This is a genomic window from Bordetella trematum (assembly GCF_900078335.1).
In the GTDB taxonomy this organism is placed as follows: Bacteria; Pseudomonadota; Gammaproteobacteria; order Burkholderiales; family Burkholderiaceae_B; genus Bordetella; species Bordetella trematum.
Map to the genome: position 1 here is coordinate 1 of NZ_FKBR01000034.1, position 57012 is coordinate 57012.

General features: G+C 65.9%; 53 protein-coding genes and 1 tRNA gene. 37 read left to right on the forward strand and 17 right to left on the reverse strand.

Annotated features, from left to right (window positions below; all coding sequences use genetic code 11):
- The 4 genes from A7V84_RS14415 to xth all read left to right on the forward strand — a co-directional run.
- On the forward strand, window positions 1-381 hold a 381-nt coding region (locus A7V84_RS14415), incomplete at its 5' end, for a hypothetical protein (protein ID WP_204246501.1).
- A complete protein-coding gene (locus A7V84_RS14420) occupies window positions 381-644 on the forward strand; it encodes a hypothetical protein (protein WP_063492181.1) in 264 nt (87 codons plus the stop codon). The genes A7V84_RS14415 and A7V84_RS14420, both read left to right, overlap by 1 nt.
- Window positions 644-859 carry a helix-turn-helix transcriptional regulator gene (locus A7V84_RS14425; RefSeq protein ID WP_063492180.1) on the forward strand — a complete coding sequence of 72 codons (216 nt, stop codon included), beginning with the start codon at window positions 644-646 and terminating at the stop codon, window positions 857-859. Before A7V84_RS14420 ends, A7V84_RS14425 begins: the two co-directional genes overlap by 1 nt.
- Before the next feature lie 134 nt (window positions 860-993).
- On the forward strand, window positions 994-1776 hold the full coding sequence (gene xth / locus A7V84_RS14430) for an exodeoxyribonuclease III (protein WP_063492179.1): 783 nt from the start codon (window positions 994-996) through the stop codon (window positions 1774-1776).
- Here xth and A7V84_RS14435 read toward each other — a convergent pair.
- Window positions 1773-2708: a LysR family transcriptional regulator gene (locus A7V84_RS14435; protein ID WP_063492178.1), complete on the reverse strand. Its 936-nt coding sequence runs from the start codon at window positions 2706-2708 to the stop codon at window positions 1773-1775. The genes xth and A7V84_RS14435 overlap by 4 nt on opposite strands.
- 203 nt (window positions 2709-2911) lie before the next feature.
- Between A7V84_RS14435 and A7V84_RS14440 the strand changes: the two genes are divergently transcribed.
- From A7V84_RS14440 to A7V84_RS14450, 3 genes are all read left to right on the forward strand, one after another.
- Window positions 2912-4213, forward strand: a complete 1302-nt coding sequence (locus tag A7V84_RS14440; protein WP_025516446.1) for an MFS transporter — start codon at window positions 2912-2914, stop codon at window positions 4211-4213.
- A 19-nt stretch (window positions 4214-4232) separates the two neighbouring features.
- Window positions 4233-5741, forward strand: coding sequence for a M81 family metallopeptidase (locus tag A7V84_RS14445; RefSeq protein WP_025516449.1), 1509 nt, complete (start codon window positions 4233-4235; stop codon window positions 5739-5741).
- A gap of 114 nt (window positions 5742-5855) precedes the next feature.
- Window positions 5856-5931 (forward strand) — tRNA-Ala (locus tag A7V84_RS14450).
- Between the two features lie 229 nt (window positions 5932-6160).
- On the opposite strand, the gene A7V84_RS14455 is transcribed toward A7V84_RS14450, so the two are convergent.
- From A7V84_RS14455 to A7V84_RS14465, 3 genes are all read right to left on the reverse strand, one after another.
- A complete protein-coding gene (locus A7V84_RS14455) occupies window positions 6161-7474 on the reverse strand; it encodes a ferredoxin reductase family protein (RefSeq protein ID WP_025516451.1) in 1314 nt (437 codons plus the stop codon).
- 259 nt (window positions 7475-7733) lie between these two features.
- Window positions 7734-8414 carry an isochorismatase family protein gene (locus A7V84_RS14460; protein WP_025516452.1) on the reverse strand — a complete coding sequence of 227 codons (681 nt, stop codon included), beginning with the start codon at window positions 8412-8414 and terminating at the stop codon, window positions 7734-7736.
- A gap of 191 nt (window positions 8415-8605) precedes the next feature.
- A complete protein-coding gene (locus tag A7V84_RS14465; RefSeq protein WP_025516453.1) occupies window positions 8606-10012 on the reverse strand; it encodes an NAD(P)/FAD-dependent oxidoreductase in 1407 nt (468 codons plus the stop codon).
- 253 nt (window positions 10013-10265) lie between these two features.
- On the opposite strand from A7V84_RS14465, the gene A7V84_RS14470 reads away from it, so the two are divergent.
- On the forward strand, window positions 10266-10931 hold the full coding sequence (locus A7V84_RS14470) for a TetR/AcrR family transcriptional regulator (protein WP_052125700.1): 666 nt from the start codon (window positions 10266-10268) through the stop codon (window positions 10929-10931).
- Here A7V84_RS14470 and A7V84_RS14475 read toward each other — a convergent pair.
- Window positions 10928-11833: a LysR family transcriptional regulator gene (locus A7V84_RS14475; protein WP_025516456.1), complete on the reverse strand. Its 906-nt coding sequence runs from the start codon at window positions 11831-11833 to the stop codon at window positions 10928-10930. The genes A7V84_RS14470 and A7V84_RS14475 overlap by 4 nt on opposite strands.
- 118 nt (window positions 11834-11951) lie before the next feature.
- Between A7V84_RS14475 and A7V84_RS14480 the strand changes: the two genes are divergently transcribed.
- Window positions 11952-12818: a pirin family protein gene (locus tag A7V84_RS14480; RefSeq protein ID WP_063492177.1), complete on the forward strand. Its 867-nt coding sequence runs from the start codon at window positions 11952-11954 to the stop codon at window positions 12816-12818.
- A 92-nt stretch (window positions 12819-12910) separates the two neighbouring features.
- A complete protein-coding gene (gene ycaC / locus A7V84_RS14485) occupies window positions 12911-13537 on the forward strand; it encodes an isochorismate family cysteine hydrolase YcaC (protein ID WP_063492176.1) in 627 nt (208 codons plus the stop codon).
- Window positions 13538-13664: 127 nt separating this feature from the next.
- Here the strand turns inward: ycaC and A7V84_RS14490 are convergent, their stop codons facing one another.
- Window positions 13665-14786, reverse strand: a complete 1122-nt coding sequence (locus A7V84_RS14490; RefSeq protein ID WP_063492175.1) for a tartrate dehydrogenase — start codon at window positions 14784-14786, stop codon at window positions 13665-13667.
- A 34-nt stretch (window positions 14787-14820) separates the two neighbouring features.
- Window positions 14821-16368: a MocR-like pyridoxine biosynthesis transcription factor PdxR gene (pdxR, locus tag A7V84_RS14495; RefSeq protein WP_082833021.1), complete on the reverse strand. Its 1548-nt coding sequence runs from the start codon at window positions 16366-16368 to the stop codon at window positions 14821-14823.
- A 360-nt stretch (window positions 16369-16728) separates the two neighbouring features.
- Between pdxR (A7V84_RS14495) and A7V84_RS14500 the strand changes: the two genes are divergently transcribed.
- From A7V84_RS14500 to A7V84_RS14550, 11 genes are all read left to right on the forward strand, one after another.
- The gene (locus A7V84_RS14500) at window positions 16729-18303 is read left to right on the forward strand and encodes an ABC transporter substrate-binding protein (RefSeq protein ID WP_025516464.1); all 1575 of its coding nucleotides are present in this window, start codon (window positions 16729-16731) and stop codon (window positions 18301-18303) included.
- Between the two features lie 451 nt (window positions 18304-18754).
- On the forward strand, window positions 18755-20278 hold the full coding sequence (locus A7V84_RS14505; RefSeq protein ID WP_051348281.1) for an ABC transporter substrate-binding protein: 1524 nt from the start codon (window positions 18755-18757) through the stop codon (window positions 20276-20278).
- Between the two features lie 86 nt (window positions 20279-20364).
- Window positions 20365-21372: an ABC transporter permease gene (locus tag A7V84_RS14510; protein WP_025516468.1), complete on the forward strand. Its 1008-nt coding sequence runs from the start codon at window positions 20365-20367 to the stop codon at window positions 21370-21372.
- Complete coding sequence (locus tag A7V84_RS14515; protein WP_025516469.1) at window positions 21369-22208, forward strand: ABC transporter permease; 840 nt, start codon at window positions 21369-21371, stop codon at window positions 22206-22208. Before A7V84_RS14510 ends, A7V84_RS14515 begins: the two co-directional genes overlap by 4 nt.
- Before the next feature lie 10 nt (window positions 22209-22218).
- On the forward strand, window positions 22219-23865 hold the full coding sequence (locus A7V84_RS14520; RefSeq protein WP_025516471.1) for an ABC transporter ATP-binding protein: 1647 nt from the start codon (window positions 22219-22221) through the stop codon (window positions 23863-23865).
- 16 nt (window positions 23866-23881) lie between these two features.
- Window positions 23882-25177: a 4-aminobutyrate--2-oxoglutarate transaminase gene (gene gabT / locus A7V84_RS14525; protein ID WP_033534657.1), complete on the forward strand. Its 1296-nt coding sequence runs from the start codon at window positions 23882-23884 to the stop codon at window positions 25175-25177.
- Window positions 25178-25196: 19 nt separating this feature from the next.
- The gene (locus A7V84_RS14530; protein ID WP_025516474.1) at window positions 25197-25487 is read left to right on the forward strand and encodes a cupin domain-containing protein; all 291 of its coding nucleotides are present in this window, start codon (window positions 25197-25199) and stop codon (window positions 25485-25487) included.
- 20 nt (window positions 25488-25507) lie between these two features.
- A complete protein-coding gene (locus A7V84_RS14535) occupies window positions 25508-26572 on the forward strand; it encodes a histone deacetylase family protein (protein ID WP_033534656.1) in 1065 nt (354 codons plus the stop codon).
- 19 nt (window positions 26573-26591) lie between these two features.
- A complete protein-coding gene (locus tag A7V84_RS14540; protein ID WP_025516476.1) occupies window positions 26592-27854 on the forward strand; it encodes a Zn-dependent hydrolase in 1263 nt (420 codons plus the stop codon).
- Window positions 27851-28753 carry a DMT family transporter gene (locus tag A7V84_RS14545; RefSeq protein ID WP_063492174.1) on the forward strand — a complete coding sequence of 301 codons (903 nt, stop codon included), beginning with the start codon at window positions 27851-27853 and terminating at the stop codon, window positions 28751-28753. Before A7V84_RS14540 ends, A7V84_RS14545 begins: the two co-directional genes overlap by 4 nt.
- Window positions 28750-30234 carry an aldehyde dehydrogenase gene (locus A7V84_RS14550; RefSeq protein ID WP_063492173.1) on the forward strand — a complete coding sequence of 495 codons (1485 nt, stop codon included), beginning with the start codon at window positions 28750-28752 and terminating at the stop codon, window positions 30232-30234. Before A7V84_RS14545 ends, A7V84_RS14550 begins: the two co-directional genes overlap by 4 nt.
- A 45-nt stretch (window positions 30235-30279) precedes the next feature.
- Here A7V84_RS14550 and A7V84_RS14555 read toward each other — a convergent pair whose 3' ends face one another.
- Window positions 30280-31212, reverse strand: a complete 933-nt coding sequence (locus A7V84_RS14555; RefSeq protein ID WP_063492172.1) for a 2-hydroxyacid dehydrogenase — start codon at window positions 31210-31212, stop codon at window positions 30280-30282.
- Between the two features lie 131 nt (window positions 31213-31343).
- Between A7V84_RS14555 and A7V84_RS14560 the strand changes: the two genes are divergently transcribed.
- The gene (locus A7V84_RS14560; RefSeq protein ID WP_025516482.1) at window positions 31344-32711 is read left to right on the forward strand and encodes an aspartate aminotransferase family protein; all 1368 of its coding nucleotides are present in this window, start codon (window positions 31344-31346) and stop codon (window positions 32709-32711) included.
- 58 nt (window positions 32712-32769) lie between these two features.
- Here A7V84_RS14560 and A7V84_RS14565 read toward each other — a convergent pair whose 3' ends face one another.
- A complete protein-coding gene (locus tag A7V84_RS14565) occupies window positions 32770-34272 on the reverse strand; it encodes a helicase HerA-like domain-containing protein (RefSeq protein WP_063492171.1) in 1503 nt (500 codons plus the stop codon).
- 151 nt (window positions 34273-34423) lie between these two features.
- Here A7V84_RS14565 and A7V84_RS14570 point away from each other — a divergent pair, with 151 nt between their 5' ends.
- The 7 genes from A7V84_RS14570 to A7V84_RS14600 all read left to right on the forward strand — a co-directional run bounded on the left by A7V84_RS14570 (window position 34424) and on the right by A7V84_RS14600 (window position 39696).
- On the forward strand, window positions 34424-35155 hold the full coding sequence (locus A7V84_RS14570) for a YebC/PmpR family DNA-binding transcriptional regulator (protein ID WP_025516485.1): 732 nt from the start codon (window positions 34424-34426) through the stop codon (window positions 35153-35155).
- Window positions 35156-35263: 108 nt separating this feature from the next.
- A complete protein-coding gene (gene purD / locus A7V84_RS14575; RefSeq protein WP_025516488.1) occupies window positions 35264-36565 on the forward strand; it encodes a phosphoribosylamine--glycine ligase in 1302 nt (433 codons plus the stop codon).
- Window positions 36566-36573: 8 nt separating this feature from the next.
- Window positions 36574-37488, forward strand: a complete 915-nt coding sequence (gene hemF / locus A7V84_RS14580; protein ID WP_063492170.1) for an oxygen-dependent coproporphyrinogen oxidase — start codon at window positions 36574-36576, stop codon at window positions 37486-37488.
- Window positions 37485-38087 (forward strand): nicotinate (nicotinamide) nucleotide adenylyltransferase, encoded by a 603-nt coding sequence (gene nadD / locus A7V84_RS14585; protein WP_063492169.1) that lies wholly within the window; start codon window positions 37485-37487, stop codon window positions 38085-38087. The genes hemF and nadD overlap by 4 nt, the downstream gene beginning before the upstream one ends.
- Before the next feature lie 121 nt (window positions 38088-38208).
- Window positions 38209-38616: a ribosome silencing factor gene (rsfS, locus tag A7V84_RS14590; RefSeq protein WP_025516492.1), complete on the forward strand. Its 408-nt coding sequence runs from the start codon at window positions 38209-38211 to the stop codon at window positions 38614-38616.
- Window positions 38613-39083, forward strand: a complete 471-nt coding sequence (rlmH, locus tag A7V84_RS14595) for a 23S rRNA (pseudouridine(1915)-N(3))-methyltransferase RlmH (RefSeq protein ID WP_033534652.1) — start codon at window positions 38613-38615, stop codon at window positions 39081-39083. The genes rsfS and rlmH overlap by 4 nt, the downstream gene beginning before the upstream one ends.
- A 7-nt stretch (window positions 39084-39090) precedes the next feature.
- The gene (locus A7V84_RS14600) at window positions 39091-39696 is read left to right on the forward strand and encodes a Maf family protein (protein WP_025516494.1); all 606 of its coding nucleotides are present in this window, start codon (window positions 39091-39093) and stop codon (window positions 39694-39696) included.
- A 45-nt stretch (window positions 39697-39741) separates the two neighbouring features.
- On the opposite strand, the gene A7V84_RS14605 is transcribed toward A7V84_RS14600, so the two are convergent.
- The 3 genes from A7V84_RS14605 to A7V84_RS14615 are packed head-to-tail and all read right to left on the reverse strand — an operon-like array spanning window position 39742 to window position 42071.
- Entirely contained in the window at window positions 39742-40704 is a 963-nt protein-coding gene (locus A7V84_RS14605) for a threo-3-hydroxy-L-aspartate ammonia-lyase (RefSeq protein ID WP_033534770.1), read from the reverse strand.
- 44 nt (window positions 40705-40748) lie between these two features.
- Window positions 40749-41381, reverse strand: coding sequence for a helix-turn-helix transcriptional regulator (locus A7V84_RS14610; RefSeq protein ID WP_025516498.1), 633 nt, complete (start codon window positions 41379-41381; stop codon window positions 40749-40751).
- A 33-nt stretch (window positions 41382-41414) separates the two neighbouring features.
- Window positions 41415-42071, reverse strand: coding sequence for an HD domain-containing protein (locus A7V84_RS14615; protein WP_231886738.1), 657 nt, complete (start codon window positions 42069-42071; stop codon window positions 41415-41417).
- Window positions 42072-42179: 108 nt separating this feature from the next.
- Here A7V84_RS14615 and A7V84_RS14620 point away from each other — a divergent pair, with 108 nt between their 5' ends.
- The 4 genes from A7V84_RS14620 to A7V84_RS14635 all read left to right on the forward strand — a co-directional run bounded on the left by A7V84_RS14620 (window position 42180) and on the right by A7V84_RS14635 (window position 47388).
- Window positions 42180-43703, forward strand: coding sequence for a methyltransferase regulatory domain-containing protein (locus tag A7V84_RS14620; RefSeq protein WP_025516501.1), 1524 nt, complete (start codon window positions 42180-42182; stop codon window positions 43701-43703).
- Between the two features lie 299 nt (window positions 43704-44002).
- A complete protein-coding gene (locus A7V84_RS14625; protein ID WP_033534650.1) occupies window positions 44003-45319 on the forward strand; it encodes an MFS transporter in 1317 nt (438 codons plus the stop codon).
- 23 nt (window positions 45320-45342) lie between these two features.
- A complete protein-coding gene (locus tag A7V84_RS14630; protein ID WP_025516507.1) occupies window positions 45343-46362 on the forward strand; it encodes a histone deacetylase family protein in 1020 nt (339 codons plus the stop codon).
- Between the two features lie 54 nt (window positions 46363-46416).
- Entirely contained in the window at window positions 46417-47388 is a 972-nt protein-coding gene (locus A7V84_RS14635; protein WP_025516516.1) for a LysR family transcriptional regulator, read from the forward strand.
- On the opposite strand, the gene A7V84_RS14640 is transcribed toward A7V84_RS14635, so the two are convergent.
- Genes A7V84_RS14640 through A7V84_RS14655 form a run of 4 tightly spaced genes read right to left on the reverse strand, consistent with a single transcriptional unit; the run spans window position 47385 to window position 51211 of the window.
- Window positions 47385-47921, reverse strand: a complete 537-nt coding sequence (locus A7V84_RS14640) for a DNA-deoxyinosine glycosylase (RefSeq protein ID WP_033534649.1) — start codon at window positions 47919-47921, stop codon at window positions 47385-47387. The genes A7V84_RS14635 and A7V84_RS14640 overlap by 4 nt on opposite strands.
- A complete protein-coding gene (locus A7V84_RS14645) occupies window positions 47911-48729 on the reverse strand; it encodes an ABC transporter permease (RefSeq protein WP_033534648.1) in 819 nt (272 codons plus the stop codon). Before A7V84_RS14645 ends, A7V84_RS14640 begins: the two co-directional genes overlap by 11 nt.
- The gene (locus tag A7V84_RS14650; RefSeq protein WP_051348282.1) at window positions 48726-49334 is read right to left on the reverse strand and encodes an ABC transporter ATP-binding protein; all 609 of its coding nucleotides are present in this window, start codon (window positions 49332-49334) and stop codon (window positions 48726-48728) included. Before A7V84_RS14650 ends, A7V84_RS14645 begins: the two co-directional genes overlap by 4 nt.
- Window positions 49335-49354: 20 nt before the next feature.
- On the reverse strand, window positions 49355-51211 hold the full coding sequence (locus A7V84_RS14655; RefSeq protein WP_033534647.1) for a phosphoenolpyruvate carboxykinase (GTP): 1857 nt from the start codon (window positions 51209-51211) through the stop codon (window positions 49355-49357).
- A 263-nt stretch (window positions 51212-51474) separates the two neighbouring features.
- Between A7V84_RS14655 and A7V84_RS14660 the strand changes: the two genes are divergently transcribed.
- Together A7V84_RS14660 and A7V84_RS14665 are read left to right on the forward strand one after the other, a co-directional pair.
- Window positions 51475-52737, forward strand: coding sequence for a Zn-dependent hydrolase (locus tag A7V84_RS14660; RefSeq protein WP_025516525.1), 1263 nt, complete (start codon window positions 51475-51477; stop codon window positions 52735-52737).
- Window positions 52738-52741: 4 nt separating this feature from the next.
- Entirely contained in the window at window positions 52742-53077 is a 336-nt protein-coding gene (locus tag A7V84_RS14665) for a thioredoxin family protein (protein WP_025516527.1), read from the forward strand.
- 9 nt (window positions 53078-53086) lie between these two features.
- Here the strand turns inward: A7V84_RS14665 and A7V84_RS14670 are convergent, their stop codons facing one another.
- A complete protein-coding gene (locus A7V84_RS14670; RefSeq protein ID WP_063492168.1) occupies window positions 53087-53791 on the reverse strand; it encodes a GNAT family N-acetyltransferase in 705 nt (234 codons plus the stop codon).
- A gap of 103 nt (window positions 53792-53894) precedes the next feature.
- Here A7V84_RS14670 and pdxR (A7V84_RS14675) point away from each other — a divergent pair, with 103 nt between their 5' ends.
- Both pdxR (A7V84_RS14675) and gorA read left to right on the forward strand, forming a co-directional pair.
- Window positions 53895-55352, forward strand: a complete 1458-nt coding sequence (gene pdxR / locus A7V84_RS14675) for a MocR-like pyridoxine biosynthesis transcription factor PdxR (protein ID WP_063492167.1) — start codon at window positions 53895-53897, stop codon at window positions 55350-55352.
- A 92-nt stretch (window positions 55353-55444) separates the two neighbouring features.
- Window positions 55445-56803: a glutathione-disulfide reductase gene (gene gorA / locus A7V84_RS14680; RefSeq protein ID WP_025516531.1), complete on the forward strand. Its 1359-nt coding sequence runs from the start codon at window positions 55445-55447 to the stop codon at window positions 56801-56803.
- The last annotated feature ends 209 nt before the right edge of the window (window positions 56804-57012 follow it).

Here is a 57012-nt window from a genome sequence, read left to right on the forward strand (position 1 = left end):
GGTCAACTCTACGCCGAGCCCACTGCCGCCCTGGCAAGCGCCCCTGTAGCCGGGGAGGCGAAGCCAGTGGCGTGGGAAAACTTCCCGGCGTATCTGATCGACCATTGCGAGGGCGACACGATCACCGAGGAAGGGATACAGCGGGCGTTGTCCCGCATGCTGATCGATCAGAAGTATGCCGCGCCCCAGGCCTGCGCTGCCGCAGACGGGCGGGATGCACGGGGAGAGGACCCGCTGCAAGGCGCGGCGAACTGGCTTGTGCAGGCACATAGCCAGCCCGGCCCGACCGTCCTGAGCGCATGCCTGATGATCGGCTACAACCGCGCCCAGCGTCTCTACGACGCCGCCATTGCCGCCCAGCAGGGCGAAGGGGGTGAGTGATGGGCGTCAAAACCACCACAACTACGGTTTACGAGTGCGATGTGTGCAGGTCTGAAGTGCCGGAATTGTCGGTCTTCGGAGTCCATAAGGACACCTTGTGGAGCGAACGCGATGTAACGGCGACCCTGACACTCTCGATGCGCCTGGATATCTCCTATGTGACGGACAGGGGCGTCATCTGCAACGCTTGCGCAGCCAAACACCTGCGCGCGGTTGCAGACGCTATCGACTTCGTCGCCCAGCAGCAGGAGGGGGAAGCGTGATGGATCAAGCTCAGCAAGTCCAATCGACGTCGGCACCGAGGCTGCTGTATCGGCTGCGTGAAGCCGAACAAGCAATGGGACTGTCCCGTACCATGATCTACCGCCTGGTCAAGAAGGGCGAGCTCGAACAGGTCAAGATCGGGGACGCTACCAGGATCACCGTTGAGAGCGTCCAGGCCCTGATCGAACGCGGCAAGCGGAAGAAGGAAGCATGACCGGGTATCATCTGGGCTCATGTGTGGTGACAATGCCTAGCACGCCCAAGGTGAGTAGCCAAATGAGTAGCTAGCAACACGCATCCGCTAAAATATCAAATAAAATACAAGTAAATCATATACCTACAAGATTCATGCAATTAGCCACCTGGAACGTCAACTCCCTCAATGTCCGCCTGCCGCAAGTGCTCGAATGGCTCGCCGCCAACCCGGTCGATGCCCTGTGCCTGCAGGAGCTCAAGCTGAGTGATGACAAGTTCCCGCTGCAGGCCTTCACCGATATCGGGTATCACGCCGCCTGGGCTGGCCAGAAAACCTATAACGGCGTGGCCATCCTGTCGCGCGAGCCGGGCTTCGCCTTGCAGCGCAATATCCCGGGTTATGAAGATCCGCAGCAACGCGTGATCGCGGTGACCCTGCCCAGCCCGGCCGGGGACGTGCGCGTCATCTGCGCCTACTGCCCCAACGGGCAAAGCCTGGACAGCGACAAGTACATCTACAAGCTGGAATGGTTCGCGGCGCTGCGCGACTGGCTCAAGGAAGAGTTGCAGACGTATCCGCGCCTGGCCATTCTGGGCGACTACAACGTCGCGCCGGCCGACATCGACGTGCACAACCCGGAAAAATGGGAAGGCCAGGTCCATGTCTCGGAGCCGGAGCGTGCCGCCTGGCGCGCCCTGCTCAATCTCGGCCTGAGCGATGTCTTCCGCGATTTCGAGCAACCCGAGAAGGCATTCAGCTGGTGGGACTACCGTCAGTTCGCCTTCCGCCGCAATGCCGGGCTGCGCATCGACCACATTCTCCTGTCGCAAGACCTGAAACAGGCCTGCACGGCCTGCGTGATCGACAAGGGGCCGCGCGGCAACCCGCAGCCTTCGGACCACACCCCGGTCATCGCGACGCTGGCCTGGAACTAGGCAGGCATGCCCGGGGCGGCCTCGCCCCGGAACACCGGCAAGTGATTCGCGATCTGGCGCATGACCTCCAGGGCCGCATCGGAGAGCGGCCGCCCCACCCTCACCAGCATCTGGCACTGGGTCGCCGCCAATACCGGATGGGCCAGCGCCCGCCGGATCAACTCACCCGCAGCCAATTCGCGATGCGCGCCCAGCGCCGGCATCAAGGTCACCCCGGCGCCGCTGACCACATACTGTTTGAGCACACGCAATGAGTTGGTGGTCAGGCTGGGCGTGAGATGTATGCGTTCGGTGAGTTCGACAACATCGATGATACGGCGCAGCCCATAGGGCGCCGACATCAGAGCATACGGATAAGCCAGCACCTCCTGCAACGTGAGCGGCCCTTGCCCTCTGCCGAGGGGATGATCGGGCGCTGCCAGCAACTGCACCGGGTGCACGGCCGCCAGGCGACAGCGCACCCGCGGATCGACAGGCGGGTTGAAGGCCAGCCCCAGATGCGCGGCATCGCCCGCCACGCTTTCGACTACCTCATTGACCGAGGCGGTATGCACATCGAGCTGGATCTGCGGATGCCGGTGACAAAAGGGCCCGATCACCTGATCCATCAGGCTGTCGATGAAACCCTCGCTGATGACCAGTTTCACCTGGCCGCTGCGCATGCCGCGCAAGGCCTCCAGCCTTGCGGCCAGATGCTCCTGCTGAGCCTGACAACCCTGGTGATAGTCGAGCAGCAATTGGGCGGCTTCGGTGGGGATCACCCCGCGCCCGCGCCGCTCGAACAGCGTCACGCCCAGCTCCTGCTCCAGCAGGCGGACCTGCCTGCTGATGACCGATGCCGCCGTATCGAGCTTGTCGGCGGCGGCCCGCAACGAGCCGCAGCGCACCACTTCGTAGAAATAGCGCAGCCGCGCCTGATTGATCTCCTGCATCACCGCTCCGCGCACAGCCTGGATTAATCGTTGCCCTGTGGGCAACGATACTGTAGCAGCCGTGTTCTTGTTCGTCACCGCCGCGCTGCCAATAATGGCAGCCTGCCTTGACGGCAGCACGGCCCGCCAGAGACGGGCCAGCCTACTTGATTACCCACGCTGATGGGCAACCGGGCGCCTGCCGCCCCTGGAGACACTGACCGATGGCCACCCCGACTGACGGCGTACCGGATCCGCGCCTGAAACCCCTTTACGACAAGATCACCTGGCGCCTGCTGCCCTTTCTGCTGCTGTGTTACGTATTCGCCTACCTGGACCGGGTGAACATCGGTTTCGCCAAGCTGCAGATGCAGGCCGATATCGGCCTGTCGGATGCCGCTTACGGCCTGGGCGCCGGGATTTTCTTTCTCGGCTACGTCCTGTTTGAAGTCCCCAGCAATCTGCTGCTCAACCGGATCGGCGCACGACGCACCATCAGCCGCATCATGGTGCTGTGGGGCCTGACCTCCGCGGCCATGCTGTTTGCGCGCGATGAATATACGTTCTATGCCCTGCGTTTCCTGCTGGGCGTGTTCGAGGCCGGCTTTGCGCCCGGCATGATTTTCTATCTGACGTACTGGTATTCCCAATCCCGCATGGCCGGCGTCATGGCGGTGGTCATGCTGGCGGGCCCGATCGGGGGCATGTTCGGTGGTCCGGTCTCGACCTGGATCATGAGCGCCTTTAACGGCGACCATGGCCTGGCCGGCTGGCAATGGATGTTCTTGCTGGAAGGCCTGCCTTGCGTACTGCTCGGCGTGATCGCCTTTTTCACCATGACCGATCGGCCCGAGCAGGCCAAATGGCTCAATGCCGAAGAGAAGGCCCTGCTGGCCAGCGACCTCAACCGCCGGGGCGAAGCGGCCGCCGCCCAGCCATTTCGCGCCGTGTTGCGCAACCCGACCGTCTACCGGCTGGCGGCCACCTACTTTTGCCTGATCTGCGGCATCTACGCCGTCAGTTTCTGGCTGCCCACCTTGCTCAAGCTCGCGGGCATCACTGACCTGCGCGCCATCGGCTGGTACTCGGCCCCTCCCTATCTGGTGGCCATGATCGCCATGATCGGCTTTGCACGCAGCTCGGATCGCCACAAGGAACGACGCTGGCACACCGTGGTGCCTGCCTTGCTGGCGGGCCTGGCCCTGTGTCTGGCCACGGCCATGGTCAGCGACTTCTGGCCGGCGTTGGTCGCCATCACCCTGGCCACCGCGCTCATGTGGGCCTCCTATACCGTGTTCTGGGCCATTCCCTCCCAGGTGCTGCGTGGCGAGGCGGCCGCCGGCGGCATCGCGCTCATCAACAGCATCGGACTGCTTGGCGGTTTCCTGAGCCCCTCGCTCATTGGCTGGTCCCAGAAAATGACCGGTTCGCTGGCCAGCGGCCTGTATCTCATCGCCGGCCTGCTGATCGTCGGCGGCCTGCTGCTCATCACTACCCGTCTGCCGCGCCCCGGCCAGAACGCCTGATCTCGACAAGGAGCCCCGCATGCATATCCTGGTTGCCGGTTTCCAGCATGAAACCAACACCTTCGCGCCGTCCAAGGCCGGCTATGACAACTTCCTGCGCGGCGAGGGCTTTCCGGCCCTGGTGCGCGGCGACGACGTGCTGGCCTTGCGCGAGGTCAACATCCCGGCAGGCGGTTTCATCAACGCCGCCCTGGCCGATGGCCACCGCTTGCGGCCGGTCATCTGGGCGGGCGCCAGCCCCTCGGCGCACGTCACCCGCGACGCCTTCGAGCGCATCACCGGCGAGATCGTCGCGGCCGCCCGCGAAGGCGGCTACGACGCCGTCTACCTCGACCTGCACGGCGCCATGGTCACGGAAGACCACGACGACGGCGAAGGTGAAATCCTGCGCCGGGTCCGCGCCGCCGTGGGCCCCGACACACCCATCGTCGCCAGCCTGGATCTGCACGCCAACGTCACCGCCGCCATGCTGGCCAATGCCTGCGCACTGGTCGCCTTCCGCACCTATCCGCACGTGGACATGGCAGACATCGGCGAGCGTGCCTACGCGCTGCTGCAGGCACGTATTGCAGCGGGCCCGGGCTGGCACACCGCCATGCGCCGCCTGCCGTTTCTCATCCCGATCAACGGCATGTGCACCCTGCTTGAACCTGCCCAGGGCGTCTACGCCGATCTGGCCCGCCTGGAAGCTGCCACGAACGGCGTGGCCAGCCTGTCGTACGCCCCCGGCTTTCCGGCCGCCGACTTTCCCGAATGCGGCCCGGTGGTCTGGGCCCATGGCAGCGACCGCGACGCGGTGGAAAGCGCCGTGCGCACGCTGACCGAACAAGTGGCGGCCCTGGAGGCCGACTGGTCGCCGGATTTCCTGGCGCCCGATGAGGCCGTCCGCCAGGCGCAGCAACTCGCCCGGGGCGCAAGCCGCCCGGTCATCATCGCCGACACCCAGGACAATCCCGGCGCCGGCGGCGACGCCAACACCACCGGCCTGCTGCGCGCCTTGATCGAGGCCGACGCCCAGAATGCCGCCATCGGCCTCATGTGCGACCCCGCGGCCGTGGCCCTCGCCCTGGCCGCCGGCCTCGGCAACACGGTCCGGCTGAGCATCGGCGGCCAATCCGGCGTACCCGGCGACCACCCCTGTGAGGGCGAGTTCCTGGTCGAATTCATCTCCGAGGGCAAGACCCGCTACGCCGGCCCCATGATGCACGGCATGGACGCCGACGTCGGCCCCACCGTCCGCCTGCGCCATCGCGGCGTCAGCGTCATCGTCAGCAGCAACAAGGCCCAGACCCTCGATCGCAATCTCATCCGCCTGGGCGGCATCGACCCCGAAGATCTCGCCATCCTGGTCGTCAAAAGCTCGGTGCATTTCCGGGCCGACTTCCAGCCCATCGCCCAGGCCGTGCTTATCGCCAAGGCCCCCGGCCCCATGCAGGCCGACCCCGCCGACCTGCCCTGGACCCGCCTCGCCCCCGGCATCCGCATCCGCCCACAAGGCCCGGCCTTCATCCCGCCGGCGCTCCCCTGATCGCCTCCGGCGGGGTTCCGCGACAACCGACGCAAGCCCCCGCAGCGCGCCGCCTTGCGGCTGCGCTGCTACCCAAGCCTTAAAAAAAGGTGTATAGTTTTGGTCTTCTGATTTGGGGCGGTAGCTCAGCTGGGAGAGCGTCGCGTTCGCAATGCGAAGGTCGGGAGTTCGATCCTCCTCCGCTCCACCAAAATTCCAGACGGAAAAGCCTTGGAAACACCATGTGTTCCAAGGCTTTTTTGTTTTTACAGGCTTGTTTTATTGGCTTTGCGGCTGGTGCCGCCGCCACGGCACAAGGTCCGCCCGGTGATTTTCGGTAGCTGATGGAAAATCAGCTTATGCGGCCAAATACTGAAAACCTTGTGTTTTCTTGGTTTGCCTCGCGCAATGCGTGGCCCTCTGCTCGGGCCAGGATTGGCTTAACGAAACGCGAAGTGTTCCCGGTGCAGTTGCCAGGAAGCCGCCGGCAATGATTGCTTGAGCGCTTGTTCCAGTTGTTTGCCCATGGCCGCGGGGCCACAGAACCACACTTGCAGTGGTTTGTCGGCCTGATATCGCTGGAGCACCTCTGTGGGTGACCAGCGACGGCCGTCGGCGAAGATGTCCAGATGCACGTCGGGATGACGCGCGGCAGCCTCTTGCAGCGCCTGAGCCAAGGGGTCGACCGCATGCTGACAGGCATATTGCAGCCAGGCCTGGGGAGCATGGCCGTCCTGGTGAAGCTGGCCCAGCCAGGACAGGAAGGGGGTCGCGCCCACGCCGGCGCCCACCCAGACATGCACGGCGCCATCGTCGTGATCGGGCGGCACGAAGCGGCCATAGGGGCCATCCAGTTCAACGGCAATGCCGGGCGCCAGGCGTTCGCGCAGGCTGCCTGTCCAGTCGCCCCGTTGCTTGATGTGAAAGCGCACGAGATGGTTCTGCTTGTCCGCATCGGATAACGTAAACGGATGCGCCTCTTGCTCTCCTGGCAGGCGCAAAAAAACGAACTGCCCTGCGTCATGGCCCGGCCAGGAATCTCCCATGCGGCATTGCACTTCCAGCACATCGCCACGCTGCGCGAGCGACACGACGGTACCTGCATGGGGATAGCGCGGTCGCAGGTCACGCAACAGTTGCCTCACGGCGGCCGCGATGCCGAGCATCATCGTCAAGGCCAGCAGCCAGCCACCCAACCCCTCCCAATAAGCAGGAGGAGTCAGCACGATGCCATGGAAGACCAGCAACAAATATGCCAGCGGCATGAAGCGGTGCAGCCAATACCAGCGTTTGTAGGGCACCGCCCGACGCGCAAGCGTAATGACCAGCATCAGGATCAGCGCATAGAAAGTCCATTCGCCCAAGGTTTTGGCATAGGGCTTGAGAATACCGACCCAGTCGGGCGCAGGTACTTTGGCCGGCCGGCCCGCATTGCCAATGGCTGTGACAATGAGAGGCTTCGACTGTTTGGTCAGCCAGTGCGCCACGCTCAACGCAATGGCAATGATGCCCAGCCATTTGTGCAACAGGTAGGCTTTATCCATGCCACCCAAAGGCGACTCCAGCCAGCGGGGTCGCAGAGCCAGGATCATGACGGCCGTCATGGCCCCCAGAGCCAAAATCCCGGTGAGCAGCATGCCTTCTTGCCGCATCACCCATGGCAGATCACCGGGAGGCGATGGCGAAAGCCAAAAAGCCTCCATGGCCCAGATGACAAAAAAAGAGGCAAGGACAAGAAGAACGAAACGGCGCAAGACGGCACTCCAGTTTGCTCGATGGCAGGCAAGACCTGTTTGCGGAAAACGATACCCGCAGCAGCGCTGAATCGTTCACCACGGGCGACTTCAGGGTAATCGCGCCTGTTCAAAATGGAACGATGCAAGGCTAGCATGGCATTCGCCAGAGACCATCATGGCCGTTGGCAATCTTGAACCTGTGCTTCACCACACTGCGCACGAAAAAGCCCTGGACACGCAATGCGTCCAAGGCTTTTTGTTTTACGGGTGCAGCGGGTTATTTGCGCATCGAGTCCAGCACTTCCTGGTTTTGCTGCACGTCTTGCGCTTTGGCGTAGCTTTCGATCAGCAACTGGTAGGCCGGGAAAATCTGGGTGTAGGCCTGGGCCCAGGCAGCGGCGTCGTCGCGGTTCCAGGTGCGTTGCAGTTCGGAGGCGACGGCGGCGGTGTCCATGGGGACGACGCCGGCCTGTACCACGCGCGCCAGGGTAATCTCCTGGGCCATTTTGCTGTACGTCCCCGAGGCGTCGATCACGGCGAAGACCTGATAGCCGTCATGCACGGCGCTGATGGCGGGAAACGCCATGCATACGCTGGTGATGGTGCCCGCAATGATGAGCTGTTTTCTGCCGGAGGCTTTGACGGCGGCGACGAACTCGGGGTTGTCCCAGGCGTTGATTTCCCCCTTGCGCGCTACGTATTGGGCATGGGGCGCGTTCTGGTGGATTTCCGGGATCAAGGGGCCGTTGGGGCCTTGCGGCACCGAGGCGGTGGTAATGACCGGGATGTTGGCCAGGCTGGCCAGGGTGGCAAGCGCCGCGGCGCGCTGGCGCAGTTCGGGCATCGGCATGTCACCCACGGTCTGGAACAAGCCGCTCTGGTGATCGATCAGCAACATCACGGCATTGGCCGGATCGATGACGGGTTTCTGGTTGTGGAAATTGGCAGGCGTACTCATGGCATGGGCTCCTGGTTGGATAAGGATGTCGCCGGGGTTGGCCTGCGAAGTATCAATCTGGGACGATGCCCTGCCTAGACGCTGAAAACCGCCATCAGTGTCCCAGATAAAGAACGACAACGTGGCATGGCCGCGTGTCCCCGCTGGGGACATGCGGCCTCAGCCAGGTGGACCTTGCAGAAGACGCGCCTTCAGAACGACACCAGACGTCCCGGGTTGAGGGCATTGACCATGCCCATGGCGGCCTTGACCAGCGGGATCGCCATGGCCGAGAGCTGACGTCCCAAGGGGATCTGGCGGTGTTCGATGCCTGCCAGCATGGCAAAGTCGTCATTGCGACCGGTGACGTCGTCGCCAATGGCCTTGCCGATGCGCACGGTTTGCGCCACGCCGTGTCCACTCCAGCCGTGCACCAGATAAATGGGCGCGGCATCGTCGGTTTTACGACAGTCGGTGGCGCCGTTGAGGGTGAAGTCGCTGATGCCGCTCCAGGAGAATTCAAGCTGCGCCGGCGCCAGTTGTGGGAACACGGTATGAATTCGGCCAGTCAGGTAATCGTTGATGCGCTCCGGCGACCAGCTGCCGCCCGTGCCCTGGCCGCCGAACAGCAAGCGGTTGCGCGGTACGGCCCGGTAGTAGTCGATCTGGAACTGTGTGTCGTAGACCGCCATGTCAGAGGGCAGCAGTTCGGCCGTGTCGATCTCCAGCGGCGCGGTGACGCCTACGTAGGTATAGAACGGCACCGTCGTGTGCTTGTCATGTGACAGAAAACGGAAGGAGGTATGGTGCACGGCCAGCACCAGGGCCTTGCGCGCGGTGATGAGGCCGTTGGCGGTCACGGCCTGGGCACCTTGCGGGCTTTGCGCAATCTCCAGCACTTCGGTGTCTTCGTGCACGGTGCCGCCATATTGCAGCAGGCCGTGAACAAGGCCACGCAGCAGCGCCAGCGGGTGCAGCTGACCACCCAGACGGTCGATCGCCGCACCGTGATAGAGGCTCGAGCGGATGTGCTGCTCGAGCTCATAGGCGCCCGCAATCTCGACCGTAGCATCGCCCAGGTGACGGCGCGCATCGGCCCCTTCGACCAGGGCGCTCATGTGGCCGGGATGCACGGCCGCCGTGAGGTGGCCGCGGCGACGGTCGAAATCCAGGCCGTGGCGTGCCGCGATCTCGTCGATGAGTTCCATGGCTTCCACCGAGGCCATGCGCCACAGGCGCCTGGCCTCGGGCAGGGGCAGGTTGGCGATCATGTCGGCCGCCTCCCAGCGCGCCAGGCCCGGCGTGAGCTGGCCTCCATTGCGGCCCGAGGCGGCCGAGCCGATGCTGTCTTTTTCCACGAGCACCACATCCAGGCCTGCCTGGGCCAGATGCAGCGCGGTCGATGCGCCAAGCAGGCCGCCGCCCACGACCAGCACGTCGCAATGGCGGTCATGCGGCAGCGGCGCAAAGCGCGGCCAGGGCGCCAGCGAGGCTTCGTAATAGGTCGCGGGCGCAGGCTCCTGGTGGGCAGGCTGCCAGTTCCAGAGGCGTTGATCGAGTTTAAGTCGGGTTGCTGTGTTGCCGGCGTCTTCCAGTAAGGTGGGTTTATATACGTCCATGATGAATGGGAGTCCTGTGTCTTTGCCCCAGGGCGCGAGCCGCTGCGGCGAGGCACAGAGCGGAAGGCCACGATCACGCGCCGTAAGCGTGGCGTTCCGTTCTGCTGAATGCCCAGGGCCAGTTCTGGCGCGCCCCGGGGTACTATTTCTACGATGTAGAAAAATAAATTCTACGGCGTAGAATACGTCTTTGTCAAAAATCGGCCAGGGCGACTGCGCTGACCGCCGCATTATCTGGAAAGGAAAAAACCGCATGACCACAGCCCGCGCCAAGCCCGGCCCCCGCTCCCAAAGCCTGTCCAAGGAGGCCCTGGTGGCGGCGGCAGTGCTGCTGATGGAGGCAGGCGGAGAAAGCGGGTTTTCTTTACGCAAACTGGGCGAACAGGTGGGCTGCGACCCCATGGCGGTGCTGTATCACTTCAAATCCAAGGAGGGCCTGCAGCGCGCCATGGCCGACTGGCTCAATGCCCGATTGCTACCGGCCAATACCGCCCTGCCCTGGGCAGGCCGCCTGGCCGACCTGGCCGGCCAATATCGCCGGCTGGCTTTGCAGTACCCGCACACCTTCCGCCTGATGCAGCGCTTCCTGAATACTGGCGCGGCCGATTATGTCCATATCGAGATGGTGTATCAGGCCCTGCAGGAGGCCGGTTTGCCCGAAGCGGAAATGCCCGCGGCCTGCGTGGGGTGGTATGCCGCCGTGTATGGGCTGATCCTGGGAGAAATCGGCGGCCTGATCCGCCGCGCGACGGCACCCGAGGTAGCCGAACTGGAACAATTGCCCCTGCCCGACCTGCCTTGGCTGCGCCGCCTGATGCCGCGCTTTACCGAACTGGATACCACGGCGGTTTTCGACATGATGATCGACACGCTGCACACCGGCCTGGCGCAACGCGGCCGGCTCGCCGGCCAGGCCTAGTCTTCGACCAGATCCTGAAAGCGCTGGGCGAGAAAATCGATCAACAAGCGCACCGACGGCAGAATGCCGCGGCGTGAGGGAAATACGGCGTGAATGATCTCGCGCCTTGGCTCCCAGCCCGGCACGACACAGACCAGCTCGCCGCTTTCCAGATGGTGGCGCAGCATCAGCCTGGGCAGTTGCACCACCCCTACCCCCGCCAGCGCGGCATCGCGCAGGGCCACCATGTCGGAGGTGACAAAGCGCGGCTGGTGATAAACCGTGGCCTGAGCGCCGTCGGGGCCAAACAGCTCCCAGCGCTGCGGCCCATGCGGCGGCCCGAGACCCAGACTGGGCCAGCCATCGAGTTCGCCCGGCGTGGCGGCAAAACCATGCTGTTGCACCAGGCCCGGGCTGGCGACCAGGCATTGCCCCCTGTCGGCCAGCACGCGCATGACGAGATCGCTGTCTTCCAGGGGAGGCGGACGCACCCGGATGGCCACATCCACGGCTTCGCTGACCACGTCCACGCGCCGGTTGCTTGCTTCCAGATGCAGATTGATCAACGGATGGGCCGCCATGAAGTCGGCCAGCATCGGCCCCACATTGGCATGCAGCAAGGCGATCGGACAGGTCAGGCGCACCACCCCGCGCGGCTCGGCGCGCGAGATGTCGATCACCTCCTGGGCCGCCTCCGCCTCGACCAGCATGGCACGGCAATGCTCGTAGTAGCGCAGGCCTATCTCGGTGACCGCGAAATGGCGGGTCGAACGCTGGATGAGACGCGCGCCCAGCCGTTCCTCGAGCATGGCCAGACGCCGGCTGAGCTTGGATTTGGGAATCCCCAGGGCGCGCCCGGCAGGCGCGAAGCCGCCATGGTCGACCACCTGGACGAAATAGTACAAATCGTTGAGATCCTGCATACCCGATCCAGCGTTCCATTAACAGAACTGTGAACTCGAATCTAGCACACTAGCCAGAATATCGTCCTATATTTAATCTGTCTCCATCGTATCCCACACGGATCATCAGGAGATCACCATGAAAAAGATTCTCGGCGTCTACAGCGCTCCCCGCCCCCACTGGGTCGGCGATGGATTTCCGGTGCGCTCGCTGTTTTCGTATAACGGCCACGGCCGGCAACTGAGTCCTTTTCTGCTGCTGGATTATGCCGGTCCGGCAGAGTTCACCCCGACGGCCACGCCGCGCGGCGTGGGCCAGCACCCGCACCGCGGCTTTGAAACGGTCACCATCGTCTACAAGGGTGAAGTCGCGCACCGCGACTCCACCGGCCAGGGCGGCGTGATCGGGCCTGGCGATGTGCAGTGGATGACGGCGGGCGCCGGAATTCTGCATGAAGAGTTCCATTCGCCTGCCTTCAGCGAGCAGGGCGGCATGCTGGAAATGGTGCAGCTGTGGGTCAACCTGCCGGCGCAATCCAAGATGACCCCGCCGCGCTATCAGGCCATCACCGCGGGCCAGATCCCCGAAGTGGCCCTGCCCAACGGCGCGGGCAAGCTGCGGGTCATCGCAGGCGAGTATGACGGCCAGCAAGGCCCGGCCGAGACGTTCTCGCCGCTGTCGGTGTGGGACTTGCGCCTGAAGCAGGGCAGCTACAGCGCCTTGCGGGTCCCGGCCGGCTGGACCACGGCCCTGGTCGTGCTGCACGGAACCGTGCAGGTCAACGGCAACGCCATTGCGCGCGACGGGCAGATGGTTGTGCTGGATCGCGATGGCCAGGCGCTGGCCATCGAGGCCAATGGCGAGGCTTCGGTGCTGTTGCTGACCGGAGAGCCGATCGACGAGTCCATTGTCGGCCATGGCCCCTTCGTGATGAACAGCCACGAGGAAATCGTGCAGGCCATCTCGGATTTCAACAGCGGCCGTTTCGGCCAGATGCCGGCCTGAAGCCGGCCAGCCTGTCCTGACATGCCGGCCGCCTCCCCCGGCGGCCGGCCTTCCCCCGGTGCCCGGCACCCCACTTGCCCAAGGAGCAAGCCATGAGCAAACCCTATGTCCGCCTGAACAAAGATGGTGCCGCCGTGCTGCTGGTCGACCACCAGACCGGCCTGCTGTCGCTGGTGCGCGATATCGACCCCGACAAGTTCAAGAACAATGTGCTTGCGCTGGGCGATCTCGCAGCCTACTTCAAGCTGCCGACCATCCTGACGACCAGCTTCGAGAACGGCCCCAACGGCCCGTTGGTGCCGGAACTCAAGGCCCAGTTTCCGGATGCGCCCTATATCGCTCGCCCCGGCAACATCAATGCCTGGGACAACGAAGACTTCGTCAAGGCCGTCAAGGCCACGGGCCGCAAGCAGTTGATCATCGCGGGCGTGGTGACCGAGGTCTGCGTTGCCTTCCCGGCGCTGTCGGCGCTGGAAGAAGGCTACGACGTGTTCGTGGTGACCGATGCGTCGGGCACGTTCAACGAGATCACCCGCCAGGCCGCCTGGGAACGGATGTCGCAGGCCGGCGCACAGTTGATGAGCTGGTTCGGGGTAGCCTGCGAGCTGCACCGAGACTGGCGCAACGACATCGAGGGCCTGGGCGCGCTGTTCTCGAACCACATCCCCGACTACCGCAACCTGATGACCAGCTTCAACACGCTCAATAGCGGCAAGTAAGCCGGCAAGGCAAAGGCCATCCGGAGCCTGCTCCGGATGGCCTGTCCGATGCACGCGCCATCGGCGCTGCAGTGTCGGGTCACGGCCGTTGGCCGGACAGGGCCGCAGCCGGAGGCCCGTCCCCGGCTCAGTGGCCTTTGGCCACCAACTCGGCGATGGCGCGCCCGACCTCTGCGGTATTGGCCTGACCCTTCATGTCGGGCGTGCGCGGCCCATCGGCCAGCACCGTTTCAATCGCCTTCATGACAGCCTGGGCGGCCTCGGGGTAGCCGAGGAAGTCCAGCATCAGCACGCCGCTCCAGATCTGCCCGATCGGGTTGGCGATGCCCTTGCCGTAGATGTCCGGGGCCGAACCATGTACCGGCTCGAACAGGGACGGGAATTTGCGCTCGGGGTTGAGATTGGCCGAAGGCGCAATGCCGATGGTACCGGTGCAGGCCGGGCCCAGATCGGAAAGGATGTCGCCGAACAGGTTGGAGGCCACCACCACATCGAACCAATCAGGATGCTGCACGAAGTGCGCGCAGAGGATATCGATGTGATATTTGTCCCAGCGCACGTCGGGGTACTGGCCGGCCATCTCTGCCACCCGCTCGTCCCACCAAGGCATGGAAATCGAAATGCCGTTGGACTTGGTGGCAGCCGTCAGGTGCTTGCCGCGCTTGCGCGCGAGCTCGAAGGCGAACTTCAGCACGCGCTCGGCGCCCACCCTCGTGAACACGCTTTCCTGGATGACGACCTCGCGCTCGGTACCCTCGAACAGGCAACCCCCGCTGTTGGAGTACTCTCCCTCGGTGTTCTCGCGAACGATGAAGAAGTCGATGTCGCCCGGCTTGCGATTGGCCAGCGGCGTGGGCACGCCCGGCATCAGGCGCACCGGACGCAGGTTGATGTACTGGTCGAACTCGCGGCGAAAGCGAAACAGCGATCCCCACAGCGCTTCGTGATCGGGCACCGTCTCGGGCCAGCCGATCGCGCCGAAGAAAATGGCCTCGTGCGAACCGATCTGCGTCTTCCAGTCATCCGGCATCATCTTGCCGTGCCTGGCGTAATAGTCGCAGCTCCAGTCGAAGTGATCCCACTGGAAGCCGATGTCAAACCGCGCCGCCGCGGCATCAAGCACGCGCAGCCCTTCGGGCATGACTTCCTTGCCGATGCCATCGCCGGGGATCACGGCGATTCTGTGTTTCCTTGCTGCCACCCGTTGTCTCCATGGATGCGCGCCCACCGTGGCGCGCCTGCCGTGCATGATATAGGCGCGCCGGGCAATAAGGCAAAGAACCTCAGGCGCCGCTCCAGGCCTGGTCGTTGATGCGTTCGCTGGACGGGGCGCGCCCTTGCGTGCGTCGGGTATGCTCCAGCGCCGGCGTGATGACCTGCACCAGCCGTTCGAAGGCCGGAGCGATTTCCTCGTCGGGCACACAGGCATAACCCAGCAGCAACCCCGGCCGGGCCCAGGCCTCGTTGGCGTAATAGCGCGACAGCGGCCGGGCCGTCAGCCCCAGGGTACGGGCGGCGATGGAAATGCCGAGGTCATCCACGCCTTCGGGCAGATGCAGCACCAGATGCAGGCCGGCCTCATGGGTCGAGACCGGCCAGTCGGCGCCGAAATGACGCGCCACCGCCGCGCGCAGCAGCGCCTGGCGGGTGGCGTAGCACTGCTTCATGCGGCGGATGTGGCTGGCGTAGTGGCCGCCCTCGATGAAGTCGGCCAGCACCGCCTGGTCCATCAGGCGCCCTTCGCGGTACAGCTCGGACAGACCGGTCGCGAAATGCGCGGCCAGGCGGCGCGGCAGCACCATGTAGCCCATGCGAAAACCTGGGAACAGCGTCTTGGAGAAGGTGCCGAGGTACAGCACGCGATCGTGGGGATCCAGGCCCTGCAGCGAGCCGATGGGCCGGCCGTCAAAACGGTACTCGCTGTCGTAGTCGTCTTCAATGATCCAGGCGCCACGCTTGTGGGCGTACTCGAGCAGCATGCGGCGGCGCGCCAGGCTCATGATCATGCCCAACGGATACTGGTGCGATGGGGTGAGGAAGATGAAGCGCGGCGGCTGTTGCAGCTGTTCGGCCTGCGGCGCCATGCCTTCTTCGTCGACCGGCACCGGCACCGGCGTGATGCCACAGGCCACGAGCGTGGCGCGCGCGCCCCAGTAACCCGGGTCTTCCATCCAGGCGGTGTTGCCGTGATCGCCCAGCAAACGCGCAAGCAGGCTGATCGACTGATGGATACCGGTGGTGATGACGACCTGATCGGCCTCGCAGCGGACCGAGCGCGCCAGACGCAGGTGTTCGGCCACGGCCTGGCGCAGCGGCAGATAGCCGGCGCCATAGGAATAGGTCAGAAGTTCCGGTGTCTGCTGACGCCAGCGACGGCTGAGCAGGCGATTCCAGATGGCGCGGGGAAAGAGCGATACGTCAGGCACGCCGGAGACGAAGGCACCGAGCTGGCGATCCGAGGCCGAGGCCTCCTGCACCAGCTTGCTGCCTCGCCGCGACAAGAGAAACGGCGTGGCCGGCGGCTGCGTGTCAGGCTCGTCGCTCCAGGCCTCCTGGGGCTGGGGCACGGTATCGGAGACAAAGGTGCCGCTGCCGAAGGCGGCGGTCAGATAGCCTTCGGCGGTGAGCTGGTCATAGGCGTGCAGGATGGTGTTGCGCGACAGGGCCGTGTCGGCAGCCAGCACCCGGGTGGCGGGCATCTTGGCCCCGGCGGGTAGCTCGCCCGCCAGGATCAGGGCGCGCAAGGTGTCACAGACCTGGCGCGACAGCGCCACCGTGGCGCGCCGGTCCAGACGTTGCAGCACTCGCTCCGACAGAATCAGCTCTTTCAAAGTGGCACCTGAAAATGGAATCGTTCTGGATCTATTGAGAGTACCAAATATCCGATAGGCTTCTCCATTATGAAAAACGGCAATGGCACGCACCATCGCCACACCATTTGCAAGGGGAGACACTTGCCAATGCATCATCACCGCATATGCGGCGGCCCGCCGGCCTGCCCATTTCCTGACCGCATTCCTGGCGCGCTTCGCTGCGCCACCTTCCCCACCCTGGATCAGCCCCCGCTCTAGCGGCCGTCCCGCTTCCTCCCTGCGATGTCCCGTGCCACGCCGGTCCCCGCCTGCGTGCGGGCGGCGCTCGCCCATGCCCAGCGCACCGCGCTCACCGCCCGTTTTCTTCTGGAGCCTGCTTTGAAACTGTCCCGTCTGCTGAAACTGTCTTCCTGCGCCCTGGCCCTGAGCCTTGCCCTGCCCGCCACCACCGCCTGGGCCCAGACACGCGGCGGCACCCTCAGCATGATCGTGCAACCGGAACCGCCCATGCTGATCCCGGCGCTCAATCAGCAAGGCCCCACGCAGTACATCACCGGCAAGATCTATGAAGGGCTGCTGACCTACAGCTTCGACCTCAAGCCGCAGCCCGGCCTGGCCAAATCCTGGGAAGTCAGCCCCGACGGGCTGACCTATACCTTCCATCTGCAGGAAGGCGTGAAGTGGCACGACGGCAAGCCGTTCACGGCCGATGACGTGGTGTTCACCATGACGGAGATGCTGCCCAAGACCCATGCGCTGGCCCGGGTCATCTTCAAGCAATATTTGGATCGTGCCGAGAAAATCGACGAGCACACCGTCAGCCTGCATCTGAAGTCCCCCTTCCCGGCCTTCATGCTGGTGTTCGGCCCCGGCTTCTCGCCGATGATGCCCAGGCATCTGTATGCCGGCACCGACTACGCCACCAACCCGGCCAACCAGAAGCCGGTCGGCACCGGTCCCTTCAAGTTCAAGGAATGGAAGCGGGGCGAATACGTCAAGCTGGAGCGCAACCCCGACTACTGGATGGAGGGCAAGCCCTATCTGGATGAGCTGATCTTCAACGTGATCCCGGATGCAGCCTCGCGCGCGGTAGCCTATGAGCGTGGCAGCGTGGACGTGCTGCGCGGCGGCGACATCGACGACGTGGACGTGCGCCGGATACGGGCACTGCCCAATACCGAGTACACCACCAAGGGCTGGGAGATCTTCTCGCCCCAGGCCTACCTGCTCTTCAACATGCGCAAGCCGCCGTTCGACAACGTCAAGGTGCGCCGGGCCGTCATGGCCGCGATCAATCGCAAGATGGTGGTGGACAACATCTTCTTCGGCCAGGGCAAGATCTCCACCGGCCCGCTGGTATACACCGAGATGTTCTATGACAAGAACACGCCCCCCATGCCTTTCGACATGAAACAGGCGCGCGCCCTGATCAAGGAATCCGGCGTCAATCCGCAGGACTACACCATCCGCCAACTCAGCCTGCCCTATGGATCGAGCTGGGACCGTCTAGGGGAATACACCAAGCAATCGCTGGAGCAACTGGGCTTCAAGGTCGAACTCGAGGCGACCGATGCCGGCGGCTGGGCCGCGCGCACTGGCGACTGGGACTTCGACCTGACCATGGTCTACAGCTACCAGTACGGCGACCCGGCGCTGGGGGTGGAGCGTCTTTACACCGAGTCCAACATCGTCAAGGGCTCGCCCTTTGCGAACGTGCAGGGCTATCGCAATCCGGAGGCCGACAAGCTCTGGGCGCAGGCGGCGGCCGAAAGCGATCCGGCCAAACGCCAGGCGCTCTACTCGCAGATCCAGACCATGCTCACCGAAGACGTGGCCAACGGCTTCCTGATGGACATGGAATTCCCGACCCTGTATCGCAGCAAGGTCAAGAACCTGGTGCAGACCGCCATCGGCGTGAACGAGACCTTTGCCGACGTTTATCTCGAACCGTGATGACGCGATCCAAAGTGGCACCTTCGAGCCTGCCGCTTTTGGATCTATGGAGAGTGCCAAATATTCGATACGCTGCGATGGCATCAGAACGAAGTCCAGAAAATGCAAAGGGGAAAAACTTGCAAACGGACAAACGACACGCGACGCATGGGGTCCTTCGCCCCACGACACCCGCAGCCGCAGCGCCCCGCGCGCCCGGCCATCGGCCCAGATTGAGCGCCCCCGGCTGAACCCCGGGGGCCGCCTCAAATGCCGCAGCGGTGTGCGGCAGGCAGTTTTCTTCACCGCAATGCAGCATCCGGTGCGCTGATCGCGCAGCCGGCAACGCACAGGCAGCCGCCGCCCGCCAACGGGGCGGCGCGCGGCCATCCATCTCAAGACCGCCGGGAGGTCCGCAGTGAAACTGAAACACGCCCTCAAACTCTCCGCCTGCGCCGTGGCGCTGGCCGCCATGTTGCCTTCGGGCGCCGCCTGGGCCCAGACGCGGGGCGGCACGCTCAGCATGATCGTGCAGCCCGAGCCGCCCATCCTGATCCCCGCCCTTAACCAGCAAGGGCCGACCCAATTCATCACTGGCAAAATCTACGAGAGCCTGCTGACCTACAGCTTCGACCTGAAGCCGCAGCCCGGCCTGGCGAAGTCCTGGGAAGCGAGCCCCGACGGGCTGTCGTATACCTTCCATCTGCAAGAGGGCGTCAAGTGGCATGACGGCAAGCCTTTCACCGCCGATGACGTCGTATTCTCGATGATGGACATGCTGCCCAAGGTGCACGGCCGCGCCCGCGTGATCCTGGGCAAGCACCTGGACCGGGTCGAGAAAATCGACGATCACACCGTGGTGATGCATCTGAAGGCGCCCTTTCCCGCCTTCATGCTGATGTTCGAGCCGGGTTTTGCGCCCATGATGCCCAAGCACATCTACGCCGGCACCGACTACGCCACCAACCCGGCCAACCAGAAGCCGGTCGGCACCGGCCCCTTCAAGTTCAAGGAATGGAAGCGGGGCGAGTTCGTCAAGCTGGAGCGCAACCCCGACTACTGGAAGCCGGGCAAGCCCTATCTCGATGAGCTGATCTTCAACGTGATCCCGGATGCGGCCTCGCGCGCGGTGGCCTATGAGCGTGGCAGCGTGGACGTGCTGCGCGGCGGCGACATCGACGACGTGGACGTGCGCCGGGTGCGCGCCCTGCCCAATACCGAGTACACCACCAAGGGCTGGGAGATGTTCTCGCCCCAGGCATACCTGATCTTCAACATGCGCAAGCCACCCTTTGACAACGTCAAGGTGCGCCAGGCGATCATGGCCGCCATGAACCGCAAGATGGTGGTGGACAACATCTTCTTTGGCCAGGGCAAGATTTCCACCGGGCCGCTGGTGTACACCGAGATGTTCTATGACAAGAACACGCCTCCCATGCCCTTCGACATGAAGCAGGCGCGTGCCTTGATCAAGGAATCCGGCATCAATCCGCAGGACTACACCATCCGCCAGCTGGGTTTCCCGTACGGGTCGACCTGGGATCGTCTGGGCGAATACACCAAGCAATCGCTGGAGCAGCTGGGCTTCAAGGTCAACACCGAATCCACCGATGCCGGCGGCTGGGCCGCGCGCACCGGCGACTGGGACTTCGACCTGACCACCACCTACAGCTACCAGTATGGCGACCCGGCGCTCGGCGTGGAACGCCTGTACATCGCCGACAACATCGTCAAGGGCTCGCCCTTTGCGAACGTGCAGGGCTATCGCAATCCGGAGGCCGACAAGCTGTGGTTCAAGGCCGCAGCCGAGGTCGACCCGGCCAAGCGCCAGGAACTGTATACGCAGATCCAGGTGATGCTGACCCGCGACGTCGCCAACGGCTTCCTGGTGGACATGGAGTTCCCCACGCTGTATCGCAGCAAGGTCAAGAACCTCGTGCAGACCGCCATCGGCCTGAACGAGACCTTTGACGACGTCTACATCGAGCAGAAATAAGGGCAGGCGCGGGCTGCCTTCGCGGCCCGCGCCCCTGCCGGCGGGCAGTATCGCCGGCGGCTGTGCTGTTCCCTGGAGATGCATGCATGAAATTCCTGTCTTTCTTTGCCTCCCGGCTGGCCAAAGCGCTGGTGGTCGTGCTTGGGGTGGTGATCATCAACTTTTTCCTTATCCGCATGGCGCCGGGCGACCCGGCCGCCGTGCTGGCAGGCCAGGCGGGTGCGGGCGACCCCGCCTATGTCGAACAGTTGCGCGTGCAATTCGGCCTGGACCAGCCTGTCCTGACCCAGTTGGCCATCTACCTCAAAGGGGTGGCGCAACTCGACCTGGGCTTTTCCTATCGCAATCACGTGCCGGTGCTGGACCTCATCCTGGAACGCTTGCCGGCGACCTTTCTGCTGATGATCTGCGCCTTTCTGTTTTCCATCATCCTGGGCGTGGCGCTCGGTGTCGTGGCGGCCAAGGCCCGCTACGCCAACAAGCGGCGCTGGATCGACAGCACGGTAATGAGCGGCGCCCTGCTGCTGTACGCCACGCCGCTGTTCTGGCTGTCGCTGATGGGCATCCTGCTGTTCTCGGTCACGCTGGGCTGGCTGCCTGCATTCGGGATGGAGACTGTGGGATCCAAGCTCACCGGCATGGCGCGGGTCTGGGACATCGCCCAGCATCTGGTACTGCCGACGGTGACCCTGGGGTGCTTCTTCATGGCCGTCTATGTGCGCCTGACGCGCGCCTCGATGCTTGAAGTCATCGGCATGGATTTCGTCAAGACCGCCCGCGCCAAGGGCGTGCCGCCCGCCCGGGTGATCCGCGCTCATGTGCTGCGCAACGCCTTGCTGCCGGTCATCACCTTTGCGGGGATCCAACTCGGGCAGATGGCCGGTGGTGCGGTGCTCACCGAGACCGTGTTTGCCTGGCCGGGCATCGGACGCCTGATGTTCGATGCCTTGCTGCAGCGCGATTACCAGCTGCTGCTGGGCATTTTCCTGGTGACGTCCATCATGGTCGTGGCCTTCAACCTGATCACCGACATGGTCTATCGCTTCATCGACCCGCGCATCGCCGCCGGGGGCAAGCAAGGAGCCGCAGCATGAATGGCTTTGTCAAACGCTATATGCGCAACTACGGCGCGGTGGCCGGCCTGATCATCGTCACCACCGTGGTGCTGATCGCCCTGGCCGCGCCGCTGCTGTACGAAGAATCGCCCTGGATGATGGTGGCCGCGCCGCTAATTCCGCCGTTTACCGATGCGGCCTACCCCTTCGGCACCGACATGCTCGGCCGTGACATTACCGCCGGGCTGGTGTGGGGCGCGCGCGTCTCGCTGATGGTGGGATTGCTCTCGACCGGAGTGGCGCTGCTGTTCGGCATCGCCATCGGCGCCATCGCCGGCTACTGCGGCGGGCGCATCGACGACGCGCTGATGCGCTTTACCGAGTTCTTCCAGACGATTCCGCAGCTGGCTATGGCGGTCGTGCTGGTGGCCGTGCTGGGCCCGTCGATGTACTCGATCATGGGCGCCATCGCCGTGGTGTCCTGGCCGCCGGCCGCACGCCTGGTGCGCTCTGAGTTCATGACGCTCAAGCAGCGCGAGTTCGTGCAGGCGGCCATCGTGATCGGCCAGACGCCTGGGCGCATCGTCAGCAGCCAGATCCTGCCCAATGCCATGTCGCCCATCATCGTGTCGGCCTCTTTCATGGTGGCCACCGCGATCCTGACCGAGTCCTCGCTTTCCTTTCTGGGCCTGGGCGACCGCAACATGATGAGCTGGGGTTTCATGATCGGCGCGGCCCGGACCATGATCCGGGAAGCGTGGTGGATGAGCGTATGGCCGGGAGTGGCCATTCTGCTGACGGTGCTGGCCATCAACCTGATCGGCGAAGGGCTCAACGACGCCCTCAACCCGCAACTGCGCAAGCGCGGCGAATAGGAGGCCAGCCATGCAACAACCCGCTGAACGCGACGTCCCGCTGCTGTCCATCCGCAACCTGAGCATCGCCCTGCCTGCCGGCGGCGACCGCCCCTTCGCCGTACAGGACGTCTCGTATGACATCCGCGCCGGGGAGATCCTGTGCATCGTGGGCGAGTCGGGATCGGGCAAGTCCATGAGCGCCAATGCGATCATGGGCCTGCTGCCTGACTACCTCAAGCCCCAGCAGGGCGAGATCCTTTTCCAGGGGCGCGATCTGCTGGTGCAGCCCGAGGAGACTCTGCTGGGCATGCGCGGCAAAGACATGGCGATGATCTTCCAGGAGCCGCTGTCGGCCCTGAATCCGCTGATGACCGTGGGCGAGCAGATCTCCGAAGTCATGCGCGTGCACAATGCCTACCCGGGCGCGGCGCGCCAGCAGCGCGTGCTGGAGCTGCTGGCCTTCGTGGGCCTGCCGGATCCCGCCACGCTCTACCATGTCTACCCCTTCCGTCTGTCGGGCGGCCAGCGTCAGCGCGTGATGATCGCCATGGCCCTGGCGCTGGAGCCGGCCCTGCTGATCGCCGACGAGCCGACCACGGCGCTGGATGTGACCACCCAGGCGCAGATCCTGGCGCTGATCGCACGCATCCAGAAGGAAAAAGGCATGGGGGTGATGTTCGTCACCCACGATTTCGGTGTGGTGGCCGAGATTGCGCACCGGGTCGCGGTGATGGAAAAAGGCATTCTGGTCGAACAAGGCCCGGCCGAACAGGTGCTGAACCGCCCTCAGCACCCTTATACCCGGCGCCTGATCGCGGCGGTGCCGCACCGCCGCGCCGAAGACCGGCCCAGCCTGGAGACCGAGGCGCCGGTGCTGCGCGTGCGCAATCTGCAGAAGACCTATGTCACCGGCCATGGCGGTCTGTTCGGGCGCAAACGTGTGGTCAACGCCGTCGATGGCGTGAGCTTCGAAGTGCGGCGCGGCGAGACACTGGGCATCGTGGGCGAATCCGGATCGGGCAAGTCCACCATCGGGAAGTGCCTTCTCAAGCTGATCGGCATCGACGGCGGCGAGTTGATCTTCAATGGTCGCGATATCGCCGGGCTGCCGGAATCCCAGTTCCGGCCACTGCGCAAGGATATCCAGATGATCTTCCAGGATCCCTTCGCCTCGTTGAATCCGCGCCAGACCGTCGGGCGCATCATCAGCGACGGCCCGGTCGCCAACGGCGCCACGCGCGAGCAGGCCGAACGGCGCACCCGCGAGCTGCTCACGCTGGTCGGGCTGGACCCTTCGGCCTTCGATCGTTATCCGAACCAGTTCTCGGGCGGGCAGCGCCAGCGCATCGGCATCGCCCGCGCCCTGGCGCTGGAGCCCAAGGTGCTGGTTGCCGACGAGTCGGTCTCGGCGCTGGACGTCTCGGTGCAGGCCCAGGTGCTGCAACTATTGCACGAATTGCAGCAACGCCTGCGCATCGCCATGATCTTCATCACCCACGATCTGCGCGTCGCGGCCCAGATCTGCAATTCCGTGCTGGTCATGCACCGGGGCAAGGTGGTCGAGCATGGCAGCCCGGGGCAGATCTTCGACCGACCGCAAAACCCGTATACCCAGCAACTGATCGCCGCGGTGCCTGGCCAGCACTGGGATCCGACCCAGGCCGAAACCACATGATCACCAGGAGCCGCTCATGACCTCGCGCCCGCCGGTCAGCCCGGCCGACTGGAACGCCCGCCGCGCGGCCGCCACGCCGCGCGGGGTGGGCGTGATGTGCAATTTCTACGCAGACCGGGCCGAGAACGGAGAAATCTGGGACCAGGAGGGCCGGCGCTACATCGACTTCGCCGGCGGGATCGCCGTGCTCAACACCGGCCACCGCCATCCGCGCGTGGAGGCCGCCGTCAAGGCGCAGCTGGGGCGCTTCACCCACACCGCCTACCAGATCGTGCCCTACACCAGCTACATCGAGCTGGCCGAACAACTCAATGCGCGCGTGCCGGGAGACTTCGCCAAGAAGACGGCATTGTTCAGCACCGGGGCCGAGGCGGTGGAGAACGCCGTGAAGATCGCCCGAGCGGCCACGCGCCGGCCGGGCGTGATCGCCTTCGGCTCGGCGTTTCATGGCCGCACGCTGCTGGGCATGGCGCTGACAGGGCGCGTCAACCCCTACAAGGTGGGCTTCGGCCCGTTTCCGGGCGAAATCTTCCATGCGCCCTTCCCCAACGCCCTGGCCGGCATCAGCAGCGACGATGCGCTGGCCGGGCTGCGCACCCTGTTCCGCCATGACATCGACCCGCACAGCGTGGCGGCCATCCTGATCGAGCCGGTCCAGGGCGAGGGGGGGTTCAATATCTGCCCGCCCGAGTTCATGCGCGCCCTGCGCGCGCTTTGCGACGACTACGGCATCCTGCTGATCGCCGATGAAGTGCAGACCGGCTTCGGGCGCACCGGCCAGCTGTTCGCCATGGAGCATTACGACGTCGCGGCCGATCTGACCGTCATGGCCAAGAGTCTGGCCGGCGGGTTCCCGCTGTCGGCCGTGTGTGGCCGGGCCGAACTGATGGACGCGCCGGCCCCGGGCGGGCTGGGCGGCACCTATGCCGGCCATCCGCTGGCGGTGGCAGCGGCGCTGCAGGTCCTTGAGGTCATCGATGAGGAAGACCTCCTGGCGCGTGGCCGTCAGCTGGGCGACCGCCTGGCGGGCCGCCTGCGCGAACTGGCCGCCGAGATCCCTGAACTGGCCGAGGTGCGTGCCCTGGGCGCGATGGTGGCCGCAGAGTTCACGCACCCCGGCTCCAACACGCCCAGCCCCGAGTTTGCGCGGCGGGTGCAATCCCTGGCGCTGGAACAGGGCCTGCTGCTGCTGACCTGCGGCGCCGAGGGCAATGTGATTCGTTTTCTTTTTCCGCTCACCATCGGCGATGCGCTGATGGATGAAGCGCTGGACATACTGGGCCAGGCCCTGCGCGGCCAGCCCGCCCCCTGACATATCAAGGAGACACGCTATGCAACGTCCTGCTGCCATTCCGACCGTACAGATCGACAATGAGCACGTTCTGGTGACCGAGTGGCGCTTTCCGCCCGGAGCCGAAACCGGCTGGCACCGCCACGGCATGCATTATGTCGTCGTGCCGCAGACCACCGGCAAGCTGCTGCTGGAAACCCCCGAGGGCCAGCGCGAGAGCCAGTTGACCACCGGCGTGTCGTATACCCGCCCGGTCGGCGTCGAACACAACGTGATCAACCCGAACGATAGCGAGTTCGTGTTCATCGAAATCGAGATCAAGCAAGCCTGACGCCGCCTACGAGGATCGCCATGAAGGCATTTTTTGCGGAAGAACAATTACTGCACCTGCCGCAGCAGTTCATGCGCCTGGGCCGCATCAGCGCGCCGACCGATGTGCCGGCGCGCGCCGAAACGCTGCGCGCCCAGCTGCAGTCGCGCGGCATCGATGTGCAGGCCCCGCCCGATTTCGGCCGCGAACCGCTGGCAGGCGTGCATAGCGAGGCCTATCTGGACTACCTGGAGCACGCCTATACCCGTTGGCAGGCGCTGCGCGACGAAGGTCTGGATCCGGGCGAGGAGGTGCTGCCGAATCTGTCGCCCTACTACAGCGGCCGCCATGAGCTGCCCGCGCGCCCGCCCTGCCCGTCGCCCTCCATCGTGGCCCAGACCGGCTATTACCTGAGCGACCTGTCCTGCCCGGTCGGCCCCCATACCTGGCGCGCGGCCCTGCGCTCGACGCACAGCGCAGTGGCGGCAGCCGACTGGGTGCGCCAGCACCAGAGCATGGCCTATGCTTTGTGCCGGCCTTCCGGGCACCATGCGCACCGTGATCGCGCAGGCGGCTTCTGCTACCTGAACAGCAGCGCCGCGGCCGCCCAGCGGCTGACGCAGACCTGGTCGCGGGTCGCGGTACTCGACGTAGATGCCCACCATGGCGACGGCACGCAGAATATTTTCTATCAGCGCGCCGACGTCATGACGCTGTCGCTGCACGCCGACCCCAGCACCTACTACCCCTTCTATACCGGCTACGCCCATGAGCGCGGCTACGGCAGCGGCCATGGCTACAACCTGAACTTTCCGCTGCCGCACGGGGCCGCCAACGACGTCTTTCTGCAGGCCCTGGACAGCGCCCTGGTGGCGCTGCGCGACTACCGCCCCCAGGCACTGGTGCTGGCCCTGGGCTTTGACACCTATAAGGACGACCCCATCAGCGTGCTGAAGCTGGACCTCGAAGCCTATCGCCATATCGGCGAGCGCATCCAGGCGCTGGCCCTGCCCACAGTGGTGGTGCAGGAAGGCGGCTACATGGTCGAGAGCATCGGCCCGGCCCTGGACGCTTTCCTGCAGGGTATGTCGGCGGTGCGCGCCTAACCTCTTTCCGGAGAACACGATGAAACAGATCAACGACATTTCGATCAACGGCGAGCGCCTGTGGCAGTCGCTGATGGAGCTGGCCCGCATCGGGGCGACCGACAAGGGTGGCAACTGCCGCCTGGCCCTCACCGAACTGGACGGCCAGGGCCGCGACCTGGTGGTGGGCTGGATGCGCGATGCGGGTCTGGAGATCACGGTGGACCAGGTGGGCAACATCTTCGGGCGTCGTCCGGGACGGGATCCTTCCAAGCTGCCGGTGGCCACCGGCAGCCACATCGACACCCAGCCTACCGGCGGCAAGTTCGACGGTTGCTTCGGCGTAATGGCCGGCCTGGAGGTCATGCGCACCTTGCAGGAGCAAGGCATCGAGACCGAGGCGCCGCTGGAGCTGGTGATCTGGACCAATGAAGAAGGCACCCGCTTCGTGCCGGTGATGATGGGTTCGGGCGTGTTCTGCAACGTCTTCCCCCTGGAGACGGCGCTGTCGGCCACGGACATCGACGGCAAGTCGGTGCGCGACGAGCTGGTCAATATCGGCTACGCCGGGAGCGAACCGGTCGGCCAGCGCAAACTGGGCAAGTATTTCGAGGCCCATATCGAACAGGGCCCCATCCTGGAAGCGGAAGACAAGGTCATCGGCGTAGTAACCGGCTCGCTCGGGCTGCGCTGGTACGACCTGACCGTCACCGGCATGGAAGCCCACGCCGGCCCGACGCCCATGCCGCTGCGACGCGACGCCCTCTACGCGGCCACATTCATCATGCAGGAGGTCATCCGCATCGCGCGCGACTACGCCCCCCAGGGGCGTGGCACGGTGGGCGTGGCCAATGTCTTCCCGTCGTCGCGCAACGTGATCCCCGGCAAGGTGTCCTTCAGCGTGGACCTGCGCCACGAGAACGCCGACCTGCTGGCCGAAATGGATGCGCGCCTGCGTCGTGCCTGCGCCGCCCTGGCCTCGGGCGAGACGGCCGGCTACCCGGTCGAGGTGGACCTGCAGGACGTGCAGCACTTCCCGCCCACCCCCTTCGCCCCCGAGCTGATCGAGGCGGTGCGTGAACAGGCACGGGCCCGCGGCCTGCCGGAAATGGACATCGTCACCGGCGCCGGGCACGACGCGGTCTACGTGGCCACCGTCGCGCCCACGGCCATGATCTTCGTGCCCTGCAAGGACGGCATCAGCCACAATGAGATCGAGGACGCCAAGCCCGAGCACCTGACTGCCGGCGCCAATGTGCTGCTGGGCGCCATGCTGACCCATGCCGGGGTGATCCAGCCATGAACCCACCCCAGGCGGCGTCTTCGCGCGCCGTCGGCATCGCCTGCTTTCTGGCCGCGCTGGTCGCGCTGGCCAGTTTCGACGCAGGCTCGAAATACATGCTGGCCTATTATCCGGCGCCCTTCATCAACGTGACGCGCTACACGGCGGTGGCGACCATCGCCCTGATCCTGTTGTTGCGTCACGGGGTGCCGCGCTGGTCGGGCCAGCCGCAGCGGCCGTTGCTGGTGGCGCGTGGCCTGGTGCTGGGCACAGTCGGCACCTGTTTCATGACGGCGCTGATCTGGATGCCCCTGGCCGAGGCCACGGCCATCTATTTCACGTCGCCGCTGATCGTGGTGGCCCTGTCGCCCTGGTTGCTGGGCGAACGGGTCGGGCCGACACAGTGGCTGGCGGTATGCACCGGCTTCGCCGGCATGCTGCTGATCGTGCGTCCCAACGCCGATCTGCCGCTGCTGGGCACCTTGTTGATGGCCATCTCGGCGGTCTGCTATGCGCTTTTTCAGGTGATCACGCGCAAGCTGGCCGGCAAGGTCCATGCCCGGGTGCAGTACGCCTATACCGCTTTCATCTGCCTGATCATCACGGCGATCCCCGCGCCCTTTTTTCTGCCCGACCCCTGGCCCGGCCTGACCGACGGGCTGATCATCGTCGGCATGGGCGTAAGCAACGGCCTGGCGCAGATCCTGCTGATCGCCGCCTTCCAGCGTGCCGAAGCCTCCACGCTGGCGCCGCTGAACTACTGCCATCTGCTGATGGCGCTGGGCTTCAGCACCGTACTGTTCCACCGTCCGCCCGACGCCCTGGCCCTGGCCGGCACCGCGCTGATCGTGGGCGCAGGCATCTTTCTCGTCAGCCGCGGCCCTGCCGGCGCGCGGCAAGCCAACCGGAGAACCTCATGAGCACTCTTGCCGACTGGGAGGCGCGCGCCAAGACGCTGCGCCTGCGTGAACAAGCGTATATCGACGGCCAATGGGTCGACGGCGGCGAAACGCCCATCGATGCCATCAATCCCGCAACCGGCCAACGCCTGGCGCGGGTGGCCGCCTGCTCGGAGGCCGATATCGACCGCGCCGTGGCAGCCGCCCGGCGCGCCTTCGAGGCCGGCGTCTGGTCACGCATGGCGCGACGCGAGCGCAAGGCCTGCCTGCTCAGGCTGGCCGAACTGATCCGCGCCAATGCCGAAGAGCTGGCCCTGATCGAAACCCTGGACATGGGCAAGCCCATCTCCGACACGCTGGCCTATGACATCCCGGAGGCGGCCACCACCTACGCCTGGTACGCCGAGGCCATCGACAAGCAATACGATGAAATCGCGCCCACCAACGAGGACGCTCTGGCCACCATCACCCGGGAGCCGGTCGGCGTGGTGGCCGCGGTGGTGCCCTGGAACTACCCCCTGCTGATGGCCAGCTGGAAGGTCGCGCCGGCACTGGCCGCGGGCAACAGCGTCATCCTCAAGCCTGCCGAGCAATCCTCGCTGACGGCCCTGAAGCTGGCCGAGCTGGCCGAAGCTGCCGGCATCCCGGCAGGCGTGTTCAATGTCACGCCCGGCACCGGCCCGGTGGCCGGCCGCGCCCTGGGCCTGCACCCCGATGTCGACTGTCTGGCCTTCACCGGCTCGACCGCCACCGGCAAGCGCTTCATGGAATATTCCGGCCAATCCAACCTGAAGCAGGTCTGGCTGGAGTGCGGCGGCAAGTCCCCTCACATCATCTTCGAGGACTGCCCCGACCTGGAGCGCGCCGCGCTGGCGGCCGCCATCGGCATCTTCAACAACCAGGGAGAGGTTTGCATCGCCGGTTCGCGCCTCTATGTGCACAGGGGCATCTATGACGCCTTCATGCAGAAACTCGAGGCCTGGGCCGCCAAGATGCAGCCCGGCAATCCCCTGGATCCGGCCTCGATGATGGGCGCCATCATCGATGAACGCCAGCTGGCGCGCGTGCTGCAATATGTCGACAGCGGCAAGCGGGAAGGCGCGAGGCTGCGCGTGGGCGGCCAGCAGGTGCGCCACGACAGCGGCGGCTACTACGTGGAGCCAACCATTTTCGAGTGCGCCAGCGAAGACCTCACCATCATCCGCGAGGAAATCTTCGGCCCGGTGCTGGCGGTCACGCCGTTCGACACCGAAGAGGAGGTGCTGGCCATGGCCAACCGCTCTCAATACGGACTGGGCTCGGGCCTCTGGACCGCAGACCTGTCGCGCGCCCATCGCATGGCGCGGCGTCTGCGCGCCGGGCTGGTATGGGTCAATTGCTACTTCGACGGCGACATCAGCGTGCCGTTCGGCGGCGTCAAGCAGTCGGGCTTCGGTCGCGACAAGTCCCTGCATGCGCTGGACAAGTACACCACGCTGAAATCCACCTGGTTCAAGCTGTGAACAAGGCGTGCAGGCCGGCGCTTGCCGGCCTGCACGCCTTTCGCATCAATACCCCCGGTCGCGCGACACCGTGCCGGAAAGCGGCTCGCCGCGCTGATAGGCGCGGATTTTCTCGGCCACCTGGGCGATGGTTTCGCGCCGCAGGCTGATGGCGGCGATGTGCGGCGTGATCCTCACGCGCGGATGCTTCCAGAACGGATGCTCGGGCGGCAGCGGCTCGTTGCGAAAGACATCCAGCGTGGCGCCGGCCACATGGCCGCTGTCCAGCAGCGCCAGCAGATCTTCCTCGACCAGATGCGCGCCGCGCCCCATGTTGATGACGTGCGCGCCCGGCAACAGACGCGACAGCGTCTCGTGGCGTAGCAGGTCGCGCGTGTCGTCGGTCAGGGGCAGCGTATTGATGAGCACCCGTGTGCGCGCCAGGAAGCGATCCAGGTTCTCGCGCCCGCCGAAGGCCTGCACCCCCTCGGGCGCCTTGCCGCTGCGCGACCAGCCGGCCACGGGATAGTCCATCGCGGCCAGCACGCTGGCCACGCGCGCGCCCATCACGCCCATGCCCAGCACGCCCACCGGCCATTCGCTGCGATCGAGTTCGGGCAGAGGCTCCCACTGGCCGGCCTGCTGCAGGCGTTCGTAGTCGTCGAATCGCCGGCTGGCACGCACCAGCGCATGCGCGGCGTACTCGGCCATCTGTACCGCCATGCCGGCATCTTCGAGGCGAACGATGGGCAGCGACGCCGGCAAGGTAGGCAGGCGAAACAAGGCGTCCACGCCCGCGCCCAGATTGAACACGGCGCGCAGCGCCGTCTCGCGCTCGAAGAGCGCGGCAGGCGGGTTCCACACCACCGCCAGCTCCGCCTGCTGCGGCGGGATGGCTTCGTTCCAGAGAATGATGTCACTGCCCGGAAGGGCCTTTTTCAAGGGTTCCAGCCACTCGGCCGGCTCGATTTCATGGCTGGAGCAAAAAAGGATTTTCACGATCGAACGGCGCCCGCTCGGACGGGCGGCAGGTTTGGTGGATAATGTCCCGATGATATCGACAACGGGCAGCAGCGTCGATCACAGACCCGCTGCCCGCCCAAGCAGAAAGCCTCTTCCGGAACCTATCCATGTCCAATCTGAGCCAGGATCAGCAGCACGATATTCAGTATCAGCTTCACTCGTACACCAACGGCGTCAAGCACGCCGAAGTGGGCCCGCGCATCATGGCGCGAGGCGAAGGCATCTATGTCTACGACGACAAGGGCAATCGCTATCTGGAAGGCATGGCCGGCCTGTGGAGCGTGGCAGTCGGCTTTGGTGAGCCGCGCCTGGTGGACGCGGCCACGCGCCAATTGCAGGAGCTGCCCTACTACCACACGTTCACGCACAAATCGCACCCGGCGGTGATCGAGCTGGCGCAGCGCCTGATCGACTACACCGAAGGCCGCATGGCGCGCGCCTTCTTCACCAACTCGGGCTCCGAGGCCAACGACACGGTCGTCAAGCTGGTGTGGTATTACCACAATGCCCTGGGCCGCAAGGACAAGAAAAAAATCATCGCGCGCCAGCGCGGCTACCACGGCGTGACCGTGGCCTCGGCCAGCCTGACCGGCCTGCCCGGCAACCACGTGGGTTTCGATCTGCCGCTGCCGCAGATCCTGCACACCTCCTGCCCGCACTACTATCGCTACGGCCTGCCGGGCGAAACCGAAGAGGCCTTTGCCACCCGCATGGCCGATGAGCTGGAAGCCTTGATCCTGCAGGAAGGCCCGGACACCGTGGGCGCCTTCATCGGCGAACCCCTGATGGGCGCCGGCGGCGTGATCGTCCCGCCGCGCACCTACTGGCAGAAGATCCAGGCCGTGTGCCGCAAGTACGACCTGCTGATCATTGCCGACGAGGTCATCACCGGTTTTGGCCGTCTGGGCAAACGTTTCGGCAGCGAAGTCTTTGACATCCAGCCGGACATGATGGTGCTGTCCAAGCAGATCACCTCCTCCTATCAACCCCTGGGCGCCGTGCTGCTCAACGCCAGGGTGGCCGAGACGGTGCAGGAATACAGCGGCCGTCTGGGCACCTTCGGCCACGGCTACACCGCCAGCGGGCACCCGGTCGCCACCGCTGTGGCGCTGGAGAACCTGAAGATCATCGACGAGCGCGGCCTGATTCCGCACGCGGCGGAAATGGGCGAAGTGCTGCGCCAGGAATTGCATGCGCTGGCCGATCACCCGCTGGTCGGCGAGATCCGCAGCGTGGGCCTGATTGCCGGCATCGAGCTGGTGGCCGACAAGGCCACGCGCGCGCCCTTCGACCCGCTGGGCCGCGCTGGCGCCTACGCCTACGAGCGCGCCCACGAACATGGTTTGATCCTGCGCGGCATCCAGGACACCATCGCGTTCTGCCCGCCGCTGATCATCACCGCCGCGCAGGTGCGCGACATGGTGGCCCGCTTCAGCCGCGTGCTGGACGACACCACGGCCTATCTGGGTCGCTGAAGCCGGCTGCGCCCGGACCAGCACTGAACGGCCCGGCGCAAGCCGGGCCGTTTGTCGTTCAACGACGCCGCGACCCCAGCAGAGAGCCGAGGATGCCGCGCACCAGGTCCCGCGTGACCTGGCGCACGGCGGACTTGGCCGCGCTTTGCACCATGCCGTCGCGCTTGCCCCCGCGCGGACCGGTCGAGCCGAACAGCACGTCATTCAGGCCCTGCAGCAGGCCGCCGCCCTCGGCCGCAGGGGCTGCGCTGCCTGCCGGCGCGCCCTGAGGGGCGGCCTCGGCGGCCGCGCGGGCGGTCAGTTTCTCGTAGGCGGACTCGCGGTCCACGGCGGTTTCGTATTTGGCTGCCAGCGGCATGTCGCGGCGCAGCGCCTGGCGCTCCTGATCGGTGGCCGGGCCGATACGGCTGCCCGGAGGCAGCACCCAGGCGCGCTCGGTCGGCGTCGGCCGGCCTTGCGCATCCAGGAACGACACCAGCGCCTCGCCCACGCCCAGTTCAGTGATGGCGGCTTCGATGTCCAGCCCAGGCTTGGGCCGCATGGTCTGGGCCGCCGTTCGCACCGCTTTCTGGTCGCGCGGCGTGAAGGCGCGCAAGGCGTGCTGCACCCGATTGCCGAGCTGGCCCAGCACGGTATCGGGGATATCCAGCGGGTTCTGGGTCACGAAGTACACACCCACCCCTTTTGAGCGCACCAGACGCACCACCTGCTCGATCTTGGTGAGCAGCGCCGCCGGGGCGTCCTGAAACAAGAGGTGGGCCTCGTCGAAGAAGAACACCAGCTTGGGCTGGGCCGGATCGCCGACCTCGGGCAGGCGCTCGTAGAGATCGGCCAGCAGCCACAGCAGAAACACGCCATACAGGCGCGGCGACTGCATCAGCTTGTCGGCTGCAAGAATGTTCACCACCCCCTGCCCCTGGGCGGTGGTGCGCATCAGGTCCGCCACATCCAGCATGGGCTCGCCGAAGAAGCGATCGCCGCCTTCGGCTTCCAGTTGCAGCAAGGCGCGCTGGATCGCGCCGACCGAGGCGGCCGACACATTGCCATAGCGCAGCTTCAGCTCGCCCGCGCGCTCGGCCACGTTCTGCAACATGGCGCGCAGGTCTTTCATGTCCAGCAGCAGCTGGCCTTCGTCATCGGCCACCTTGAAGACCAGGGCCAGTACCCCCTGCTGGGTGTCGTTCAGGGCCAGCATGCGGCCCAGCAGCAGGGGCCCCATGTCGGAGACCGTGGCGCGCACCGGCACCCCCTGTTCGCCGAAGACATCCCACAGTGCAGTCGGACAGCCGCCCCAGACCGGCTCGGGCAGGCCCAGGCGGGTCAGGCGCTCCTTGAGTTTGGCAGACTCGGCCCCCGGCATGGCCAGACCGGTCAGGTCGCCCTTGACGTCGGCCAGAAAGACCGGCGTACCCAGGCGCGAGAAGGCCTGGGCCAGCACCTGCAGGGTGACGGTTTTGCCGGTGCCGGTCGCGCCGGTGATGCAGCCGTGCCGGTTGGCCAGCCCGGGCAGCAGAAAAAGCTCGGTCTCGGCGTTTTTGGCGATAAGCAAGGGATCGGGCATGGAGGTCTCTGGTTACGCGGAAAACAGGCCCAAGTGTAGAGCCTGGCACGGCAAGCGGCGTGGTGCACGCGACACAGAACCGTAACGGGGCGACGGGCCGCCCCGGGCGCGCTAAAATAGACGCTTTTGCAGATTTTCTCATCGGGAAGCCATGGCCGGACACAGTAAATGGGCCAATATCCAGCACCGCAAAGGCCGCCAAGACGCCAAGCGGGGCAAGCTCTGGACCAAAATCATTCGGGAAATCACGGTTGCCGCCCGCGCGGGCGGCGCGGACCCTGACAGCAATCCGCGCCTGCGCATGGCCTGGGACAAGGCCACGGACGCCAACATGCCCAAGGACAACATCCAACGCGCCATCCAGCGCGGAGCGGGCGGCGCCGATGGCGACAACTACGAAGAAGTCCGCTATGAGGGTTACGGCGTGGGCGGCGCGGCGGTCATCGTCGACTGCATGACCGACAACCGTACCCGCACGGTGGCCGAGGTGCGCCACGCCTTCACCAAGAACGGCGGCAACCTGGGCCAGGAAGGCTCGGTGGCCTTCATGTTCAAGCATTGCGGCCAGTTCCTGTTCGCGCCGGGCAGCCCCGAGGACTCGATCATGGAAGTCGCCCTGGACGCCGGCGCTGAAGACGTCATCACCGACGAAGAAGGCGGCATCGAGGTCATCTGCGCACCGACCGACTTCGCCGCGTTGCGCCAGGCCCTGGAGGCCGCCGGCCTGAAGGCCGAGGTCGACGGCATCATCATGAAGCCCCAGAGCGAAACCGAACTGACCGGCGACGACGCCGCGAAGATGCAGAAGCTGCTGGACGCGCTGGAAGGCCTGGACGACGTGCAAGAGGTCTACACCAACGTCGTATTCGACGAAGCGCAGTAATCCGCCGCCCGGGCGTGCCCTGACGGGCCGCGCGGGCTTTTTCCCGATGGGACCGGCTGGTTCCCGCGCCCGCTGTCGGGCGGCAACCTCTTAAAGAATCACGGCAACATGAAAATCCTGGTAATCGGCTCGGGCGGCCGCGAACACGCTCTCGCATGGCGGCTGGCGCGTTCGCCGCGCGTTCACAAGGTTTATGTGGCGCCCGGCAACGGCGGCACCCAGACCGGCCAGCAACTCGAGAACGTGGCGCTCAGTCAGCCCGAAGAACTGGCCGATTTCGCCCAGCGCGAAGGCGTCGCCCTCACGGTGGTGGGCCCCGAGGCCCCGCTGGCCGCCGGCGTGGTCGATGTGTTCCGCGCTCGCGGGCTGAAGATCTTCGGGCCGACCAGGGCCGCCGCCCAGCTGGAGAGCTCCAAGGATTACGCCAAGGCGTTCATGATCCGCCACAACATCCCGACGGCGCGCTATCAGACCTTCACTGATCCGGCCCAGGCCCATGCCTATGTCGACCAGGAAGGCGCGCCCATCGTGATCAAGGCCGACGGTCTGGCCGCCGGCAAGGGCGTGGTGGTCGCCACCACCCTGCAGGAAGCCCACGACGCCATCGACGCCATGCTGGGCGACGGCTCGCTGGGCGCGGCCGGGGCGCGCGTGGTCATCGAAGAATGCCTGATCGGCGAAGAAGCCAGCTTCATCGTGATGGTCGACGGCCGCAACGTGCTGGCCCTGGCTACCAGCCAGGACCACAAACGCCTGCGCGACGGCGACGAAGGCCCCAACACCGGCGGCATGGGCGCCTACTCGCCCGCCCCCATCGTGACGCCCGAGCTGCACCACCGCATCATGCGCGAAATCATTCTGCCCACGGTGCAGGGCATGGCGCAGGATGGCATCCCCTATACCGGCTTCCTGTACGCCGGCCTCATGATTGCCCCGGGCGATGACCCCGACCGCCCCATCAAGACGCTGGAATTCAACTGCCGCATGGGCGACCCCGAAACCCAGCCGATCATGATGCGCGTCAAGAGCGACCTGCTCGATGCGCTGGAGCACGCCGTCGAGGGCACGCTGGACCAGGCCGACATCACCTGGGACCGGCGCAGCGCCCTGGGCGTGGTGCTGGCCGCGGCCAACTACCCGGCCACGCCGCGCACCGGCGATGTGATCAGCGGCCTGCCGGCCGACAACGATGACTGCATGGTGTTCCATGCCGCCACCGTCGCCGAAGACGGCCAGATCAAGACCAGCGGCGGGCGCGTGCTGTGCGTCACGGCGCTGGGCGACTCGGTACGCATGGCGCGCGAGCGCGCCTACCAGACCGTCAACGCCGTGCATTTCGACGGCCGCCAGTACCGCAGCGACATCGGCTGGCGCGCACTCAAGCCTTCGCAGCAGAAAACCAAGCCCTGAGCCCCCGCATGACCCATGCCGTCGACATCAACGCCGTCCAGGCGTATCTCACGGGCTTGCAGGAGCGCATCGTCGCCGCGCTGGAGAACGCCGGCGGCGAGGCCTTTCGCACCGACCGCTGGCAACGCCGCGAAGGCGGCGGCGGCATTTCCCGCCTGATCGAAGGCGGCGAACTGCTCGAACGCGGCGGCGTGCTGTTTAGCCACGTGGCCGGCACGCGTCTGCCGCCGTCGGCCAGCGCCCACCGGCCCGAACTGGCCGGGCGGCCCTGGCAGGCCATGGGCGTTTCGCTGGTGCTGCACCCGCGCAACCCCTATGTGCCGACCACCCACATGAACGTGCGCATGTTCGTGGCCGCGGCGCGCCCCGGCCACGATGAACGCGACGTGTTCTGGTTCGGCGGCGGGCTGGACCTGACGCCCTACTATCCCTTCGAAGAAGACGCGCGCCACTTCCATCAGGTGTGCCATGACGCGCTGGCGCCTCACGGGCCGCAGTACTACCCGCGCTACAAGCGCTGGTGCGACGAGTATTTCTATCTCAAGCACCGCCAGGAAACGCGCGGCATCGGCGGCATCTTCTTCGATGACCTGAACGAGGCCGGCTTCGAGGCGGCTTTTGCCCTGACCCGTTCTGTGGGCGACAGTTTTCTGCCCGCTTTCCTGCCCATCGTCGAGCGCCGCCGTGCGCTGCCCTACGACACGCGCGAGCGCGACTTCCAGGCCTATCGTCGGGGCCGTTATGTCGAGTTCAACCTGGTGTTCGATCGCGGCACGCTGTTCGGCCTGCAATCGGGCGGACGCACCGAGTCCATCCTGCTGTCGATGCCGCCGCAGGCCCAATGGCGCTATGACTGGCAACCGCAGCCCGGCTCGCCCGAAGCCCAACTGGCGGATTACCTCAAGCCGCGGGACTGGCTGTGACGCGCATCGGTCTGCTGGGCGGCAGCTTCGATCCCATCCACCTGGCCCATGTGGCCTTGGCGCAAAGCGCATTGCTGCATCTGAACCTGGATGAAGTGCAGTTGCTGCCTGCGGCCGACCCCTGGCAGCGGGCGCCGCTGACGGCCAGCCCGCAGCAGCGGGTGGAGATGATACGCGCAGCCATCGACGGCCTGCCGGGCCTGAGCATCAATCTCAGCGAGATCGAGCGCGGCGGCCCGACCTATACCGCCGACACCATCGACGCGCTGCCGTCCGGCACCAGCTATACGTGGATTTTCGGCGCCGATCAGCTGGCCAATTTCTGCACCTGGCAACGCTGGCAGGACATCGCCCGCCAGGTCGACCTCGCGGTCGCCGTCCGGCCGGGGGTGGCCCTGCAGACGCCGCCGGCGCTGGCCGACTGGCTGCGCCAGGTCGGCCGGCGCCTGCACGAGCTGCCGTTTGCGCCCATGCCGGTTTCTGCATCGGAGATCCGCCAACGCCTGGCCGCCGGCCAGAGCGTCCGCGACATGCTGCCCGATGGCGTGGCCCGCTACATTGCGCGGCACGGCCTTTATTCGGCCAAGACCGGACGCTGAGCTCGCCACGGCCGGCGCTGACCGCCCTGCCGCCTGCCTGCGGCCATTTCCGCCCCTGCCACGTGCAAAAGCCCCGGGTCCGGCCCCTCGGATGGGGTCGGCTCGGGTTATATTTGCGCCCATGGATATTCAAAAACTACAACGCGCCGTCATTGACGCCCTGGAAGACGTCAAGGCTCAGGAAATCAAGGTGTTCAACACCACCCACCTGACCAGCCTTTTCGATCGGGTCGTCATTGCCAGCGCCAGCTCCAACCGCCAGACCCGCGCACTGGCCGCCAGCGTGGCCGATCGGGGCCGCGCCCTGCAACTGACCGGCATCACCATCGAAGGCGAAGACACCGGCGAATGGGTCGTGGTCGACCTCGGCGATATCGTGGTGCACATCATGCAGCCGGCCATCCGCCAGTACTACAACCTTGAAGAAATCTGGGGCGACAAACCGGTGCGCGTCAAGCTGCTGCCGGCCTCGACCCAACCGGCCGCGGCCCGCAGCGCCTACGACGCGACCGACGACGAACAGGCATGAAGCTGATCGTCGCCGCCGTCGGCACCCGCATGCCCGAGTGGGTGCTGACCGCCTGGGACGACTATGCCAAGCGGCTGCCGGCCGACTGTGCGCTCGAACTGCGCGAGATCAAGCCGGAGCCGCGCACCAGCGGCAAGACGCCTGCCCAGATGATGGCCGCCGAGGCGCGCCGCATCGAGGCTGCGCTGCCGGCCGGCGCGCGCCGCATCGCCCTTGATGAGCGTGGCCGCGACCTGACCACGATGGCGCTGTCGCAGCAGCTGGAGAAATGGCGCGGCGATGGCCGCGACGTCGCCTTGCTGGTGGGAGGCCCCGATGGGCTGGACGCCGGCCTGAAGGCCAGTTGCGACGGCCTGATCCGCTTGTCTTCGCTCACCCTGCCCCACCCCATGGTGCGGGTGTTGCTGGCCGAACAGCTCTATCGTGCCTGGGCCATTCTGAACAATCACCCCTATCACCGCGCCTGAGCGTTTCATGGAACCCGCCCCCCGCCTGTACCTCGCCTCGGCCAGCCCGCGCCGGCGCGAATTGCTCACGCAGATCGGCCTGCCGCACACTGTGCTGCAGGTGCCCGCTCCGGCAGGCGAAGACGAGCCGATCCTGCCCGGCGAATCGGGCGCCGATTATGTGCAGCGCACCGCGCGCGAAAAGGCCGAACGTGGTCTGGACTGGCTGCACGCTCAGGCCCTGCCCGCCTTGCCGCTGCTGGCTGCCGACACCACCGTGCTGCTTGAGGGCTGCGTGCTCGGCAAACCCGCCACCCGCGCAGAGGCCCTGCAAATGTTGCAGGCGCTATCGGGCCGCCGCCATGAGGTCCGCACGGCCGTGGTGCTGGGCTGGCAGCAGCGCCTGCACGAAGCCGTGTCTGTCACTCAAGTACAGATGCGCGCCTTGTCGCTGGCCGAGTGCGAGCGCTATTGCGATAGCGGCGAGCCCTTCGGCAAAGCCGGCGCCTACGGCATCCAGGGCCTGGCCGGCAGCTTCATCGCCCACATCGAAGGCAGCTACAGCGCAGTGATGGGGCTGCCGCTGTTCGAGACGGCGCAACTGTTGCGCCACGCCGGCATCGAGCTGCCCTGACCGGGCGGGCGCCGCAACGGGCCGTCCAGGCCCGCCGCGCCTGCCTCAACGGCTGAGCAACTGGCAGAAGCGATCCATGTCGACGTTGCCGCCGCTGATGATCACCCCTACCCGCTTGCCCGCCCACTGCTCACGCGCCTGACGCACCGCCGCCAGGCCCAGGCAGCCGGTAGGCTCGGCCACAAGCTTCAGGAACTGCGCCAGATAGCGCATCTCGTCGACCAACTGGGCGTCGCTGACCGTGACGATATCCTTGACCTGGCGTCGGATGATGTCAAAGGTGTAGTTGCCCAGGTATTGAGTCTGGGCCCCGTCGGCGATGGTCTTGGGCGTCTCGATGCGCACGATCGAACCGCTGCGCAGGGAACGCAGTCCGTCATCGCCCGCCTGCGGCTCTACGCCATAGACGGCGCAGTCCGGCGCCAGGGCGCCGGCCGACAGCAGGGAGCCCGACAGCAGGCCGCCGCCGCCCAGGCTGACGTACAACGCGTCCAGCGGCCCGGTTTCCTCGATCAGTTCCTTGGCGGCCGTGCCTTGCCCGGCGATCACGTCCGGATGATCATAGGGCGGGATCAGGGTCAGGCCCTGCTCTTCGCACAAGCGCTGGCTGATGGCCTCGCGGTCTTCGGTATAGCGGTCGTAGAACACCACCTTGCCGCCGTAGCCGCGGGTGGCGGCCACTTTGGCGGCCGGCGCATCCTGCGGCATGACGATGGTGGCCGGAATGCCCAGCAGGCTGGCCGACAGCGCCACCGCCTGCGCATGATTGCCGGAGGAAAAAGCTACTACGCCGGCGCGCCGCTGCGCGGCGTCCAGACGCGAGAGCGCGTTGAATCCGCCACGGAACTTGAAGGCGCCCATGCGCTGCAGGTTCTCGCACTTGATGAAGAGCTCCAGCCCCAGCTCTTCATTGAGGCGGCGCGAGGTGGCGACCGGCGTGCGGTGGGCATGGCCCTGCAGGCGCTCGGCGGCGGCCTGGACATCGGCGTAGGTAGGTGTGGGGTTCATGGTCGTGTAGAAAGAAAAAAAACGGGCAGACAAGGGCGCGCCGTTCAGCGGCTATCGCCATAGACAGTGGCGCGCGACACGCCCAGGTGAGCGGCGACGCTCTCCATGGCGCGACGAACGTCGAGAAAACCTTCCGCCTTGAGCAGGCGCAGCAGTTCGCGCCTGGCCGCCGGCTTGAGCGTACGTGGCGTGAGGCCCAGGCTGGCCGCATACGCGTCGATGCGCGCGCGCAGCGTCTGCGTGCCGGGCGGATCGAGCGACTCCCTGGGCGCATTCGTGTCCAGGGCGGTGAACTGCCCCAGCAGGCTTTGCAGACTGCGAAACTGCGTGAGGTCCAGATTCAGGCACAAGGCGGCGACATAGCGACCTTCGGCGTCCTTGATGCCGATCGATGTGCTCTTGGCCTGCCGGCCGTCGGGAAAGCGGTTGGGATAGTTGGCCAGCACCTGCGGATAATCCGGATCGGCGATACGCGCCAACCCCAACTCGGTGGTGGGATCGCCCACCTCGCGACCGGATAGATTATTGTGGATCGCCAGCACCGAATGCCTGGGATCCACCAGATCATGCAGCACCACTTCACAGAATGGCGCGAAAGTCTGGCTGATGCCCAGGGCGACCTGCTGCAGCTGTTCCAGCAACGCGGCGTGTTCGGCAGAAGACGAGGGTTGGCTCATGGCTAAAATTTTTGTCTATATCTGGACTTAATGTCAAGAAGGACCGCCTGGCGCGAAGTCCGCCGCAAAGTCCCGTGCAAACGCCCGCATCCAGGCCAGACGGCGATGGCCCAGCGCACGCGCGGCGGCAGTCCACATGCTGTCGGGCAGCTGTGCGAGCTTGATTTCCAGATGATCAAGGGTGTAAAGACTGTCGTCGCGCTCGCGCGTCAGGCCAAGCGGGTCCTGCCCGTCTGCGAGCGCGCGACCCAGCGCGCCGCCGATCGCGAACATGCGCGCCAGCCCGACCGGGCCCAGGGCGTCGAGGCGGTCGGCGTCCTGCACGATGCGCGCCTCGGGGCTGCGCGCCACAATGCCCGCCGAATAACTGTGCGCCTCGATGGCGTGAAAGACCGCCGGCAGGCGCGCCGCATCGAAGCCCGCTGCGAGCAGCAGCCCGCAGGCCTGTTGCGCCGAGCGGCGCGACGCCTGCCCGCGCTCAGGATGATCCTTGGGCAGGTTGACCACATCATGCAGATAACAGGCCACGGCCACGACCACGGGATCGGCCTGGGCGTCCTCGGCCAGCAGGCATCGCGCGTTGGCCCATACCCGATCCAGATGGCTGAGATCGTGCCCCGGATCATGCTGCATCGCATCGCCCGCCAATTGGCGGGCGCGCACCGCCCAGGTATCAGAGGCGCTCGTCATTCGGGAATACTCCATTGGTGATGTCATCCCAATTTTGACGCAAACTGCGCCACCTTCGCAGGTCCGCCCCAAGATTCACGGATTTATTCTCTGGGTGAGTGGAACACCATGCAAGATTGGACTGCCGGCTACATCACGGATATCCCCTATACCTGCGGGTATTACCATGAAATGAACCCGCTCTGGCTGCGCTTGGTCTTTGCCAGTTGCGGCGCCGTCTTCCCCGACGCTGGCGCCGCCTGCGAACTGGGCTATGGTCAGGGCCTGTCAACGACCATCCATGCCAGCGCCACGCAGTGGCAATGGCATGGCACCGACTTCAACCCCAGCCAGGCCAGCTTCGCCCGGCATTTGGCGGCCCACACCGGCGCGGCGCCCGAGCTGGCCGCCGACAGCTTCGCAGAATTCGCCGCGCGCACGGACCTGCCGGATTTCGATCTCATCTGCCTGCACGGGATCTGGTCATGGATTACTGACGACAACCGCCGGGTGCTGGTGGATTTCATCCGCCGCAAGCTCAAGATCGGCGGGGTGCTCTACCTCAGCTACAACGCCATGCCGGGCTGGGCGCCACTGCTGCCGCTGCGCCAGTTGCTGGCCGGCCATGCCGCCAATCTGGGTGGTTCGCGCCTGAAGCGCACCGAGCAGGCGCTGGACTTCGCCAAGCGGGTGGTAGCCACCGCGCCGCTCTATCTGCGCAACGCGCCGCAGCTGGCCGAGCGCCTGCAAAGCCTGGAAGAGCACAGCCCGCACTATCTGGCTCACGAGTATCTCAACGGTACCTGGCAACCGATGCACTTCTCGGCGGTAGCCGACTGGCTGCACGAGGCGCGCCTGGAGTATGTCTGCAACGCCAATCCGCTGGATCAGATCGAGGCGCTCAACACCACGCCTGAGCAACAGGCCCTCATGGCAGAGATCGACGACCCCCTGCAGCGCGAAGACCTGCGGGACCTGATGATCAGCCGCAGCTTCCGCAAGGACTGCTGGATCAAGGGCCGACGCCCCCTCCCCGCGAGCGCCGCCGAGGCCTTGTTGCGCGCGCAGCGCGTGGTGCTTGCCGTGCCGCGCGAGCGCGTGCAACTCACCATCCGCAGTGCCGCGCGCGAGGCGAGCCTGCACGAGGCCATCCACCTGCCTCTGCTGGACTGCCTCCAGGATCAGCAGATCCTCACCTTGGGCGAACTGGAAACCCGGCTGCGCGCTCACAACGTCAGCCCGCCGCAGTTGCGCGAAGCCGTGATGGTGCTGGCCGGCAGCGGCTACCTCGCTCCGGCCCACGACGATGCCGCGATCGAGCAGCTCTGCCCGCGTGTGCAGGCCTTCAATCGCCACCTGCTGGAATATGCGCGCAGCGATGCCCAGATCCAGTACCTGGCCAGCCCGGTCACCGGTGGCGGCCTGGCCGTCGATCGCATCAGCCAGCTGATGCTGCTGGCCCGCCAGGAAGGCCTGCCGCGCGAACAGTGGCCCGCCTATGCCTGGCATTGCCTGGAAGCTCACGGACAACGGCTGCTCAAGGACGGCGTACCGGTCGAATCGGAGGCCGACAACATCGCCGAGCTCGACCTGCTGGCCGGCATGATGCAGGCCGAGTTGCTGCCCGTGCTGCAACGTCTCAAAGCCGTCTGAGGGCCCGGCTCCAGGCCTGGGGGTTTCACCAATAGGAAACCACCGGCAAGCCTGTCGTGCATCGACCGCGCCCGCTCCATCACGAGCGGGCGCTGCGCTTTCGCACCTGGCAAACCCTTGATTTCATTGCCCATATAGGGAAAACGCCACGTCACCACAATGGCCGGCGGCCGGATGATCGCGCACGCACATAAGCCAGACGAATGCGTTGAATAAAAAAATAGAATTTTTATTATGCAAGGGGGCAGACGTATAAAGATCGAGGCATTCCGCCGCCTTTGATTGCTTGCGAGATAAAAATGCAGGGGAAAAAACAATCGACGCACCAGCCGGTGCGCGCCTCGGTCGCCGCCTTCGTCGGGACGATGATCGAGTGGTATGACTTTTATATCTACGCCACGGCTGCAGCCCTGGTCTTTGGTAAAGTGTTCTTTCCGTCGGTTGACGGTTTCTATGGCACGTTGGCGGCCTTCGGCACCTTCGCCGTGGGCTTTTTCGCGCGGCCGCTGGGCGGCGCCATCTTCGGGCACATCGGCGATCGCATCGGGCGCAAGAAATCGCTCGTGATCACGCTGCTGATGATGGGGACCGTCACGGTGCTGATCGGCCTGCTGCCCACCTATGCCACCATCGGTGTATGGGCGCCGGTATTGCTGGTCGTGCTGCGCTTCATCCAGGGCATCGCCGTGGGCGGCGAATGGGGTGGCGCAGTCCTGATGGCAGGCGAACACTCCCCGGACCAGAAAAAACGCACTTTCTTCGCCTCTTTTGCGCAGCTGGGCAGCCCGGCCGGCCTGATCCTGTCGATGCTGATGTTCAAGCTGGTGACCTCGCTGGATGACGCCGCCTTCATGAGCTGGGGCTGGCGCGTGCCCTTCCTGTTCAGCGCTGCGCTGCTGGTGGTGGGTTTCGCCATCCGCGTCAGCGTCAAGGAGTCGCCGGACTTTCTGGCCGAGCAGGAGCGAAAAGCCAAGGAAAGCGCTGCCCGCCAGGCGCGCGAATCGGCGCCGTTGCTGGAAGTGCTGCGCGGCGCGCCCGGCATGCTGGCGCTGGCCATTGGCGCGAACGTGCTGGGCATCGCCGGGTTTTACTTCACCAGCACCTTCATGCTCGCCTACACCACCCAGTATGTCGGCCTGTCGCGCGCGCTGGTGCTGGACAGCCTGCTGCTGGTGTCGGTGATGCAGTTCTTCATCACGCCGCTGTCCGCCTACATCGGCTCGCGCATCGGCTACCGCCGCTTCCTGCTGATCACCTCTTTCCTGTCGATCTTCACGCCGTATGTCATGTTCAATCTGGTGGACATGGGCTCGCGCACTTCGCTCACGCTGGGCGTGGGCCTGGCGGTGCTGTTCATCGGCGCCTACTACGCGGTGATCGCCGGTTACGTCAGCGACAGCTTCCCGACCCGCATCCGCTATACCGGCATTTCGATGGCCTATCAGCTGTCGGGCGCCATTTTTGGCGGCCTCACCCCGATTGTCGGCACCATCCTGGCGCAGAGCTTCAAGGGACAATGGTGGCCGCTGGCGCTGCTGTTCAGCGCCCTGTCGCTGCTATCCATGCTGTCGGTGCTGTTCCTGTCCACCCGGCGTCAACATGACGCGGCCGCCTGAACTGTTTCTCAAGGATTGAACCCATGAAGACTTTCTACCATCCGGACCAGAAGCTGCATCACCCGCAGACCTACTTCTCGCGGGGCATGATGCGCAAGCCCCAGGAAGTGCCGGCCCGCCTGGACGCGCTGGTCGAGGGCGTGCGCAAACTGCGGTTCGAGCTGATCGAACCGGCTGACGCCGGCGCCGGCCCCATCAGCGCCGTGCATGCGCTGGACTATCTGCGCTTTCTGCAGGAGGCCCATCCGCGCTGGAAGCAATTGCCGCAGGACTGGGGTGATGAAGTCGTCTCCAACGTGTTCGTGCGCGAACCGAATGCCCTGCGTGGCGTCCTGGCCCAGGCCGCGCGCTATCTGGCCGACGGGAGCTGCCCGGTCGGCCCCAACACTTGGCGCGCCGCCTACTGGGCCGCGCAATGCGCCATCGCCGGCGCCCAGGCGCTGCTCGACGGCGAGCGCCAGGCCTATGCGCTGTGCCGCCCGCCCGGCCACCACGCCCGGCGCGACGCGGCAGGCGGCTTCTGTTACCTGAACAATGCCGCCATTGCCGCGCAGATGCTGCGCCAGCGCTTCGGCCGCGTCGTGGTGCTCGATACTGACATGCACCACGGCCAGGGCATCCAGGAGATCTTCTACGAGCGCAATGACGTGCTGTACATCTCCATCCATGGCGACCCCGAGAACTTCTATCCGGTGGTCGCCGGCTATGAAGACGAGCGCGGCGCCGGCGAAGGCCTGGGCTTCAACATCAACCTGCCCATGCCGCACGGCTCGCCCGAGGGCGTGTTCTTTGACCGCCTGGACCAGGCGCGCCGCGCGATCGCGCTGTTCCAGCCCGATGCGATGGTGCTTTCGCTGGGTTTCGACGTCTACGAAAAAGACCCGCAATCGGTCGTCGCGCTGAGCGCGGACGGTTTCGGCCGCCTGGGTCAGGCCATCGGCGCCCTGGGCCTGCCCACCCTGATCGTGCAGGAAGGCGGCTACTATATCGAAGGCCTCGAAGACAACGCCGAGCGTTTCTTCAACGGCCTGGCCCGCGCCTGAGCGAGCCGCCCTCCCAGCAAAGGCGGCCCTCGGGCCGCCTTTTTTTCATCTGCCATGCCCCCGACGCCGCCGCCCAAGAAACCCGCCTCTCCCCTGGCCCCCGAACGCCTGGACTGGAACCTGCTGCGCACCTTCATGTTCGTGGTGCAGGAGCGTGGCGTCGGGCGCGCCGCCGGCGCCCTGCACCTGAGCCAGCCGGCAGTCAGCCAGGCTCTCAAGCGGCTGGAGGAAGCCGTCGGCGGCCTGCTGCTCTACCGCCGTCACGGCGAATTCCGCCTCACCGGCCTGGGCGAGGAAATCTATCGGCTGGCGCGCGAAATGTACGGCATGGTGGCCCGCATCGACGAAGCCGCAGCCACCGAACAGCACGAAGTGGCCGGCACCCTGCGCCTGCTGGTCATGAGCAAGATACAGAGCGCTGCCTATGACGACTTCCTGACGCAGTTCCACCGCCGCTATCCCCAGGTGGAATACAACGTCGACGTCATGCCCAGCGCCGTGATCCTCGACAGCCTGACCAAACGCCTGCCCGCCCTGGGGCTTTGCCTGTGCCGCCAGCCCATCGAGGTATTGGAGCGCCGGCTCTTCCTGCGCCATCGCTATGTGCTGGTCTGCGGACGCAACCACCCGCTGTTTGCGCGCCGCCAGGTGCAGCTCGACGAATTGCGCGACCAGAACTTCATCTGTTTCGCCAGCGATCAGCTGGGCGACACGCTCTCGCCATTGACGATCTTTCGCGACCAGCAGGGATTTACCGGCCGCATCATCGGCACCTCGCCTTATATCGAGGAAATCCGCCGCATGGTGATCGCGGGCCTGGGGCTGAGCTGCCTGCCGGAACACTTGATCGGCCAGGACGTCCAGGCCGGCGAGTTACGGCGTCTGCCGCCGGAGCAACCGGTCGCAGAGATGGACGTCTTCCTGACCTGGCATGGTGCGCGCAAACTCAGCGCCGCCGAACAAGCCTTCCTGAGCGCCTTCGAGCGCTTCCTGGAGCGTTCCACCCTTGAAATGCGGGCCGGCTAGCCGTCGCCGCCCTCCAGCAGGACCCGCCAGGCGGCGAGTTTCTGCTCGAAACCCTGGGCGGCATGCGCCGGGCTGGTGGACGGCAGCGCCACATAACGCAAGGCCGGAGCTTGCGATCCCAGCGCGGGCAGCACATGGCGGCGGTAAAGCTGGGCGGCGCGCGCCCCATTGAAGCCCACGATCCGCAAGGCCGGATGCCCGGCGAAGAAGGCGCCGAAGTCGTTCGGCACGGCGGTGGCCGACACGATCGCTGCGTCCAGACTGCCTGGCCGCTCGCAATCGGCCAGCACGTCCCAGAGCGCCACCCCTGCCTGACGCAATGCCTGCAGGCGCGCCTCATAGGGCAAGGCCTGGGACACGCCGAACAACTGCGCGGCGATGGGCCAGAAGGCATTGCGCGGGTTGGCGTAATAACGCGCCTCGGTCAGCGACACGACGCCGGGCATGGTGCCCAAAATCAGGATGCGCGCATCGGCGTTCGCCACCGGCGCAAACCCCGCCACCCGCGTGGCCGCGGAAGATTCAGTGCCCATGGAGACGATCCAGACGCAGGCGGGCACGCCCGTCGCTCAGACGGCGCATGGCCAGCCAGGCCGTGCCGATGGCCGCCAGCGCGCTCGCGCCGCACAACAGAAAGAGCAGCAGGATCTGATACTTGACCGCCTCGACCGGGTCCATGCCTGCCAGGATCTGGCCCGTCATGATGCCCGGCAAGGTAATGATCCCGGCTGCGGCCATCTGGTTGATGGCCGGTACCAGGCCACGCCTGACGGACTCGCGCATCAGGCGGGCGAACGCTTGCGCGCTGCTGGCGCCCAGCGCGATGCGCGCCTCGATGCCGGCCCGCTCCCGGCGCGCCCCGGCCAGCATATTGTCCAGCGACAGGCTGGCCGCATTGAGCACGCTGCCCAGCACAATCCCCACCAGCGCAATGAGATAGCGCGGGTCGTACCAGGGGTCAGGACGCAAGGCGGTCGACAGGATGAAGAGCGCCGTGACCGCCGTGGTGCTCACCACCGCCAAAGCACCGATGCCCGCGTTGCCGCCACGGCGCAGGCGCTCCCCTGGCCGCGCGGCCACCTCACGCGCGGCCAGGGCCATCATCACCAGCGCGACCGAGATCGTCAGCCAGGGCGAGGCGTGCGCGAACACCGCCCGCAGCAGGTAGCCGACAAGCATGAGCTGCACCACGCTGCGCAGCGCCGCCCAGAGAATGCGCCGCTCCATGTGCAGCCGCATGACGAAGGAAATGCCGGCACTGACCAGCACCAGGGAGGCGGCAATCAGCAGATCGCTGGCCTGCAGGGGCAGCACCCCCGCCACGGAAACCGCTGCCGTCATAGCGCCACCAGCCTGCGATCCTGGACGCGGAACTGCCTGGCGGCCAGCCGTTCGGCCTGGGCGGCGTTGTGGGTCACCATGACCAGTACGGCGCCGGCGCGCTGTCGTTCGCGCAGCAGGTGTTCGACCTGCCCGGTCGCCACCTCATCCAGCGCAGCGGTAGGCTCATCGAGCAGCAAGACCGGCGACTGCAACAGCAGCGCACGCGCCAGCCCAAGGCGTTGACGCTCGCCTGTCGACAGCTCGTGCACCTGGGCCTGCAGCAGACCGGCGCGCAGGCCCAGGGCCTGCATCAGGGGAGCCAGGGCCTGCCGATCGGGAAAATGCGCAGCCACGGCGTCATCCCACCAGCCAGCCTCGGCCTGGCAATACACCACCCGGCGACGCCAGGCCGGCCCGCTCAGGGCGCTGCGGGCCGTGCCGTCCAGCCAGATCTCGCCCGCGCCGGGATCGAGGTCCGCCAACTGGCGCAGGCAGAGCGACTTGCCCGCCCCCGAAGCCCCCATGATGGCCACGCACTCGCCGCGCGCCAGATCCAGGTCCACCGGTTCGAAACCCGGCGCGGCCACGCCGCGCAGGCAGAAATAGCCGCCATCGGGCGGCATGGGTCTACGCTGCGGCATCATCAGCCGGCCAGGCGGCGCTCGATCTCGTTGCGGGTCTGCGGCAGCGCCGGCGGCAGGCGGCCCGCCAACTGCTCGAACAGGCGGTCATGCAGCGCCAGCTCCTCCTGCCAGGCGGGCGCGTCGACCGAAATCACCTGCGCGAACTGATCGGGCGTGAACTCCAGCCCGGTCCAGTCGATGTCGCCATAGGCCGGTGAAATGCCGAAGTGCTGTTCCTGCCCGCCGATACTGCCATCCAGTCTCGCCAGCATCCATTTCAGCACGCGCATGTTCTCGCCGAATCCCGGCCAGACGAACTTGCCATCGGGACCCTTGCGGAACCAGTTCACGCAATAGATGCGGGGCAGAACAGCGCCTTGCGCGGCCAGGCGCTCGCCCACGCTCAGCCAGTGATTGAAATAATCGGCCATGTTGTAGCCGCAGAAAGGCAGCATGGCGAACGGATCGCGCCGCACCACGCCTTGCTGGCCCGCGGCGGCTGCGGTGGTCTCGGAACCCATGGTGGCGGCCATGTAGACCCCCTCGACCCAATTGCGCGCCTCGCTGACCAGGGGCACCGTATTGGAACGCCGCCCCCCGAAAATAAAGGCATCGATGGGCACGCCCTGCGGATTCTCCCATTCCGGGTCGATGCAAGGGCACTGCGAGGCGGGCGCGGTGAAACGGGCGTTGGGATGCGCGGCCTTGCGGCCGGTTTCCCGCGCAATCTCCGGCGTCCAGTCCTGGCCCTGCCAGTCGATAAGATGCGCCGGCGGCGTCGGCGTCATGCCTTCCCACCAGACGTCGCCATCATCGGTCAGAGCGACGTTGGTAAAGATCACGTTGGCCCGCAAGGTGGCCATGGCGTTGGGATTGGTTTTCTCGCTGGTGCCGGGAGCCACGCCGAAATAGCCGGCTTCCGGGTTGATCGCGCGCAGGCGCCCCTGAGCGTCGGGTTTGATCCAGGCGATGTCATCGCCGATGGTGGTCACCTTCCAGCCATCCATGCCCGCCGGCGGAATAAGCATGGCAAAGTTGGTCTTGCCGCAAGCCGACGGAAAAGCCGCCGCCACGTGGTACTTGCGCCCCTTCGGCGACGTAACGCCCAGGATCAGCATGTGCTCGGCCAGCCAGCCTTCGTCCCGCCCCATGGTCGAGGCGATGCGCAAGGCAAAACACTTCTTGCCCAACAAGGCATTGCCGCCATAACCCGAGCCGAAACTCCAGATTTCGCGCGTCTCGGGATAATGCACGATGTACTTCACCGGGTTGCAGGGCCAGGGGACATCCGCCTGGCCGGCCTCCAGCGGCATGCCGACGCTGTGCACGCAAGGCACGAAAGCGCCATCCTCGCCCAGCACGTCCCAGACCGCACGGCCCATGCGGGTCATGATGCGCATGTTGACCACGACATAGGGGCTGTCGGAAAGCTCCACGCCGATATGGGCGATAGGCGAGCCCAGCGGCCCCATCGAGAAAGGCACGACATACAGCGTGCGCCCGCGCATCGCGCCTTCGAACAAGCCCTGCATCGTGGCGCGCATTTCTGCCGGCGCGACCCAGTTGTTGGTGGGCCCGGCATCCTCCTGATTCTGCGAGCAGATGAAGGTGCGGTCTTCCACGCGGGCCACATCCGACGGATCGGAACAGGCAAGATAAGAATTGGGGCGCTTCTGCGGATTGAGGCGGCGCATCGTGCCGCCCTGCACCATCTGCTCGCACAGACGGTCATATTCTTCCTGGGATCCGTCGCACCAGACCACACGTTCGGGCTGGGTCAACGCCACGATGGTCTGTACCCATTCGATCAGGCGCGGATGGCGCACATAGGCCGGCACATTCAGCGACGGGAGGGAGGCTTCGGTTCTTGCTTGCATGGGCAGGATCTCCTGCGTAACGGGGGGATACGGTCGGCAAGATGGCAGACCTGGGCGTACCCGTTTACCGGGTCGCGCGGACAGCCTCGCGGCGGCAATGCGCGCGCCGGCAAAGCGGCCATCATACTTGTCGCGCGGCCCCCCAGCCAAGCCACAACATATCCGGTTGCACCTATGCCAGCCAAGGCTTCGCCACGGGCCAGAGCCCGTATCAGCCCTATGACATAATCGGCCAACCTGACACTGCCCGCCTGTTGCCGTCCATGAACCCTGACGCTTTCCCGCCCCTGAACGCCGAACGCCTGTGGGGCCGAGTACAAACCCTTGCCAGCCTGACCGAACCGGGCAAGCCCTGGACCCGGCGGGCCTTCAGCCCCCTCTTCGATCAGGCGCGCGCCTGGCTGAAGTCCGAGTTCGAGGCGGCCGGCCTGACGACCCATCTCGATGCCGCGGGCAACCTCGTCGGCCGGCGTGCCGGCCGCAACCCGGACCGCAAGCCGCTGGTGACCGGGTCGCATTGCGACACCGTCATGGAAGGCGGTCGTTTCGACGGCATCATCGGAGTGCTGGCGGGCATCGAAGTCGCGCATACCCTGCAGGAACAGGGACGGGTGCTCGAACACCCCTTCGAGGTGATCGATTTCCTGTCCGAAGAACCCAGCGACTACGGTATTTCCTGTGTCGGCAGCCGGGCCATCAGCGGCAATCTGACGGCAGACATGCTGGCCGCGCGCAACCCGCAGGGCGAGACCCTGGCCCAGGGCCTGGCGCGCGTCGGCGGCGACCCCGGGCGGCTGGGCGCCCCGCTGCGCGGGGCCGGCGACACGGCGGCCTTCGTGGAATTGCATATCGAACAGGGTCCGGTGCTGGAGAGCCGCGGACTGCCCATCGGCGTGGTGACCAATATCGTCGGCATCCGCCGCGCCCGCATCGTGGTGCTGGGCCAACCCGACCATGCTGGCACCACGCCGATGGACATCCGCCGAGACGCGCTGGTCGGTGCGGCACGCCTGATCGATGCCGCCCAGCGCCGTGCCAGCGCGCTGGCCGGCAAGCCTCACTACGTGGTGGCGACCGTCGGCTGGCTGGCCATGACGCCCAATGCCGCCAACGCGGTGCCCGGACGGGTGGAGATGACGCTGGAGGTACGCAGCGACAGCCCCGCCATCCTGGATGACTTCATCCCCGACTTGCTGGCGCAGACCGCCGACGAACTGACCGCCCTGCGCCTGCGGGTGGAAAGCGAGCCACTGTCGCGCGCCGAACCGACCGACTGCTCTGCCGTGGTGATGGACGCCGTGCAGGCAGCGGCCGAGCACCTGGGCTATGCCAGCATGCGCCTGCCCAGCGGTGCCGGCCATGACGCCATGTACATGGCGCCGACCGGGCCGATCGGCATGATTTTCATCCCCTGCCTCAATGGCCGCAGCCATTGCCCGGAGGAATGGATCGAGCCCGCGCAACTGCTCGACGGCACGCGAGTCCTCTACGAAACCCTGCTGCAACTGGACGCCAGGCTGGCCTGACATCATGGATGAACGCGATCTCGACGACGGCACCGCCGACCGTCAACTGCTCGACGCCCAGGGGGTATCGCTGCTGGTGTTTCACAGCCAGTCCTGCCCGAATTGCCGCCTGGCACAGCAGCGGCTGCCCGCCATGGCCTTGCCCGCCGACCAGCTTTTCTGGGTCGATGCGGCACGCAACGGCGGCCTGGTGCAGCGCTACGAAGTCTTCCACCTGCCCGCCATCTACGTGGTGCGCGACGGGGCCTACTACGGGCCCATCAGCGCCCAGCTGGAAGAATGGGATCTGCGCCAGCAGATCGGCCAGGCGCTGGACAACCACCCGGCCGAACTGCCCTGAGCCCCTTCGCTAGGCCGCGCGCGTGATCAGGCGCTCGCGCTGGCGGCCGTCGGCGTCGAAGTTGCCCGGCTCCAGCCAGCGCTCGAATGCCGCTTTGACCGCCGGCCATTCGCCGTCCAGCAAGGAATACCAGGCGGTATCGCGTGAGCGCCCTTTATAGACCGTCGCCTGGCGGAAAATGCCCTCGAACAGAAAGCCCAGGCGCCCGGCGGCGCGACGCGACGGCTCGTTCAGGCTGTCGCACTTCCACTCGTAACGGCGATAACCCAGCTCGTCAAAGACCCGGCGCATCAGCAGGAACTGCGCCTCGGTCGAGAGCGCCGTACCCTGCAGCAAGGGCGAAAAAGTCACGTGCCCGACCTCGACCACGCCATTGGCCGGATCGATGCGCATCAGCGCGAGGGTGCCGACCGCCCGGCCGCTGGCCTGGTCGATCACCACGAAATGCAGCGGGTCCTGGCTGGCGGCCATGCGCTCGCAATGAGCCTGGTACTCGGCCAGGGTCTCGAATGGCCCCACGCCCAGATAGGTCCAGGCGCGCGCGTCCGGCGCCTGGCGATAGGCCTCAAAAAGCGCTTGCGCATGGCGCTCGGGCGCCATCGGCTCCAGCCGGCACAGCCGCCCGGCAATCGGGCTGCGTGGCGGCCGGGGACGAGGCTGCCAGTCGGGCAAGGGATCGCCGATGGGTTGATCGAAGGCATTGCGCATCACCATTGTGGACTCCAGGAGACAGAGGAAAGCTCGATGTCGCCACTGTAGGCAAGATCGTGGCATCATGAAAAGCGCCATATCATGACTATTTACTGGTGCCACGATAGTGACCGATGCCCTGACCCAGCAACTGCTGCTCGATGCCCCCCTGCACGCGCAGGCCGGTGCGTTGCAGCGTCAACTGCAACAACGTCTCAAGGACGCCATTCTGCACGGCCAGCTGCCGGCAGGAGCGCGCCTGCCGGCGACACGTCAGTTGGCCGCCGCGCTGGCGATCTCCCGCAATACGGTCAGCTTTGCCTACGAACACCTGGCCGCCGAAGGCTATCTGGTGGCTGACCGCCAGGGCACCCGCGTAGCCGCCCTGCACCTGCGACCGGCCCCTGCTGCCCCCGCGCAGGCGACCGCCACGCCGCGCCTGGCGCAGCGCACGACGCGGCTGGCGGCGACCTCGCGCGCCAACGGCCCCTATCTGGCCCTGCGCGCCGGGCAACCCGCGCTGTCGCACTTCCCCATGGCCGCCTGGCGCAGGGCCTTGGAGCGCGCCCTGCGCACCGGCCCCGAGACGCTCGCCTATGGCGACCCGGCCGGCGAGATGGCGCTGCGCACCAGCCTGGCCCGCTACCTGGGCGTCGCCCGGGGGGTGCGCTGCACGCCGCAACAGATCTTCATCACCGAGGGTACCCAACAGGCGCTGGCGCTTTGCGTGCGATTGCTGGCCGACCCGGGCGAGGCGGCCTGGGTCGAGGATCCCGGCTATCGGGGGGCCAAAACGGCTTTCCACGCGGCCGACCTCAGGGTCATTGCCAAGCCGGTCGATCATGAGGGCCTGGCCCTGACCGCCGCAGACTGGCAAGCGCCGCCACGCATGATCTACGTTACGCCCTCCCACCAGTACCCGGTCGGCGGGGTCATGCCCGCCGCGCGCCGGCTCGACTTGATCGCCCAGGCCCGTCGCCATCAATGCTGGATCATCGAAGACGATTACGACAGCGAATTCCGCCACCATGGCGAACCCATCGCCGCCATGCAAGGCATGACTCCCGACGCGCCTGTGCTGTATGTGGGTAGTTTCAGCAAGACGATGTTTCCAGCGCTCAGAGTGGGCTTCCTGGTGCTGCCCGCCTCCCTGGCCGAGGTGTGCCAGACGCCCGCCGCCGAACTGCTGCGCGGCGGCCAGCGGCATCAGCAACTGGCGCTGGCCGACTTCATCGAGAACGGCGAGTTCAGCCGCCACCTGGGTCGCATGCGGCGGCTTTACCGGGAGCGCCAGCAGGCCCTGCGCCAGGCGCTTGCGCAACGCTTTGATGTGGAGCACGAAGTGCTGGGCGGTCAGAGCGGCCTGCACCTGACCGTCAGGTTGCCTGAGCGCTACGACGACCGCCGCATTGCGTCCTCGGCGCCAGCCTATGGCATGCAACCGCAAGCCCTGTCCACATTTTCCCTGGCGTCCCCGGACAATGGCCTGGTATTGGGCTATGGCAACACTGCCAGCGAGCGCTTCGAGACGCTCGCCGCGACGCTCGCGCGCCTGGCCAGACAGGCGCGCCAGGCCTCGCGATAGGCCTGGCGATGGCCACGATTTGGACGACTGCGGCGAACGCGGTTTAATAGCACCCGGTCGCCGGCACCGCCGGCCTCGTGACAAGGATACTCATGGCATTCGAATTCGACCTTTATGTGATCGGTGCAGGCTCTGGTGGCGTGCGCGCGGCCCGTTTTGCAGCGAGTTTCGGCGCCCGCGTGGCAGTGGCCGAAAGCCGCTACCTCGGCGGCACCTGTGTCAACGTCGGCTGCGTGCCCAAGAAGCTGCTCGTCTACGCCGCCCACTACAGTGACGACTTCGAACAGGCCAGCGGTTTTGGCTGGAGCGCCGGCCACCCGACGTTCGACTGGCACACCCTGATCGACAACAAGAACCGCGAAATCGAACGCCTCAACGGCATCTATCGCAATCTGCTGGTCAACAGCGGCGTGACCCTGCATGAAGGCCACGCCCGCCTGATCGATGCGCACACGGTTGAGGTCAATGGCCGTCGCCACACCGCCGAGCGTATCCTGATCGCCACTGGCGGCTGGCCTTTCGTGCCCGACATCCCGGGCAAGGAACACGCCATCACCTCCAACGAGGCCTTTTACCTCAAGCAGTTGCCCCGCCGCGTGCTGGTGGTCGGCGGCGGCTACATCGCCGTCGAGTTCGCCTCCATTTTCAACGGCATGGGCGCCAGCACGACCCTGTCCTACCGGGGCGAGCTGTTCCTGCGCGGGTTTGACCAGGGCGTACGCGAACACCTGCGCGACGAACTGCAGAAAAAGGGCATGGCGCTGCGCTTCGGCACCGAAGTCACCCGCATCGACAAGCTGAGCGACGGCACCCTGGCCGCCACCCTTCAGGACGGCTCGCAACTCGAAGTGGACTGCGTGTTCTACGCCACGGGCCGCCGCCCGATGCTGGATAACCTGGGTCTGGAGAATACCGGCGTCAAACTCGACGAGCGCGGCTTCATCGAAGTCGATGACCTGTACCAGACCACTGAGCCGTCGATTCTGGCCATCGGCGACATCATCGGCCGCATGCCGCTCACGCCCGTGGCCCTGGCCGAAGGCATGGCCGTGGCCCGTCGCCTGTTCCGCCCCGAAGAATATCGTCCCGTGGACTACGACCTTATCCCGACGGCCGTCTTCAGCCTGCCCAACATCGGCACCGTGGGGCTGACCACCGAACAGGCCATCGAACGCGGCCACCGCGTCAAACGCTACGAAAGCCGCTTCCGGCCCATGAAGCTGACGCTTACGGACTGCCAGGAACGCACGCTCATGAAACTGGTGGTGGACGCCGATACCGACCGCGTGCTGGGCTGCCACATGGTCGGCCCGGATGCCGGCGAGATCGTGCAGGGCCTGGCCGTGGCGCTCAAGGCCGGCGCCACCAAGCGCGTCTTTGACGAAACCATCGGCATACACCCGACCGCCGCCGAAGAGTTCGTCACCATGCGCACGCCCGTCGCAGACTGACGCGCCGCAGACCGGCGCGGGCCGCAAGGCCCTGCCCCGCCTGCGCTCTGAGCCCGCCGCCCTCTTGCGGCGGGCTGTGTTTTTACAGGCACGCCAAGCGTAAGCAACGACCGACCGCCGCTGCCGCCGTTCACCGGCCCGCCACCGGACAATGCGCCGGCCCGAGCGCCGATTCCGGATTTTATGCAGGACCACCCGCCTCAACGTTC

Bases quoted from the DNA above. Each gene is read 5' to 3' on its own strand.
- A7V84_RS14515 (WP_025516469.1), top strand. From the start codon at position 21,369: ATGAATGGCTTTGTCAAACGCTATATGCGCAACTACGGCGCGGTGGCC.
- A7V84_RS14610 (WP_025516498.1), bottom strand. From the start codon at position 41,381: ATGAGCCAACCCTCGTCTTCTGCCGAACACGCCGCGTTGCTGGAACAG.
- A7V84_RS14425 (WP_063492180.1), top strand. From the start codon at position 644: ATGGATCAAGCTCAGCAAGTCCAATCGACGTCGGCACCGAGGCTGCTG.
- A7V84_RS14615 (WP_231886738.1), bottom strand. From the start codon at position 42,071: ATGACGAGCGCCTCTGATACCTGGGCGGTGCGCGCCCGCCAATTGGCG.
- A7V84_RS14435 (WP_063492178.1), bottom strand. From the start codon at position 2,708: ATGCAGGAGATCAATCAGGCGCGGCTGCGCTATTTCTACGAAGTGGTG.
- A7V84_RS14655 (WP_033534647.1), bottom strand. From the start codon at position 51,211: ATGCAAGCAAGAACCGAAGCCTCCCTCCCGTCGCTGAATGTGCCGGCC.
- A7V84_RS14545 (WP_063492174.1), top strand. From the start codon at position 27,851: ATGAACCCACCCCAGGCGGCGTCTTCGCGCGCCGTCGGCATCGCCTGC.
- A7V84_RS14505 (WP_051348281.1), top strand. From the start codon at position 18,755: ATGTTGCCTTCGGGCGCCGCCTGGGCCCAGACGCGGGGCGGCACGCTC.
- A7V84_RS14640 (WP_033534649.1), bottom strand. From the start codon at position 47,921: ATGGGCACTGAATCTTCCGCGGCCACGCGGGTGGCGGGGTTTGCGCCG.
- A7V84_RS14665 (WP_025516527.1), top strand. From the start codon at position 52,742: ATGGATGAACGCGATCTCGACGACGGCACCGCCGACCGTCAACTGCTC.
- A7V84_RS14660 (WP_025516525.1), top strand. From the start codon at position 51,475: ATGAACCCTGACGCTTTCCCGCCCCTGAACGCCGAACGCCTGTGGGGC.
- A7V84_RS14510 (WP_025516468.1), top strand. From the start codon at position 20,365: ATGAAATTCCTGTCTTTCTTTGCCTCCCGGCTGGCCAAAGCGCTGGTG.
- A7V84_RS14620 (WP_025516501.1), top strand. From the start codon at position 42,180: ATGCAAGATTGGACTGCCGGCTACATCACGGATATCCCCTATACCTGC.
- A7V84_RS14480 (WP_063492177.1), top strand. From the start codon at position 11,952: ATGAAAAAGATTCTCGGCGTCTACAGCGCTCCCCGCCCCCACTGGGTC.
- A7V84_RS14535 (WP_033534656.1), top strand. From the start codon at position 25,508: ATGAAGGCATTTTTTGCGGAAGAACAATTACTGCACCTGCCGCAGCAG.
- A7V84_RS14605 (WP_033534770.1), bottom strand. From the start codon at position 40,704: ATGAACCCCACACCTACCTACGCCGATGTCCAGGCCGCCGCCGAGCGC.
- A7V84_RS14670 (WP_063492168.1), bottom strand. From the start codon at position 53,791: ATGGTGATGCGCAATGCCTTCGATCAACCCATCGGCGATCCCTTGCCC.
- A7V84_RS14520 (WP_025516471.1), top strand. From the start codon at position 22,219: ATGCAACAACCCGCTGAACGCGACGTCCCGCTGCTGTCCATCCGCAAC.
- A7V84_RS14565 (WP_063492171.1), bottom strand. From the start codon at position 34,272: ATGCCCGATCCCTTGCTTATCGCCAAAAACGCCGAGACCGAGCTTTTT.
- A7V84_RS14600 (WP_025516494.1), top strand. From the start codon at position 39,091: ATGGAACCCGCCCCCCGCCTGTACCTCGCCTCGGCCAGCCCGCGCCGG.
- xth (WP_063492179.1), top strand. From the start codon at position 994: ATGCAATTAGCCACCTGGAACGTCAACTCCCTCAATGTCCGCCTGCCG.
- A7V84_RS14445 (WP_025516449.1), top strand. From the start codon at position 4,233: ATGCATATCCTGGTTGCCGGTTTCCAGCATGAAACCAACACCTTCGCG.
- ycaC (WP_063492176.1), top strand. From the start codon at position 12,911: ATGAGCAAACCCTATGTCCGCCTGAACAAAGATGGTGCCGCCGTGCTG.
- A7V84_RS14420 (WP_063492181.1), top strand. From the start codon at position 381: ATGGGCGTCAAAACCACCACAACTACGGTTTACGAGTGCGATGTGTGC.
- rlmH (WP_033534652.1), top strand. From the start codon at position 38,613: ATGAAGCTGATCGTCGCCGCCGTCGGCACCCGCATGCCCGAGTGGGTG.
- hemF (WP_063492170.1), top strand. From the start codon at position 36,574: ATGACCCATGCCGTCGACATCAACGCCGTCCAGGCGTATCTCACGGGC.
- A7V84_RS14490 (WP_063492175.1), bottom strand. From the start codon at position 14,786: ATGCACGGCAGGCGCGCCACGGTGGGCGCGCATCCATGGAGACAACGG.
- A7V84_RS14530 (WP_025516474.1), top strand. From the start codon at position 25,197: ATGCAACGTCCTGCTGCCATTCCGACCGTACAGATCGACAATGAGCAC.
- A7V84_RS14465 (WP_025516453.1), bottom strand. From the start codon at position 10,012: ATGGACGTATATAAACCCACCTTACTGGAAGACGCCGGCAACACAGCA.
- A7V84_RS14540 (WP_025516476.1), top strand. From the start codon at position 26,592: ATGAAACAGATCAACGACATTTCGATCAACGGCGAGCGCCTGTGGCAG.
- A7V84_RS14570 (WP_025516485.1), top strand. From the start codon at position 34,424: ATGGCCGGACACAGTAAATGGGCCAATATCCAGCACCGCAAAGGCCGC.
- A7V84_RS14635 (WP_025516516.1), top strand. From the start codon at position 46,417: ATGCCCCCGACGCCGCCGCCCAAGAAACCCGCCTCTCCCCTGGCCCCC.
- A7V84_RS14550 (WP_063492173.1), top strand. From the start codon at position 28,750: ATGAGCACTCTTGCCGACTGGGAGGCGCGCGCCAAGACGCTGCGCCTG.
- A7V84_RS14630 (WP_025516507.1), top strand. From the start codon at position 45,343: ATGAAGACTTTCTACCATCCGGACCAGAAGCTGCATCACCCGCAGACC.
- A7V84_RS14460 (WP_025516452.1), bottom strand. From the start codon at position 8,414: ATGAGTACGCCTGCCAATTTCCACAACCAGAAACCCGTCATCGATCCG.
- A7V84_RS14645 (WP_033534648.1), bottom strand. From the start codon at position 48,729: ATGACGGCAGCGGTTTCCGTGGCGGGGGTGCTGCCCCTGCAGGCCAGC.
- rsfS (WP_025516492.1), top strand. From the start codon at position 38,209: ATGGATATTCAAAAACTACAACGCGCCGTCATTGACGCCCTGGAAGAC.
- A7V84_RS14475 (WP_025516456.1), bottom strand. From the start codon at position 11,833: ATGCAGGATCTCAACGATTTGTACTATTTCGTCCAGGTGGTCGACCAT.
- purD (WP_025516488.1), top strand. From the start codon at position 35,264: ATGAAAATCCTGGTAATCGGCTCGGGCGGCCGCGAACACGCTCTCGCA.
- gorA (WP_025516531.1), top strand. From the start codon at position 55,445: ATGGCATTCGAATTCGACCTTTATGTGATCGGTGCAGGCTCTGGTGGC.
- A7V84_RS14560 (WP_025516482.1), top strand. From the start codon at position 31,344: ATGTCCAATCTGAGCCAGGATCAGCAGCACGATATTCAGTATCAGCTT.
- A7V84_RS14625 (WP_033534650.1), top strand. From the start codon at position 44,003: ATGCAGGGGAAAAAACAATCGACGCACCAGCCGGTGCGCGCCTCGGTC.
- A7V84_RS14650 (WP_051348282.1), bottom strand. From the start codon at position 49,334: ATGCCGCCCGATGGCGGCTATTTCTGCCTGCGCGGCGTGGCCGCGCCG.
- gabT (WP_033534657.1), top strand. From the start codon at position 23,882: ATGACCTCGCGCCCGCCGGTCAGCCCGGCCGACTGGAACGCCCGCCGC.
- A7V84_RS14470 (WP_052125700.1), top strand. From the start codon at position 10,266: ATGACCACAGCCCGCGCCAAGCCCGGCCCCCGCTCCCAAAGCCTGTCC.
- A7V84_RS14440 (WP_025516446.1), top strand. From the start codon at position 2,912: ATGGCCACCCCGACTGACGGCGTACCGGATCCGCGCCTGAAACCCCTT.